Annotated in this window: 39 protein-coding genes and 3 pseudogenes; 25 read left to right on the top strand and 17 right to left on the bottom strand. The window is 71.9% G+C overall.

Features of this window, described 5'->3' with window-relative positions:
• Both ACFWR9_RS16140 and ACFWR9_RS16135 read left to right on the top strand, forming a co-directional pair.
• Positions 1–479: amidohydrolase family protein (locus ACFWR9_RS16140; protein WP_383841727.1), on the top strand; the 479-nt coding region annotated here is incomplete at its 5' end.
• Between the two features lie 82 nt (positions 480–561).
• Complete coding sequence (locus ACFWR9_RS16135; protein ID WP_383841724.1) at positions 562–2868, top strand: glycosyl hydrolase family 28-related protein; 2307 nt, start codon at positions 562–564, stop codon at positions 2866–2868.
• Between the two features lie 211 nt (positions 2869–3079).
• Here the strand turns inward: ACFWR9_RS16135 and ACFWR9_RS16130 are convergent, their stop codons facing one another.
• A complete protein-coding gene (locus ACFWR9_RS16130; RefSeq protein WP_383841721.1) occupies positions 3080–3226 on the bottom strand; it encodes a hypothetical protein in 147 nt (48 codons plus the stop codon).
• A 216-nt stretch (positions 3227–3442) separates the two neighbouring features.
• Here ACFWR9_RS16130 and ACFWR9_RS16125 point away from each other — a divergent pair, with 216 nt between their 5' ends.
• Complete coding sequence (locus tag ACFWR9_RS16125) at positions 3443–6697, top strand: glycoside hydrolase N-terminal domain-containing protein (RefSeq protein WP_383841718.1); 3255 nt, start codon at positions 3443–3445, stop codon at positions 6695–6697.
• Positions 6698–6814: 117 nt separating this feature from the next.
• On the opposite strand, the gene ACFWR9_RS16120 is transcribed toward ACFWR9_RS16125, so the two are convergent.
• A complete protein-coding gene (locus ACFWR9_RS16120) occupies positions 6815–7000 on the bottom strand; it encodes a hypothetical protein (protein WP_383841715.1) in 186 nt (61 codons plus the stop codon).
• Between the two features lie 355 nt (positions 7001–7355).
• Between ACFWR9_RS16120 and ggt the strand changes: the two genes are divergently transcribed.
• Positions 7356–9164 carry a gamma-glutamyltransferase gene (gene ggt, locus ACFWR9_RS16115; RefSeq protein ID WP_383841712.1) on the top strand — a complete coding sequence of 603 codons (1809 nt, stop codon included), beginning with the start codon at positions 7356–7358 and terminating at the stop codon, positions 9162–9164.
• Between the two features lie 24 nt (positions 9165–9188).
• Here the strand turns inward: ggt and ACFWR9_RS16110 are convergent, their stop codons facing one another.
• Both ACFWR9_RS16110 and map read right to left on the bottom strand, forming a co-directional pair.
• Entirely contained in the window at positions 9189–11717 is a 2529-nt protein-coding gene (locus ACFWR9_RS16110; RefSeq protein ID WP_383841709.1) for an ATP-dependent Clp protease ATP-binding subunit, read from the bottom strand.
• A 135-nt stretch (positions 11718–11852) separates the two neighbouring features.
• Complete coding sequence (gene map / locus ACFWR9_RS16105; protein ID WP_383841706.1) at positions 11853–12650, bottom strand: type I methionyl aminopeptidase; 798 nt, start codon at positions 12648–12650, stop codon at positions 11853–11855.
• Between the two features lie 63 nt (positions 12651–12713).
• Between map and ACFWR9_RS16100 the strand changes: the two genes are divergently transcribed.
• The 9 genes from ACFWR9_RS16100 (at position 12714) to ACFWR9_RS16060 (ending at position 23837) form a co-directional block, all read left to right on the top strand.
• A complete protein-coding gene (locus ACFWR9_RS16100) occupies positions 12714–12965 on the top strand; it encodes a helix-turn-helix domain-containing protein (RefSeq protein ID WP_064730573.1) in 252 nt (83 codons plus the stop codon).
• 112 nt (positions 12966–13077) lie between these two features.
• Positions 13078–14793 carry a hypothetical protein gene (locus ACFWR9_RS16095; protein WP_383841703.1) on the top strand — a complete coding sequence of 572 codons (1716 nt, stop codon included), beginning with the start codon at positions 13078–13080 and terminating at the stop codon, positions 14791–14793.
• Between the two features lie 177 nt (positions 14794–14970).
• Entirely contained in the window at positions 14971–15813 is an 843-nt protein-coding gene (locus ACFWR9_RS16090; protein WP_383841700.1) for a nitrilase-related carbon-nitrogen hydrolase, read from the top strand.
• Positions 15810–17093: an aspartate aminotransferase family protein gene (locus tag ACFWR9_RS16085; protein WP_383841697.1), complete on the top strand. Its 1284-nt coding sequence runs from the start codon at positions 15810–15812 to the stop codon at positions 17091–17093. Before ACFWR9_RS16090 ends, ACFWR9_RS16085 begins: the two co-directional genes overlap by 4 nt.
• Positions 17094–17124: 31 nt before the next feature.
• Positions 17125–18777: a PucR family transcriptional regulator gene (locus tag ACFWR9_RS16080; RefSeq protein WP_383841694.1), complete on the top strand. Its 1653-nt coding sequence runs from the start codon at positions 17125–17127 to the stop codon at positions 18775–18777.
• Between the two features lie 139 nt (positions 18778–18916).
• On the top strand, positions 18917–19759 hold the full coding sequence (locus ACFWR9_RS16075) for a nitrilase-related carbon-nitrogen hydrolase (protein WP_383841691.1): 843 nt from the start codon (positions 18917–18919) through the stop codon (positions 19757–19759).
• A gap of 39 nt (positions 19760–19798) precedes the next feature.
• Entirely contained in the window at positions 19799–21241 is a 1443-nt protein-coding gene (gene hydA, locus ACFWR9_RS16070) for a dihydropyrimidinase (RefSeq protein ID WP_383841689.1), read from the top strand.
• Positions 21242–21252: 11 nt separating this feature from the next.
• Positions 21253–22275, top strand: coding sequence for a TIGR03842 family LLM class F420-dependent oxidoreductase (locus ACFWR9_RS16065; RefSeq protein WP_383841686.1), 1023 nt, complete (start codon positions 21253–21255; stop codon positions 22273–22275).
• Positions 22276–22316: 41 nt separating this feature from the next.
• Positions 22317–23837, top strand: coding sequence for an NCS1 family nucleobase:cation symporter-1 (locus tag ACFWR9_RS16060; RefSeq protein WP_383841683.1), 1521 nt, complete (start codon positions 22317–22319; stop codon positions 23835–23837).
• Between the two features lie 34 nt (positions 23838–23871).
• Here the strand turns inward: ACFWR9_RS16060 and ACFWR9_RS16055 are convergent, their stop codons facing one another.
• From ACFWR9_RS16055 to ACFWR9_RS16040, 4 genes are all read right to left on the bottom strand, one after another.
• Complete coding sequence (locus tag ACFWR9_RS16055; protein ID WP_383841681.1) at positions 23872–24765, bottom strand: CAP domain-containing protein; 894 nt, start codon at positions 24763–24765, stop codon at positions 23872–23874.
• 374 nt (positions 24766–25139) lie between these two features.
• Entirely contained in the window at positions 25140–25802 is a 663-nt protein-coding gene (locus ACFWR9_RS16050) for a hypothetical protein (protein ID WP_383841678.1), read from the bottom strand.
• Between the two features lie 422 nt (positions 25803–26224).
• Positions 26225–27046 (bottom strand): class I SAM-dependent methyltransferase, encoded by an 822-nt coding sequence (locus tag ACFWR9_RS16045; protein WP_383841675.1) that lies wholly within the window; start codon positions 27044–27046, stop codon positions 26225–26227.
• Positions 27043–28086, bottom strand: a complete 1044-nt coding sequence (locus tag ACFWR9_RS16040; RefSeq protein ID WP_383841672.1) for a carboxymuconolactone decarboxylase family protein — start codon at positions 28084–28086, stop codon at positions 27043–27045. The genes ACFWR9_RS16045 and ACFWR9_RS16040 overlap by 4 nt, the downstream gene beginning before the upstream one ends.
• Here ACFWR9_RS16040 and ACFWR9_RS16035 point away from each other — a divergent pair.
• From ACFWR9_RS16035 to ACFWR9_RS16025, 3 genes are read left to right on the top strand one after another with little or no spacing between them, the layout of a single operon-like run.
• Positions 28085–28243, top strand: a complete 159-nt coding sequence (locus ACFWR9_RS16035; protein WP_383841669.1) for a hypothetical protein — start codon at positions 28085–28087, stop codon at positions 28241–28243. The genes ACFWR9_RS16040 and ACFWR9_RS16035 overlap by 2 nt on opposite strands.
• 9 nt (positions 28244–28252) lie before the next feature.
• The gene (locus tag ACFWR9_RS16030) at positions 28253–29365 is read left to right on the top strand and encodes a sensor histidine kinase (protein WP_383841666.1); all 1113 of its coding nucleotides are present in this window, start codon (positions 28253–28255) and stop codon (positions 29363–29365) included.
• Complete coding sequence (locus ACFWR9_RS16025; RefSeq protein WP_383841663.1) at positions 29362–30039, top strand: response regulator; 678 nt, start codon at positions 29362–29364, stop codon at positions 30037–30039. Before ACFWR9_RS16030 ends, ACFWR9_RS16025 begins: the two co-directional genes overlap by 4 nt.
• Positions 30040–30050: 11 nt before the next feature.
• Here ACFWR9_RS16025 and ACFWR9_RS16020 read toward each other — a convergent pair whose 3' ends face one another.
• A complete protein-coding gene (locus tag ACFWR9_RS16020; RefSeq protein WP_383841660.1) occupies positions 30051–31115 on the bottom strand; it encodes a biotin/lipoate A/B protein ligase family protein in 1065 nt (354 codons plus the stop codon).
• 123 nt (positions 31116–31238) lie between these two features.
• Between ACFWR9_RS16020 and ACFWR9_RS16015 the strand changes: the two are divergent.
• The 3 genes and pseudogenes from ACFWR9_RS16015 to dacB all read left to right on the top strand — a co-directional run.
• Positions 31239–31751, top strand: a pseudogene (locus ACFWR9_RS16015) (AraC family transcriptional regulator); the annotation flags it as partial.
• Positions 31679–32974: pseudogene (locus ACFWR9_RS16010) on the top strand (MFS transporter). The pseudogenes ACFWR9_RS16015 and ACFWR9_RS16010, both read left to right, overlap by 73 nt.
• 454 nt (positions 32975–33428) lie before the next feature.
• Complete coding sequence (gene dacB, locus ACFWR9_RS16005) at positions 33429–34784, top strand: D-alanyl-D-alanine carboxypeptidase/D-alanyl-D-alanine-endopeptidase (RefSeq protein WP_383841657.1); 1356 nt, start codon at positions 33429–33431, stop codon at positions 34782–34784.
• 207 nt (positions 34785–34991) lie between these two features.
• On the opposite strand, the gene ACFWR9_RS16000 is transcribed toward dacB, so the two are convergent.
• The 5 genes from ACFWR9_RS16000 to ACFWR9_RS15980 all read right to left on the bottom strand — a co-directional run bounded on the left by ACFWR9_RS16000 (position 34992) and on the right by ACFWR9_RS15980 (position 39027).
• The gene (locus ACFWR9_RS16000) at positions 34992–35408 is read right to left on the bottom strand and encodes a cupin domain-containing protein (RefSeq protein ID WP_383841654.1); all 417 of its coding nucleotides are present in this window, start codon (positions 35406–35408) and stop codon (positions 34992–34994) included.
• A complete protein-coding gene (locus ACFWR9_RS15995) occupies positions 35350–36648 on the bottom strand; it encodes an MFS transporter (protein ID WP_383841651.1) in 1299 nt (432 codons plus the stop codon). Before ACFWR9_RS15995 ends, ACFWR9_RS16000 begins: the two co-directional genes overlap by 59 nt.
• A 41-nt stretch (positions 36649–36689) precedes the next feature.
• Positions 36690–37223 carry a cyclophilin-like fold protein gene (locus ACFWR9_RS15990; RefSeq protein WP_383841648.1) on the bottom strand — a complete coding sequence of 178 codons (534 nt, stop codon included), beginning with the start codon at positions 37221–37223 and terminating at the stop codon, positions 36690–36692.
• An 18-nt stretch (positions 37224–37241) separates the two neighbouring features.
• Entirely contained in the window at positions 37242–37907 is a 666-nt protein-coding gene (locus tag ACFWR9_RS15985) for an SDR family NAD(P)-dependent oxidoreductase (protein WP_383841645.1), read from the bottom strand.
• 103 nt (positions 37908–38010) lie between these two features.
• Positions 38011–39027: a zinc-dependent alcohol dehydrogenase family protein gene (locus ACFWR9_RS15980; protein ID WP_383841642.1), complete on the bottom strand. Its 1017-nt coding sequence runs from the start codon at positions 39025–39027 to the stop codon at positions 38011–38013.
• 263 nt (positions 39028–39290) lie between these two features.
• On the opposite strand from ACFWR9_RS15980, the gene ACFWR9_RS15975 reads away from it, so the two are divergent.
• The gene (locus ACFWR9_RS15975; RefSeq protein ID WP_383841888.1) at positions 39291–40124 is read left to right on the top strand and encodes a helix-turn-helix domain-containing protein; all 834 of its coding nucleotides are present in this window, start codon (positions 39291–39293) and stop codon (positions 40122–40124) included.
• Here ACFWR9_RS15975 and ACFWR9_RS15970 read toward each other — a convergent pair.
• The 3 genes from ACFWR9_RS15970 to ACFWR9_RS15960 are packed head-to-tail and all read right to left on the bottom strand — an operon-like array spanning position 40019 to position 42489.
• Entirely contained in the window at positions 40019–40909 is an 891-nt protein-coding gene (locus ACFWR9_RS15970) for a MerR family transcriptional regulator (RefSeq protein ID WP_383841639.1), read from the bottom strand. The genes ACFWR9_RS15975 and ACFWR9_RS15970 overlap by 106 nt on opposite strands.
• 15 nt (positions 40910–40924) lie before the next feature.
• Entirely contained in the window at positions 40925–41686 is a 762-nt protein-coding gene (locus ACFWR9_RS15965; protein ID WP_383841636.1) for an ABC transporter permease, read from the bottom strand.
• Positions 41683–42489, bottom strand: coding sequence for an ABC transporter ATP-binding protein (locus ACFWR9_RS15960; protein ID WP_383841633.1), 807 nt, complete (start codon positions 42487–42489; stop codon positions 41683–41685). The genes ACFWR9_RS15965 and ACFWR9_RS15960 overlap by 4 nt, the downstream gene beginning before the upstream one ends.
• Positions 42490–42641: 152 nt before the next feature.
• Between ACFWR9_RS15960 and ACFWR9_RS15955 the strand changes: the two are divergent.
• The 5 genes and pseudogenes from ACFWR9_RS15955 to ACFWR9_RS15935 all read left to right on the top strand — a co-directional run.
• A pseudogene (locus tag ACFWR9_RS15955) lies at positions 42642–42737 on the top strand (DUF4956 domain-containing protein); the annotation flags it as partial.
• Positions 42738–43089: 352 nt separating this feature from the next.
• Positions 43090–44925, top strand: coding sequence for a gamma-glutamyltransferase family protein (locus ACFWR9_RS15950; RefSeq protein WP_383841630.1), 1836 nt, complete (start codon positions 43090–43092; stop codon positions 44923–44925).
• A gap of 85 nt (positions 44926–45010) precedes the next feature.
• Positions 45011–45856 (top strand): inositol monophosphatase family protein, encoded by an 846-nt coding sequence (locus ACFWR9_RS15945; RefSeq protein ID WP_383841627.1) that lies wholly within the window; start codon positions 45011–45013, stop codon positions 45854–45856.
• Positions 45857–46015: 159 nt separating this feature from the next.
• Positions 46016–47425 (top strand): phytoene desaturase family protein, encoded by a 1410-nt coding sequence (locus ACFWR9_RS15940; RefSeq protein WP_383841624.1) that lies wholly within the window; start codon positions 46016–46018, stop codon positions 47423–47425.
• 75 nt (positions 47426–47500) lie between these two features.
• On the top strand, positions 47501–47745 hold a 245-nt coding region (locus ACFWR9_RS15935; protein WP_383841621.1), incomplete at its 3' end, for a macro domain-containing protein.

Raw genomic sequence — 47745 nt, 5'->3', positions numbered from 1 at the left:
AGTACCCCGGGGGGCTGCCGCCGTCCGCCGGGGGGGGTGTGGTGAACGACCTGTTCGACACCCCGCCCCCGGTGGCCGCGGGGGCCGACGCCGCGGCCCGGCTCACCGCCCTGACCTTCGTCCTCGACCACCTCGGCAAACCCCCCATCGCCACCGGCGCGTTCGAACCCTGGGGCGCGGACCTGCGGCGCCTGGCCGCCCTGCCCAACACCGTCTGCAAGCTCTCCGGCCTGGTCACCGAGGCCGCCCCCGGCAGCCGGCGGACCGAGGATCTCCAGCCCTACGCCGACATCGCCTTGGACGCCTTCGGACCACAGCGGCTGATGTTCGGATCCGACTGGCCGGTCTGCACCCTGCAGGCGGACTACACGTCGGTCGTCGGGGTCGCCGACAGCCTCACCAAGACACTAGGCCCGGGAGAGAAGGACGCGGTGTTCCACCACAATGCCTGCCGTGTCTACGGCCTTGCCGGGCCCTGACGTCCGCCTCCTCGCACGGCTTTCACAGTTCACGCAGAGAACACATCGATGCACGGCAACAGAAGGGCGTGGGTCTCCCAACATGACTGCTACGGACAAGTCGTTCAGACGCTCCGGCCGTCGGCTTGCGCGCGTCACAGCGCCGGCCGCGCTGGCCGTCGTGCTCAGTGCCTCGCTGCTCTCGATACCCGCATCGGCGTACGCGGCGCCGGTGGGCGGGCCGACAGGCGAGGCTGCGGCGCAGCAGGCGGGGGCAGGAGCGAGCGGCGCCGACAAGCCGCATGACCGCCGCACCGTCGTCGATGTGGCCGACTTCGGGGCCGACCCGACGGGAAGACGGGACTCCGCGGCCGGTATCCGCGCGGCCATCGCACACGCGAAGACCCTCGACGGTCCGACCAGGATCTACTTCTCGCCGGGTACTTACCAGATCTGGCCCGAGCAGACCGCCAAGCGGGAGCTCTACGTCAGCAACACCTCCGGCACCAACCAGGCTGTCAAGACCAAGAACATCGGCATCCTCATCGAGGACATGGACGACGTGGTGGTCGACGGTGGCGGATCCAAGCTGGTCTACCACGGGTTCCAGACCATCTTCGCAACGATCCGATCGACCGATGTGCGGTTCACCGACTTCAGTCAGGACTGGGTGGCGCCCAAGACCGTCGACATCACGGTGGCCGAGTCCGGAGTGGCCGACGGTAGGGCCTACCGTACGATCGCGATCCCGGACACCTACCGCTACGCCATCGACGGAACGTCGATCAGGTGGTCGGGAGAGCTGAGCCCCACGACGGGCACGCCGTACTGGACCGGCTCCAACTCGTTCAACTACTCCCAGGTGCACGATCCCGAAGCCAACAAGACCTGGCGGACCAGCAACCCCGTGTTCCGGAACGTCGCGGACATCGTCGACCTCGGCGACCGCCGAGTGCGGATCACGTACAACGACGCGACGCGGCCCACCGACGAGGGCTACGTCTACCAGATGCGTGAGACCACCCGGGACACGCCCGGAGGTCTGTTCTGGGAGTCGAAGGACATCACAGTCGACCATCTCGACCTGGGCTACCTGCACGGGTTCGGACTGGTCGGCCAGTTCAGCGAGAACATCACGATCGACTCGGTGAAGTTCATGGCCGACCGCGACACCGGTCGTGTGACGTCCGCCTTCGCCGATCACATCCAGATGTCGGGCGTGAAGGGAAGGGTGCGGATCTCCCGCAACGTCTTCGACAACCCGCAGGACGACCCCATCAACGTGCACGGCACCTATCTGCAGGTGACATCGGCCGCGGCGAAGACCCTCAAGCTGCGCTACATGCACCATGAGACGGCGGGCTTCCCCCAGTTCCATCCCGGCGACCAGGTGGAGCTCGTCGACAAGCGCACGATGCTCGCCGTGCCGGGCGCCACCGCCACCGTGGTCTCGGCGGACGGCCCGAGTGGAGAGGCCGTGCCGCCGGGGGAGGACCCGCAGACCTACCTCCGCGACATGACCGTGGTCCTGGACGCGCCGTTGCCCGCGTCGGTCGCCGCCAACCCGCAGAACTTCGTCGCCGAGAACATCACGTACACGCCGAGCGTCGAGATCGTCGGAAACACCTTCCAGGCGGTGCCGACCCGCGGCGTGCTCGTCACGACACGCAAGCCGGTGCTGATCGAGGGCAATCGCTTCGACGGAATGAGCATGGCGAGCATCTACATCTCGTCGGATGCCTACCAGTGGTTCGAATCGGGCCCGGTACGTGACGTGGTCATTCGCAACAATGTTTTCGCCCGGCCGTCCGGCCCGGTGATCTGGTTCGATCCGACCAACCGAGAGGTCGTGCCGGGGGAGCCCGTGCACCGTAACGTGCTGATCGAGGACAACACGTTCGACATGGTCGGTGGCACCTTGGTGGCCGGCCGGAGCGTCGGGGACCTGACCTTCCGGAGCAACCACGTCAGGCGGTACGCATGGGTGAAGCTCCAGGGCGGCGATGAACGGATGCGCATCGGTGACACGGCCCGGTTGACCGCCCAGACGCTGCCCGCGCAGTACACGGCGCCGTTGTTCACCTTCGACGGTGCCGACGACATCACGATTGCCCGCAACGACTACGAGGACGGCTTCAACAAGCGGATCAACACCCGGAACATGGATCCGACCGAGGTCACGGTGGTCGGTGAGGACCTCGCCCTCAATGGCGACAACCAGACGTCCGGCCCCGTGAAGATCACCTATTCGAGCAGCAACAGGAAGGTTGCACGGGTCGACGCCGACGGCGTCGTCACGGCCGTAGGCAGCGGCAAGGCGCAGATCCGTGCCCATGTCACCGTCGGCGGGCGGAAGATCGTGTCCGACCCGGTCCCGATCAGGGTGACCGGGAAGGCCATCGGCCACTGACATCCGGCCCCTACGGTGGTCGGACCGGTGCTGAGCGGATTCCTTGGCGATCGGTGCCCGCGGGGGGCCACGGAATCGGCGCTGTTACATCGGATCTATATGCACCGTTGATCCGTTGAACCCCTTGACTCGGGCGAATCCACCGTGGTCTGATCCCTGGTCATCCGATCATTCTGCGCTAGCGGAGGGTCATGCTCCAGTGGCCAGGCAATCAGACGGAAGACTTCGAGTCGCACTCCCGGGGGCCGGCCATGGCCGTCGGCGGGCCGCCCTCCTCGTGGGACGCCTGCACGGCCGCCACCGCGAAGACCATGGACGCAGGGCTGATGGAGGCCGAGTGCACGCCTGCGTCTTCCACGCCTCCGGCGGCGGAGCCGCACTGCACACCTCCGTGGACGGGTTACAGCAACAGGCGTTCCCACACTTCGCCCTGAACACCTTCACCGGCGCGGAATCGGACCGGATCGGCTTGCTCCACCGGGCCTCCTGAGGCCTGCGCCGGGTCGGCGGACCTCGGCCGACCCGCCGCCGTCTGTCAGCGAAAGAACCGATCACTATGTCGAGAGGCCTTGCCGTGATCCATGATCCCCAACCGCACCGACGGAGCGTCCTCAAGTTCGGCGGTGCCCTCGCCCTCGCGCCGCTGATCACTCAGCTGGCCGGCGGAACCCCGGCAGGACAGGCCGTCGCCGCCGACTCGGCCGGGCCCGCCGCGCCGACGGCCGTCCAGTGGCCGACCCTGTCCCGCACAGCCCTGACGTATCCCGTCCCCGCGGTGGACTGGCAGTCGCAGGCACTGCCCATCGGCAACGGCCGGCTCGGCGCCATGCTCTTCGCCGACCCCGACAACGAGCGCATCCAGTTCAACGAGCAGAGTCTGTGGGGTGGAGTCAACAACTATGACAACGCCCTCGCGGGCAAGCCGGACAGCGCCTTCGACACCAGCATGACCGGCTTCGGCTCGTACCGGAACTTCGGCGACCTCGTCGTGACCTTCAATCCCCGCCCGCAGGTCACAGCACCTGGCGGGCCGTACCGCACGTCTGCGTCAGAGGGTGTGGACAAGACGCACGACGGTGATCCGCGTACCAAGTGGTGCATCGAGGAGCCCCCCTCAAAGGTGCAGTGGCAGATCGAGCTCCCCGAGGCCGTCGCTGTCGGGGCCTACAGTCTCACGAGCGCGAACGACGTGCCGCAACGCGACCCGCAGGCGTGGACGCTCTCCGGCTCCAAGGACGGCGTCACCTGGACCACGCTGGACCGCCGCTCCCTCGCAACGCCGTTCGAGAGCCGACTCCAGAAGAAGGAGTTCACCTGCTCCAACACCGCGGCCTACCGCCACTACCGGTTCGACTTCGTCCCCAAGGCGGGGGTGAGCCACTTCCAGGTGAGCGAGATCGGTCTGTCCGGCGTCGACCTCGGCGGGCGTGGTCTGATCTACCTGTCGTCACCGAGCGGCCACTCCGAGGGATCCGGCGGCGGTAGCCGGGCCACGGACATCTCGCGATCGGTGGACGGCGATCCGGCCACCGTCTGGCGGGTCGACGCCGCCGCGTCGCCGGTCGTCTGGCAGGCCGATCTTCCCCGCAAGAACGTCGTGACCTCGTACACGCTGACGGCGGCCCCCGACCGTCCGCAGGACGACCCCGGGCGGTGGGTGCTCGAGGCGTCGCAGGACGAATCCCTCTGGGTGACCCTCGACACGCAGAACTCCGGGGCCCCCTTCGCCGACCGCGGCGAGTCACGGACCTTTCGGCTCACCAACAGCACGGCCTACCGCTCCTACCGGCTCACCCTGACGCCCGGAGCGTCCGCCACCGGCTTCCAGATCGCACAGATCGCTCTGGAGGGGCAGGGGTTCGACACGCGGAAGCAGCGCGCGGTCGTCGACTACCAGCGCGCGCTCGACTTCGTCGACGGTGTCCACGTCACCCGCTTCGGCTCGCCCGGGCGGCGCGTGGTGCGGGAGGCCTTCGCAAGCCGGTCCGCCGACGTCATGATCTTCCGGTACACGTCGGACAGCGCTCAGGGTCTCTCCGGAGCCATCTCCCTGGCGTCCGCACAAGAAGGATCCCCCACGACGGCCAACGCCGACGCCCGACGGCTCGCATTCCGCGGTGTCATGGGCAACGGACTCAAGCATGCGTGCACCGTCGAGGCGGTGCACACCGACGGCGACTTCCGCACCGACGGGCCGGTGCTCCGCTTCAGCGGTTGTACGACCCTCACCCTGCTCCTCGACGCTCGCACCGACTACAAGCTCGATGCGGCCGCCGGGTGGCGCGGAGCCGACCCGGGACCGCTCGTCGCCAAAACGCTCGCCGAGGTGGCCGCCCGTCCCTACGACGACCTCCGCGACGAGCACACCGCCGAGATGCGCGCGGTCATGAACCGGGTCTCCGTGGACTGGGGGACATCGGAAGACGCCGTGGTCGCCCTGCCGAGCGACGCCCGGCTGGCACGATACTCGGCGGGCGGGCAGGACCCGTCCCTCGAGCAGACGATGTTCGGCTTCGGCCGGTACCTGCTCGTCAGTTCGTCTCGTCCGGACGGCCTGCCCGCCAACCTCCAGGGCCTGTGGAACGACAGCAACCAGCCGCCGTGGGCCTCGGACTACCACACCAACATCAACGTCCAGATGAACTACTGGGCAGCGGAGCCGACCAACCTGCCGGAGTGCCACAAGGCACTCATCGGATTCATCAAGCAGGTTGCGGTGCCCAGCCGGGCAGCGACCCGCAACGCCTTCGGCAAGGACACGCGGGGCTGGACCGCTCGCACCAGCCAGAGCATCTTCGGCGGCAACGCGTGGGAATGGAACACCGTCGCGAGCGCCTGGTACGCGCAGCACCTGTACGAGCACTGGGCGTTCACCCAGGACAAGCGCTACCTCCGCACCATCGCCTATCCGATGATCAAGGAGATCTGCGAGTTCTGGGAGGATCAGCTCAAGGAGCGCGAGGACGGGCTCCTCGTCGCGCCCGACGGCTGGTCCCCGGAGCACGGGCCGCGCGAGGACGGCGTCATGTACGACCAGCAGATCATCTGGGACCTGTTCCAGAACTACCTCGACTGCGAGGGTGCTCTCGACGCGGATCCCGTCTACCGGGCCAAGGTCGCCGACATGCAGGCGCGTCTCGCACCGAACAAGATCGGCCGATGGGGACAACTGCAGGAGTGGCAGGAAGACATCGACAGCCCCACCGACATCCATCGCCACACCTCACACCTCTTCGCGGTCTACCCGGGCCGCCAGATCACGCCGAAGACGCCCGAATTCGCGGCCGCCGCCCTCGTTTCCCTCAAGGCAAGGTGCGGCGAGAAGGACGGCGTCCCGTTCACCGCCGCCACAGTGTCGGGCGACAGCCGCCGCTCGTGGACCTGGCCGTGGCGCGCGGCACTCTTCGCCCGCCTCGGTGACGGACATCGCGCTCAGATCATGCTGCGCGGACTGCTGACCTACAACACGCTGCCCAACATGTTCTGTGTCCACCCGCCGTTCCAGATGGACGGCAACTTCGGCATCTCGGGCGCAGTGGCGGAGATGCTCCTGCAGAGCCACGACGGCGTCATCCACCTGCTACCGGCTCTGCCGGACGAATGGAAGGCCAAGGGCTCGTTCACCGGACTCCGCGCCCGTGGCGGCTACGAGGTCAGCTGTGAGTGGCGGGACGGGAAGGTCACGTCCTACAGGATCGTGGCCGACCGGGCGCGGACGCAGCGGAAGGTCGCCGTGCGGGTGAACGGCGTCGACACGAAGGCGAAGCCGGCCAAGCCCCGGCGGCGGCCCACGGCTCCCCGTCGCGTCGGTCCCCGGTATCGGTGGTGAGTTCGTGTCCGCGACGCGTGTGTTGCGGGGGACATTCTCGCAGCCGCGTACGTCCGACGAAGGGGCCGACAGGCCGCAGCTGTCGTCAGTGCGGTCGGCCGGACGCGGCTGTCATCGCTACCGGAAGTCCGGCTCTTCGCCCGACGTGAGCAGCAGCCGTACCGATTGGGGACCGAGCCGGTGGGCGGGCAGAACGCCGGCGCCGGTCGTACCGTTCTCCTCAAGGCGCCACCGCAACGTGAAACCGGTCAGGTCCAGGACCTCGTGCCGATTGACGGCGTCACTCTTCCATTCGACTCGCACCGGCGCGAACACAGCCCGTACGTCGGCCAGTGCGGGCGAGGGCGTTCGTTCGGGCAGCAGCAGCCCGTCGGCGATGAAGTTGCCGTCGTGCAGTTCCTCCCCGAAGTCTCCTCAGTGGCTCTACGGACCGGGGGTACGCCTCGAAGGGCCCGGCTACCACGTCGGCATGCCCGCCGCGACCACGCCCAGGACGATGTCGCGTACGTCGTCAGTCATGGGCGCGCATGCTGGCGGGCGTCGGCGTACCGGTGTTCGACGGGCCGCCGCGCATCCGCCCACGTGGCGGCCCTGATACTCCTGACGCGACCATGACGATCAACTAAGCTGCCCGAACGGCCTTTCCCTGGAGGTGCGGATGCGTCGCCCTGTAGCACGGAATCTGACGGTCCTGGCGGTCTCGGCCGCCGTGGTGTCGGTGGGGGCCGCGGCGCCGCCCACGCCCCACGGCAGCCCCGGCGCCCCGAAGACCCCGGTCGCCGTCGGGTACGGAGGCGCGGTCGCCAGCGTCGACCCGGACGCCTCCGCCGCCGGCATCGAGGTGCTGCGCAAGGGCGGCAACGCCGTCGACGCCGCCGTGGCCACCGCGGCCGCGCTCGGCGTCACCGAGCCCTACTCCGCCGGCGTCGGCGGCGGCGGGTACTTCGTCTACTACGACGCCAAGTCCCGCACGGTGCGGACCATCGACGGCCGCGAGACCGCGCCGCTGACCGCCGACGAGACCCTCTTCACGGAGAACGGCAAGCCGATCGCCTTCGCCGACGCCGTCAGCAGCGGCCTCGCCGTCGGCACCCCCGGCACGCCCGTCACCTGGCAGAGCGCCCTCGACAAGTGGGGCAGCCGGAAGCTCGCCTCCGTGCTCAGGCCCGCCGAGCGCCTGGCCCGGCACGGCTTCACCGTCGACGACACCTTCCGCTCCCAGACCGCCGCCAACGAACAGCGGTTCCGCTACTTCCCGGACACCGCGGAGCTGTTCCTGCCCGGCGGGCAACTCCCCGTCGTAGGCTCCACGTTCAAGAACCCGGACCTGGCCCGCACCTACAAGGAGCTGGGCCGTGAGGGCGTCGACGCGATCTACCACGGCGAGCTGGGCGAGGACATCGTCGACACCGTCAACGAGCCGCCCGTCGACCCGGACTCCGGCTGGAACGCCCGCCCCGGCGACCTGTCCGCCAAGGACCTCGCCGCCTACGAGGCCAAGTTCCAGGCGCCCACCCGAACCTCGTACCGCGGTCTGAACGTGTACTCCATCGCGCCCTCCTCCTCCGGCGGCACCACGGTCGGCGAGGCCCTGAACATCCTGGAGCGCACCGACCTCTCCGAGGCGAGCAAGGCCCGCTACCTGCACCGCTTCATCGAGGCCAGCCGCATCTCCTTCGCCGACCGCGGCCGCTGGGTCGGCGACCCCGCCTTCGAGGACGTACCGACGAAGGAACTGCTCTCGCAGCGGTACGCCGACTCGCGCGCATGCCTGATCAAGGACGACGCGGCGCTCACCAGCCCCCTCGCGCCCGGCGACCCCAGGCACCCGGCCGCCTGCGCGGGCGGCGGCAAGGCCGCACCGACCACGTACGAGGGCGAGAACACCACGCACCTGACCGTGGCCGACAAGTGGGGGAACGTCGTCGCCTACACGCTCACCATCGAGCAGACCGGCGGCAGCGGCATCACCGTGCCCGGCCGCGGCTTCCTGCTCAACAACGAGCTGACGGACTTCTCCTTCGCCCCGGCGAACCCGGCCGTCCACGACCCGAACCTGCCCGGCCCCGGCAAGCGCCCGCGGTCCTCGATCGCCCCGACCATCGTCCTGGACCGGCACCACAAGCCGGTCGTCGCGGTCGGGTCGCCCGGCGGGGCCACCATCATCACCACCGTGCTCCAGACGCTCACCGGCTTCATCGACCGCGGTCTGCCCCTGGTGGACGCGATCGCCGCCCCGCGCGCCAGCCAGCGCAACGCCGCCCGGACCGAACTCGAACCCGGCCTCTACGACAGCGGGTTGCGGGGGCGGCTGGAGGCGCTCGGGCACTCCTTCAAGGAGAACCCGGAGATCGGCGCCGCGACCGGCGTGCAGCGGCTGCCGGGCGGCAAGTGGCTGGCCGCCGCCGAGAAGGAGCGACGCGGCGGCGGCTCGGCGATGGTGGTGTGGCCCACGCGGCAGCGGTAGCGGTAGCGGTAGCGGCAGCGCGGATCACAGTTCGGGGACGGGCCGCTGCGGCGTCCGGAACGCCAGCCGCCCGTCCTCGACGTCGACCGTCACCCGGCCGCCCTCCGCGACCCGGCCGTCGAGCAGCAGCCGGGACAGCTCGTTGTCGACCTCGCGCTGGATGGTGCGGCGCAGCGGACGGGCGCCGTACTCGGGCTGGTAGCCGCGCTCGGCCAGCCAGTCCACCGCCGCGTCGGTGAAGTCGACGGTGATGCCCTGCGCGCGCACCATGCGGCGGGTCTGCTCCAGGAGCAGGCTGGTGATCTGCCGCAGCTGATCCCCGCTGAGCTGCCGGAAGACCACGATCTCGTCGACGCGGTTCAGGAACTCGGGCCGGAAGTGCTCGCGCAGCGGACGCAGCACCTGCTCGCGCCGCGCCTCCTCGTCCGCCTCCGCGCCGCCGGAGCCGAAGCCGATGCCGGCGCCCCGCCGGGTGATCACGTCGGAGCCCAGGTTGCTGGTCATCACGACGACCGCGTTGGTGAAGTCCACGGTCCTGCCCTGCGAGTCGGTCAGCCGGCCGTCGTCCAGGACCTGGAGCAGGATGTTGAAGACGTCGGGGTGCGCCTTCTCCACCTCGTCCAGCAGGAGCAGCGAGTACGGGTGCCGGCGCACCACCTCGGTGAGCTGGCCGGCCTCCTCGTGCCCGACGTAGCCGGGCGGGGCGCCCACCAGGCGGCTGACCGTGTGGCGTTCCTGGTACTCGCTCATGTCGAGGCGGACCATCCGGTCCTCGCTGCCGAACAGCGCCTCGGCCAGCGCCCGGGCCAGCTCCGTCTTGCCGACACCGGTCGGACCGAGGAAGAGGAAGCTGCCGATCGGCCGGTCGGGGCTGGAGAGACCGGCGCGCGAGCGCAGCACGGCGTCGGAGACGACCCGCACCGCCTCCTCCTGGCCGACCACGCGTTCGTGCAGGTGGGACTCCAGACCCAGCAGACGGTCCTTCTCCTCCTGGGTGAGGCTGCTGACCGGGATGCCGGTCTGCCGGGACACCACCTCGGCGATGGACTCGGTGCCGACGACCAGGTTCAGCCCCTCGTCGGCCTCGCCGCCGCCGTCGGCCTCGGTGATCCGCTGCTTCAGCTCGCCGATCCGGTCGCGCAACTGGGTCGCCTGCTCGTACTGCTCGTCCGCGACCGCCTGGTCCTTGTCCCGGATCAGCTGGTCGACCTCGCGCTCCATGGTCCGTACGTCCGTGCCCTTGGTGCGCGACTGGAGCCGGACGCGGGCGCCGGCCTGGTCGATCAGGTCGATGGCCTTGTCCGGCAGCCGGCGGTCGGTGAGGTAGCGGTCGGACATCTGCACGGCCGCCACCAGCGCCTCGTCCGTGTAGCGGACCTGGTGGTGGGCCTCGTAGCGGTCCCGCAGGCCGCGCAGGATCTCGATGGCGTCCGCGGGGGTGGGCTCGGGCACCAGGATCGGCTGGAAGCGGCGGGCCAGGGCCGCGTCCTTCTCGATCCTGCGGTACTCCTCCAGCGTGGTGGCGCCCACGACGTGCAGCTCACCCCGGGCCAGCGCCGGCTTGAGGATGTTCCCGGCGTCCATCGAACCGCCCTCGCCGCCACCGCCGGCGCCGACGACCGTGTGCAGTTCGTCGATGAAGATGATCAGCTGGTCCGAGTGTGCGCGGATCTCGCCCACGATGTTGTTCATCCGCTCCTCGAAGTCGCCCCGGTAGCGGGTGCCGGCGACCACGCCGGTCAGGTCCAGGGCGACCACCCGGCGGCCGAGCAGTACGTCGGGCACGTCGGCGTCGGTGATGCGCTGCGCCAGCCCCTCCACGACGGCGGTCTTGCCGACGCCCGCGTCACCGATCAGCACCGGGTTGTTCTTGCCGCGGCGGGAGAGCACCTCGACGGTCTGCTCGATCTCGTCCTCGCGCCCGATCACCGGGTCGATCCGGCCCTGCTGGGCCAGGTCGGTGAGGTCGCGGCCGTACTTGTCCAGCGTCGGCGTGTTCGTGGCCCGCGCGCTCTCGGGGCGTGCCTTGGCGGCGTCCGGCGCCTCCGTGGGCAGGCCCGAGGGCGCGAACCGGGCCGCGTTCAGGATGTGCCCGGCGGCCGAGTCCGGGTTGGCGGCCAGGGCGCTGAGCACGTGCTCCGGGCCGATGTACCCGGTGCCGGTCGACCGGGCCAGTTCGTGCGCGTCCAGCAGCGCCCGCTTGACGGCCGGGGTCAGCGAGAGCGACGTCGGCGGCGGGGCCTCGCCCGGGGCGTGCTGCGCCGGGCCGGTCCGCTCGTCGATCTGCGAGGCCAGCGAGTCGGGGTCGGCGCCGGCCCGGCTGAGCAGGCCCCGGGTCGGTTCGGTGGCGAGCGCGGCCCGCAGCAGGTGCTCCGTGTCCAGGTCCCGGCTGCCGTGCTCGGCGGCGTACTGGGCGGCGCCGCGCACCAGTTCCCGGGCGGGCTGGCTGAGCAGCCGGCCGATGTCGATCTGCCTGGGCTTCGGCCCGCCGAAGAAGCGTGCCAGGAATTCCGCGAACGGGTCGCCCTCCGGGCCCATGAAGCCGCTGGTCATCGTCTCCGGTCCTCCGCTGCTTCGCTGATCGGCGTACCGGGGCCGGGTGACCCGGTCGGCGTGCGCTCATGCCCAACATGACACGTTCTGTGCCGGTGGGCATGTCCGCGAGGCGGGCGGACCCGGGGGCACGACCTAGCGGGCCCGGGTCTGGACCTGGAGGCCGTCCCGTGAGGTCAGGACGCGCGGGCCGCTGTCCGTGATCGCCACCGTGTGCTCCACGTGCGCCGCGCGCGAGCCGTCGTTGGTGCGCAGGGTCCAGCCGTCGGCGGCCGCGTGGTAGTCGTCCCGGCCGCCGGCGATCAGCATCGGTTCGATGGCGATGACCATGCCGTGGCGCAGCGGGAGCCCGCGTCCCGGCCGGCCCTCGTTGGGCACGCCCGGGTCCTCGTGCATCTGCCGGCCGATGCCGTGGCCGCCGAAGTCGTCCATGATCCCGTAGCCGGCCGCCCGGCACACCGTGCCGATCGCGTGCGAGATGTCGCCGATGTGACTGCCGACGACGGCCGCGTCGATGCCCGCGGCGAGGGCCCGCTCCGCGGTCTCGACCAGGGTGACGTCCGCCGCGCGCGGGGTGCCGACGACGAAGCTGATCGCCGAGTCGCCGGCCCAGCCGCCCAGCGTCGCCCCGCAGTCGAGTGAGACGAGGTCGCCGTCGCGCAGCCGGTAGCCGTCCGGGATGCCGTGCACGATCGCGTCGTTGACCGACGCGCACAGGACGGCCGGGAAAGGGGTCGGCGCGAAGGAGGGCCGGTAGCCGAGGAACGGCGAGCCGGCCCCCGCGTCCTTCAGTACCGCGTGCGCCACCTCGTCCAGCTCCAGCAGGGAGACGCCCACGTCGGCGGTGTTCCGGGCGGCGGTCAGGGCGCGCGCGACGACCCGGCCGGCCGTGTGCATCGCGTCGATCGATGTGTCTGTCTTGAGCTCCACCATGCCAATTACTATACCGGTATTTGAATTGGGTCCGGTACGGGAATCCGGTATTACAATGACGGTATGGTGCGCACCCCACTGACCCCCGAAGAGCACGAGCGCGGCGAGCGGCTCGGCCGGCTGCTGCGTGAGGCCCGCGGCGAGCGGAGCATGACGGAGGTCGCCGCCGAGGCCGGCATCTCCGCCGAGACGCTGCGCAAGATCGAGACCGGCCGCGCGCCGACCCCGGCGTTCTTCACGGTGGCCGCGCTGGCCCGCGCGCTCGGGCTGTCCATGGACGAACTGGCCGGGCTGTGTGTCCTCGCCGGGGTGTGAGGGTGCGGTGACGCCCCTTCCCGAAAACTCCCTGTAGCGGCGCCGTAACACGGCTGGTGTTCCCTACGTGACCGGACGGACCGGAGTCCTCCGGTCGGGCGGGAGTCGAACCATGGCCGTGGAACAACTGCCGGGTCGGGTCGGGGACTTCACCCGGTACCTGACCGGACTGCTGACGCGTCTGGACCAGGGCGCCGGCTGGTGCGGGGTGTTCTGGCAGCGCGATCCCGAGGGCATGCGGGCCTGTCTCGACGGGCGTGAGGTCCCGCCCTGGGACGTGGTGGAGGCGCTGCTCCAGGACCTCGCCGGCCGGTACGGCACCCCGGCCGCCGCGGCCGAGACGGAACCGGCCCGCGCCCTGCACGCCGCCGCGCTCACCGCGTACGACTCCCTGCCGGGAGCGCGCGACGCCCTGGGCGACCGGCTCGACGTCATGCTCCGCGAGCAGCGGTACGCGGCGGAACGCGAGGTCCGGCTGACCCGGACGCTGTCCCGCCCCGACACCACCCCGGAGGCGGCCGGCCCCCTCCGCCTCGACCTAGCCTGGGCCCGCGACGACCACACCCGGGCAACAGCCCGCTGCGCCGAGATCCGCGCCCGCCTGACAGCACTGGATGCCGTCCGGCGGGGGAGCGGGGGTGTCCGGGCGGACGGAGCAGCGACGGCCCCGGCGCCCGAACCCACGCCCGGGACGCCTGGAGACGGTGCTCCCACGCATACCGCGCGGCCCGAGGATCCGGCCTCCGTCTTTGGCGTGTCCGCGCGCGGGGGTGTGTCGGGGAGTCCGGGGGGTGGCGCTCCCGTGTACCGCTCCGCGCGCGCCGAGCCGCGCGAGGATCCCGCCCCCGCCTTCGGCGCGTCCGCGCCCGATCGCGTGTCCCGGACGCCCGGGGGCGTGTCCCGGACGTCGAGGGACGCCGCTCCCGCGTACCGCTCCGCGCGCACCGCGCCGCCGGAGGACCCCGCACCCCCTCCCGCCGCACCCGCGCCCACCGCGCCGCCCGAGAACCCCGCACCCCCTCCCGCCGCACCCGCGCCCACCGCGTCGCCCCAGAACCCCGTCCCCACCCCCGTCGCATCCCCGCCTCCCACCCCCAAACAGCGCAAACGCCGCCGCGGCGGTGCCCGTTTCGCCGGTGTCGTCGAAGCGGACGTGAGCCCGGTCGCCGCCGTGGCCGATCAGGTGCCGGTTCCGCCAGCACCGGGTGGACGTACGCCGCGCGGAGCGCGTTTCGCGGGGGCCGCCGACGACCCCGGGGAGTGGGCGTCCCCGCGGCCGGAGGTGCCGGTGCCGGGGGAGGAGGATCGGGGCGCCGTCGATGCGGTCGTCGAGGGGCTGGCGTGGCTGCGGGCCGAAGGGATGAGCGGGGAGGCGCATGCCCTGTTGGCCGAGGCGGCTCTCGGGCCCGCCACCCGCTTCCCGCTGCTCGCCGCGGGGCTCGAACGGGCCGGGCTCGGCGCCGACTGGACCACCCTGCTGTGGGAGACCGCCTCGCTGCCCGCCGGCCCCCTGGTCGCCGCCGCCGACGCGCTGGCCCTCGCCGGGCGCACGGCCGACGCCGAGCGGGTGCTGCGGCAGGGCGTCGTACGCCCCCCGGACGAGATCGGCGCAGCCGTTCTGGGCCTGGTCGCCGAGGGCCGGCACCGAGAGGCCCGCGCGCTCCTCGACGCCTGCGTCCGCTCCCGCACCCCCGAGGACGCCGCCCGCAGTGCCGGACCGGAACCGGAGACGCTCGTGCCGCTGCTGCTGGAAGCGGCGCACAACGTCTCCCAGCAACGCCACTGGGACCTCGTCCACGCCCTGCGCGTCGCCGGGTTCACCGCGTGAAATCCGCCCCCTGACCCCACCGCCCCCACCACTCACCCACAGGAGTGCGAAAAGCGATCGACACCGCGCCTTGGCGACGATGGTCTTGGCAAGCCCGTCCGGCCAGGCTTACGTTCGTCCCTCTAGCGCCCGCTCTACGGGCGTAGAGGCTCTGACGTCGTGTCGAAGGAGCAGCTCATGGCCAACGTCGTACGTGCCGCTCTCGTCCAGGCCACCTGGACCGGCGACACCGAGTCCATGGTGGCGAAACACGAGGAGCACGCCCGCGAGGCGGCCCGGCAGGGAGCCAAGGTCATCGGCTTCCAGGAAGTCTTCAACGCCCCCTATTTCTGCCAGGTCCAGGACCCCGAGCACTACCGCTGGGCCGAGCCCGTGCCCGACGGCCCGACCACCCGTCGTATGCAGGTGCTCGCCCGCGAGACCGGCATGGTGATCGTCGTCCCCGTCTTCGAGGTCGAACAGTCCGGCTTCTACTACAACACCGCCGCCGTGATCGACGCCGATGGCACCGTCCTCGGAACGTACCGCAAGCATCACATCCCGCAGGTCAAGGGCTTCTGGGAGAAGTTCTACTTCCGGCCCGGCAACCTCGGCTGGCCGGTCTTCGACACCGCTGTCGGCAAGGTCGGGGTCTACATCTGCTACGACCGGCACTTCCCGGAGGGCTGGCGCCAACTCGGCCTCGGCGGCGCCCAGCTCGTCTACAACCCCTCCGCCACCCACCGCGGACTCTCCGCCCACCTGTGGCAGCTCGAACAGCCCGCGGCGGCCGTCGCCAACGAGTACTTCATCGCCGCCATCAACCGGGTCGGACAGGAGGAGTACGGGGACAACGACTTCTACGGGACGTCGTACTTCGTCGACCCGCGCGGGCAGTTCGTCGGCGAGCGCGCCAGCGACACCAAGGAGGAACTCGTCGTCCGCGACCTGGACTTCGACCTCATCGACGAGGTGCGGCAGCAGTGGGCCTTCTACCGCGACCGCCGCCCCGACGCCTACGAAGGGCTGGTGCGGCCGTGACCAAGGACCTGTTCGGCCGCCACCGCGCCGTCCTGCCCGACTGGCTCGCCCTGTACTACGAGGACCCGCTGGAGATCACGCACGGCGAGGGCCGGCACGTCTGGGACGCCGCCGGCAACAAGTACCTCGACTTCTTCGGCGGCATCCTCACCACGATGACCGCGCACGCCCTGCCCGAGGTGACCAAGGCGGTGAGCGAGCAGGCCGGGCGGATCATCCACTCCTCGACCCTCTACCTCAACCGGCCGATGGTCGAACTCGCCGAGCGCGTCGCCCACGTGTCCGGCATCCCGGACGCCCGCGTCTTCTTCACCACCTCCGGCACCGAGGCCAACGACACCGCCCTGCTGCTCGCCACCGCGTACCGGCGCAGCAACACCATCCTGGCGATGCGCAACAGCTACCACGGCCGCTCCTTCAGCGCCGTCGGCATCACCGGCAACCGCGGCTGGTCCCCGACCTCGCTGTCCCCGCTCCAGACGCTCTACGTCCACGGCGGCGTCCGCACCCGCGGCCCCTACGCGCACCTGGACGACCGCGACTTCATCGCGGCCTGCGTCGAAGACCTCACGGACCTTCTCGGCCACACCCGCGCCCCCGCCGCGCTGATCGCCGAGCCGATCCAGGGTGTCGGCGGCTTCACCTCCCCGCCGGACGGCCTGTACGCGGCCTTCCGCGAGGTGCTGCACGAGCGGGACATCCTCTGGATCGCCGACGAGGTGCAGACCGGCTGGGGCCGCACCGGCGACCACTTCTGGGGCTGGCAGGCCCACGCGCAGAGCGGTCCGCCGGACATCGTCACCTTCGCCAAGGGCATCGGCAACGGCATGTCCGTCGGCGGCGTCATCGCCCGCGCCGAGATCATGAACTGCCTGGACGCCAACAGCATCTCCACCTTCGGCGGCACCCAGGTCACCATGGCGGCCGGCCTCGCCAACCTCGCGTACCTGCTGGAGCACGACCTCCAGGGCAACGCCCGGCGCGTCGGCGGACTGCTCCTCGAACGGCTGCGGGCCGTCGCCGCCCAGGTGCCGCACGTACGGGAGGTCCGCGGGCGCGGGCTGATGCTGGGCATCGAGCTGACCCGGCCCGGCACCGACGAGGCGGCGCCCGAGGCGGCGGCCACCGTGCTGGAGGAGGCCCGCGCGGGCGGGCTGCTCATCGGCAAGGGCGGCGGCCACAACACCAGCGCCCTGCGCGTCGCACCGCCGATGACCCTCACCGTCGCGGAGGCCGAGGAGGGCGCGGCGATCCTCGAACGCGCCCTGCGGAGCATCTGACAGCAGCGTCCCGAGCAGAGGAACCGCCGCCATGACCTCCATCCCGGACACCCCGGACACCCCGGACACCCCGGACGCCCCGGACGCCTCGGCCACCCTGGAGCAGCAGCCGTGGGAACCCGCCCTGTCGGTCCGCCAGGTCCTCGGCCTGGAACGGGTGCTGGCCGGACAGCCCGAGGTGGTGGCCGGCGCGCACCGGCTCGACCGGCCGGTGCGCTGGGTGCACGTGGCCGAGGCCGCCGACGTCGGCGTGATGCTCACCGGCGGCGAGATGGTCCTCACCACCGGTGTGCTGCTCGCCGGTGACGAGGACAAGCAGGGCGAGTACATCCGCTCCCTGGACCGCGCGGAGGCGGCGGCCGTCGTGCTCGGCCTCGGCCGCGCCTTCCCCGCCCCGCCGGACGTGATGCGGCGGGCGGCCGAGCGGTGCGGGCTGCCCATGGTCGTCCTGCACCGGCCGTTCCCCTTCGCCGAGCTGACCGAGGAGGTGCAGTCCCGGCTGCTGCGGCGCAAGTTCGCCGCCGTCAGCCTCTCCGAGGCCGTACGCACCGAACTGACCGGCCTGATCACCGCGGGAGCCCCGGTGCAACGCCTGCTCGACGAGGTGGCCCGGCACGGGGGCTGCCCGGTCGTCGTCACCAATCTTGCCCACCGCGTCCTCGCCACGGCGGGGGAGCGGCCGGCGGTCGACGACGTGCTCCGGGACTGGGAGCGCATCGCCCGCCAGGCCGGGGCCGGCACCGCCGACGGCTGGATCCGCGCCGACCTGACCTGCCGGGGGGAGCGGTGGGGCCGGCTGGTGCTGTGCGGCTACCGGGGCGACCGGGCCGCCGGACGGCTGCTGGCCGAGCGCGCCGCCGAGGCTCTCGTCCTGCACCGCATGCTCGGCGGCGACGGGACGCACACCGGCGGCCCCGGCGGCTCCTGGGACTCCTGGGAGGAGCAGTCCGCCCGGAGTCTGCTCACCGACCTGGTCAGCGGCGCCGTACCGGCGCGGCAGCTGCTGCCCCGGGCTCGCGCCGCCGGACTGCCGGTCAACCGCAGGGTCTTCGTCCCGCTCGTCGTCCGCGAGCGGGACACCGCCCGCCTTGACCGGGTGCTGCGGCTGCTGGGCCTGTCCGGGATCGCCGCCGGGCTCGCCGACGACCGGGTCGCCGTCCTGCTCAGCCTCGCCCCCGATCAGGACGCCAAGGCGCTGACGGCCCACTTCGCGGCCCGGCTGCGGTCGGAACCGGACGCCGCGCACACCGTCGTCGCGGCGGCCGACGCCCGCACCGACTGGGCCGACGTCCCCGCCGGCCTGCGCGAGGCCCAGCACGTCGCCGACGCCGTGGCCGACTCCCCGGCCGCCCTCGACCTGCCGCCCGTGGTGCGCCTGCGCGACGTCCACCTGCGCGGACTGGTCCGGCTGCTGCGCGACGACCCGCACGTCCAGTCCTTCGCCGAGCGGGAACTGAACGGACTGCTGCGGAGCCCCGACGAGGACCTGCTGTCCGTGCTGCGCACCTACCTCGCCACCGGCCGCAACAAGTCCCGCACCGCCCAGCTCCACCACGTCTCCCGGCCCGCCCTCTACCGCCGGCTTGAGGCGATACAGGGCCGCCTCGGCGTCGACCTCGACGACTTCGAACAGGCCGCCTCCGTCCACATCGCGCTCCTCGCCCACGACGCACAACAGGGGTGACACCGTGCAATGCCCGTCCCCCGCAGACGTGACACCGTGCCACTCAAAACCGGCCGTCCGCGCTCCCTAGGCTCGCCCCACACCGAGCGTCACACCCAGCGCCACACCCAGCGCCACACCGAGCGAGTGGAGGCCGAAGATGAGCCGAGTGATCCGTGCCGCGCTCTTCCAGACCGCCTGGACGGGCGACAAGGAATCGATGATCCAGGTCCACGAGCAGGCGGTCCGCGACGCCGCCGCGCAAGGGGCCCAAGTCCTCTGCTTCCAGGAGCTGTTCTACGGGCCGTACTTCTGCCAGGTCCAGGACCCCGAGTTCTACGCCTACGCCGAGCGCATCCCCGACGGCCCGATCGTCGAGCGCTTCCAGCGCCTGGCCCGCGAACACGGCATCGTCCTGGTCCTGCCGATGTACGAGGAGGAGCAGCCCGGCGTCCTCTACAACACCGCCGCCGTGCTCGACGCCGACGGCTCCTACCTCGGCAAGTACCGCAAGACCCACATCCCGCAGGTGCGGGGCTTCTGGGAGAAGTTCTACTTCCGCCCCGGCAACTCCGGCTGGCCGGTCTTCGACACCGCCGTCGGCAAGGTCGGCGTGTACATCTGCTACGACCGGCACTTCCCGGAGGGCTGGCGGGCACTGGGCCTTCAGGGCGCCGAGGTCGTCTTCAACCCGTCGGCCACCTCGCGCGGCCTCTCCGGCTACCTGTGGCAGCTGGAGCAGCCGGCGGCGGCCGTCGCCAACGAGTACTTCGTCGGCGCCATCAACCGCGTCGGCGTCGAGGAGTACGGCGACAACGACTTCTACGGCACCTCCTACTTCGTCGACCCCGAGGCCCAGTTCGTCGGCGAGGTCGCGAGCGACAAGGAGACCGAACTCGTCGTCCGCGACCTCGACATGGGCAAGCTGCGCGAGGTCCGCGACCGCTGGCAGTTCTACCGGGACCGGGCTCCGGGCGCGTACTCCCCGCTGACCGCGCCCTGACCGACCGGGCCCTGACCGCCCCTGACAGGAGGGAACAGCATGAGCAGCCGTACCGTCATCCGCGGCGGCCTCGTCATCACCGCGTCCGACGAGATCCACGCCGACGTCCTGATCGAGGACGGCCGGGTCGCCGCCCTCGCCGCGACCGGCACCCCGGCCGCCGAGGCGTTCACGGCCGAGCGAAGCGAGATGGGGGCACCCCCGCCCGAAGGGTGGGGGAGGGTCATCGACGCCACCGGCAAGTACGTCATCCCGGGCGGCGTCGACGGGCACACCCACATGGAGATGCCCTTCGGCGGCACCTACGCGGCCGACACCTTCGAGACCGGCACCAGGGCCGCCGCCTGGGGCGGTACGACCACCATCGTCGACTTCGCCATCCAGAGCGTCGGCCACTCCCTGCGCGAGGGTCTCGACGCCTGGCACGCCAAGGCCGAGGGCAACTGCGCGATCGACTACGGCTTCCACATGATCGTCTCCGACGTGAACCAGGAGACGCTCAAGGAGATGGACCTGCTGGTCGAGGAGGGGGTGACCTCCTTCAAGCAGTTCATGGCCTACCCCGGCGTCTTCTACTCCGACGACGGCCAGATCCTGCGGGCCATGCAGCGCGCCGCCGGGAACGGCGGGCTGATCATGATGCACGCCGAGAACGGCATCGCGATCGACGTCCTGGTCGAACAGGCCCTCGCCCGCGGCGAGACCGACCCGCGCTTCCACGGCGAGGTCCGCAAGGCCCTCCTGGAGGCCGAGGCCACCCACCGCGCCATCAAGCTCGCCCAGGTCGCCGGCGCGCCCCTCTACGTCGTGCACGTCTCCGCCACCGAGGCGGTCGCCGAGCTGACCCGCGCCCGCGACGAGGGCCTGAACGTCTTCGGCGAGACCTGCCCGCAGTACCTGTTCCTGTCCACCGACAACCTCGCCGAACCCGACTTCGAAGGCGCCAAGTACGTGTGCAGCACCCCGCTGCGCCCGCGCGAGCACCAGGCGGCGCTGTGGCGGGGCCTCAGGACCAACGACCTCCAAGTGGTGTCGACCGACCACTGCCCCTTCTGCTTCAGCGGACAGAAGGAGCTGGGCCGCGGCGACTTCTCCAAGATCCCCAACGGGATGCCGGGCGTCGAGAACCGCATGGACCTGCTCCACCAGGCCGTCGTCGACGGGCACATCACCCGCCGCCGCTGGATCGAGATCGCCTGCGCCACCCCGGCCCGCATGTTCGGCCTCTACCCGAAGAAGGGCACCATCGCGCCCGGCGCCGACGCCGACATCGTCATCTACGACCCGCACGCCGAGCAGGTCATCTCCGCCGAGACGCATCACATGAACGTCGACTACTCGGCGTACGAGGGCAGGCGCGTCACCGGCCGCGTGGAGACCGTGCTCTCGCGCGGCGAACCGGTCGTCACCGAGCGGGAGTACACCGGACGCAAGGGCCACGGCGCCTACCTCCCGCGCTCCGCCTGTCAGTACCTCAGCTAGGAGCCCAGCCCATGGACTTCGGACTCGTCCTGCAGACCGACCCGCCGGCCTCCCGCGTCGTCAGCCTGATGCAGCGGGCCGAGCGCAACGGCTTCAGCCACGGCTGGACCTTCGACTCCGCCGTGCTCTGGCAGGAGCCGTTCGTCATCTACAGCCAGATCCTGGCCAACACCACGCGCCTCAAGGTCGGCCCGATGGTCACCAACCCGGGCACCCGCACCTGGGAGGTGACCGCCTCCACCTTCGCCACCCTCAACGACATGTTCGGCAACCGCACCGTCTGCGGCATCGGCCGCGGCGACTCCGCGATGCGCGTGGCCGGCCGCAAGCCCAACACCCTCGCCCGCATCAGCGAGGCCATGAAGGTCATCCGGGCGCTGGGCCGGGGTGAGGAGGCCGACCTCGGCGGCGGTACCGCCGTCCGCTTCCCCTGGATGCAGCCGGGCGCCGAAGTGCCCGTGTGGATGGCGGCGTACGGGCCGAAGGCCCTGAAGATGACAGGGGAGGAGGCCGACGGCTTCATCCTCCAGCTCGCCGACCTCTACCTGACCGAGTACATGGTCAAGGCCGTCAAGGACGCAGCCGCGGCCGCCGGACGGGACCCGTCCGAGGTGACGATCTGCGTCGCCGCCCCGGCCTATGTCACCGCAGACGACTCACCCGAGGCGCTCGCCCACGCGCGCGAGCAGTGCCGCTGGTTCGGCGGCATGGTCGGCAACCACGTGGCCGACCTCGTCAGCAAGTACGGCGAGCACTCCGCCGCCGTCCCCGACGAACTCACCGACTACATCAAGTCCCGCGAGGGCTACGACTACGCCCACCACGGGCGCAGCGGCAACCCGGACACCCAGTTCGTGCCGGACGAGATCGTCGACCGGTTCTGCCTGATCGGACCGCCCGAGAAGCACATCGAGAAGCTCCGGGCCCTGCGCGCGCTCGGCGTAGACCAGTTCGCCGTGTACGACATGCACGACGCACAGGAATCGACGATCGACGCGTACGGCGCGCAGATCATCCCGGCACTCCACCGCTGACCGGAACCCGTTCCGGAACCCGCTGCCGAAGGGTCCCGCCCATGACCGCGACCGTCCCGCCCATGCCGTCCGACGGCCCCATACCCGACCCGGCGGGACGCGTCGAGCTCCCGCCCGGCACCGTCCTCACCGACAACCGCTTCGTCAACGACGACCTGCTGCCCGTGCCGCTGGCCCGCCGCCGCTGGACGACGTACAACTTCACCGCCCTGTGGGTGGGGATGGCGCACAACATCCCCTCCTGGCTCCTCGCCTCCGGTCTCGTCGCGCTCGGCATGGACTGGAAACAGGCCGTGTTCACCATCGCGCTCGCCAACGTCATCGTGCTCGCGCCGATGTTGCTGACCGGGCACGCCGGGCCCAAGTACGGCATTCCGTTCCCGGTGCTGGCCCGTGCCTCGTTCGGGCTGCGCGGCGCCAACCTGCCGGCGCTGATCCGGGCCGGGGTGGCGTGCGCCTGGTTCGGCATCCAGACCTGGATCGGCGGCCAGGGGATCTTCGTACTGCTCGGCAAGCTGTTCGGCGGCTGGGCCGAGGCGTCGGAGATCGGCGGCCAGCCCTGGACGCTGTGGGTGTGCTTCGTCCTGTTCTGGGCCCTCGAACTGGCCATCATCTACCGGGGGATGGAGGCGCTGCGCCGGTTCGAGAACTGGGCCGCGCCGTTCGTCATCGTCGGCGCGCTGGTGCTGCTGGTCTGGATCGCGAACAAGGCCGGGGGCCTCGGGCCGCTGCTGGACCAGCCGTCGCGGCTCGGCTGGGGCGCCGACTTCTGGCCGGTGTTCTTCCCGTCCCTCATGGGCATGATCGCCTTCTGGTCGACCCTGAGTCTGAACATTCCCGACTTCACCCGCTTCGGCGCGGGGCAGCGCGCCCAGGTCTGGGGCCAGACGCTCGGACTGCCCACGACCATGACGCTGTTCGCGCTGCTGTCCGTGTTCGTCACCTCCGGCTCGCAGGCGGTGTACGGGGCCGCGGTGTGGGACCCGGTCGCGCTCGCCGCCCGGACCGACAACGTCTTCGGACTGCTCTTCGCCCTGGTGACGGTGCTCGTCGCCACCATCTCGGTGAACATCGCGGCGAACGTCGTCTCACCGGCGTACGACCTGGCGAACCTGGCGCCACGGCTGATCAACTTCCGCACCGGTGCGATGATCACGGGCGTCGTCGGCGTGCTGATCATGCCGTGGAAGCTCACCGAGACACCCGAGCTGTACATCTTCACCTGGCTCGGTCTGGTCGGCGGGCTGCTCGGCACCGTCGCCGGCATCCTCATCGCCGACTACTGGCTGATCCGCCGCACCGCGCTGGACCTGCCCGCCCTGTACACACCCCAGGGACGCTACTGGTACACCTCCGGCTGGAACCTGCGCGCCGTCGCCGCCTTCGTGGTCGGCGGGGTGCTAGCGGTGGGCGGCTCCCACTCGGCCCCGGGCAAGGGACCCTTCCCCGAGGACGGGCTGATCCCCTTCCTGAAGCCCCTCGCGGACTACGGCTGGGCGGTGGGGCTGGCGGCGTCGCTCGTCGTGTACGTCGGGCTGATGGCGGGCCGCAGGCGTGCGTGAGCGCCTGCGGCCGCGTTCGCCCGTCCCCGCTCGCCTATCGGGCCGTGCCGAAGTCCTGGGTCCAGTAGGAGCCGGGCTGCGCGAGGCCGACGCCGATCTCCTTGAACTCGCAGTTGAGGATGTTCTCCTTGTGGCCGGGGCTGGACATCCAGCCCGCCATCACCTTTTCGGGCGTTTCGTAGCCGTACGCGACGTTCTCGCCGTAGGTGCTCCAGTTGTAGCCGGCGTTCGTGATGCGGTCCTCCGGGGACGATCCGTCCGAGCCGGAGTGCGACATGGTGCCGGTGGCCGCCATGTCCTCGCTGTGTGCCTGCGCGGCCTTGGTCAGGGCGGCGTTCACCGTCACCGGGGAGCAACCGGCCTTGCCGCGCTCGGCGTTGACGAGTTCCACGACCTTGGCGACGTCACCGGAGGCCGGGGTGGTGGCCGCCGGGGTACTCGGTGCGGCGGGGGCCGAGGGGGTGGGCTTCGCGGCGGTGGGCTCGGAGGCACCGGCGGTGGGCTTGGAGGAGCCGGTGGACGGCTTGGGGTCAGCGGCGGACGGCTTGGAGGCGGGGGCCTTGGGGGTGGCCGTCGTCTGCGGCTTGTGCGGCTTGTGCGGCTTGTGCGGCTTGTGCGGCTTGTGCGACGGTCCGTCGCCTCGGTGCTTGGGCGCGTCCGGCTTCGAAGCGCTCTCGGTGGCGGTCGGCGCCGTGGACGGTGCCGCCGAGGGCTCACCGCCCTGCGGGCTGCTCCACCCCCGGTACCGGTCGGCGTCGCCCCACCTGTCCTTGGCCGCGACCGAGGCGGCGGTGGACCGCAGCTCCCGCTCCTCGTTGCCGGGCCAGTCGGAACAGGCCAGGGCGACGGAGGGTATGCCTATGGCCCCCACGACCAGTGCCGCGACGACCGGCCGCCGGTAGTGCTGCTTGTGGCGATGCTTTCCCATGCGTGACCTCACTCGGTGGCGACAACCTGAGGTTGGTCATTCTTGGGACGGGCCGGCACGGAGGGCAAAGGGTCTTTCTACTAGCGCGCTTAGTAGGGTTGCCCGGTACTTGCGGCAGACGGTCGGGCGTGCAGACCCCGCCTCCGGGCGCGGATGGTGGTATCTGCTGTCTCGTCAGAAGGCCGCCGCTCGCGAAGAAATGCAGACTCCCCCGTATGGCCTGGACCACCACCCCCACCGGCCTGTACTCCGCCCATGGCAAGCCGGACATAGTCCTATTTGTCGCGGAGACGGTGTCTACTAAGGTGCCCGCAGAGATCGGTAAGCGACGTGACGGATGTCACGGAACTATGCATTCCGGTTTGGCGTGCGGGTCAGTCCCGTGCGTCGGACAGGGCCGCCACCGCCTCCTTGGCCGCCTTGATGGCGCCCTTGTTGATGGTGTCCGAGGACGGCGCCTTCTTCGACTCGAAGTCACTGCCGTTGTACGTGATCATCACCAGGGCGTTGGACGCGCGGACCAGCACGGTGCCCTCGCGCGTCTGCTGCTTGTCCTCGGTGGTGAGGTTCACGACCGAGTACGCCCCCTCACCGAGCCCCGGGACGTCGCCGCCCCCGCTGCGGTCGGCGACCCGCTCCTTGTACGACTTCTGCGCCGCCTCGTCGGACGCCATCACCTCGAAGGAGACGTCGAGCCAGCGGTAGTCGTATCCCTTGAGCGCGTTCCACGAACAGGTGCGCCGCACGTCGGTGTCCGTCGAGGGGATCTCCTTGCCGGCCGCCTTGGCACCCGGCACCAGTGAGGTGACCGTCTTCTTGGCCAGGCTGCCGCACGGCGCGGGGGCGGCGGCGTACGTCTTCGTCGCGGCCTCCGTGGCCGGCGCGGAGGCGGACCGTTCGGCGGTGTCGGGCGGCGTCTTGTCCTTCGCGGCCGGTGAGGTGTCCGGCCCGGACGACAGCGCCCAGCCCGCCGTGGCGAGCACGGCGACCGGCGCCAGACGCGCGGTCAGGGCGAGCGGCAGGGGAAGAGAACGCACGGCGCACTTCTCGTGGGGGATGGTGCGGAGGGGCCCGCACGGCGGACGGGACGCCAGTCTCACACGACTCCCTGTGGGGCGGGAAGCCCGAACTCGGTGCGTGGCCGGGTGGTGACGCAGACGGACCGGGGGCGGGTCGCACGGGCACCCCGGGCGGCACGGCGCGCGTGCCCACGGCGGGCCCGGGCGCGCGACACCCGCTGGTGCCGCCAGGCCGAAGACGTGGCGATGCGCCGGAGGTTGGTGCGAGTGCCGCCGGGGCGGGCGCGGTGCGGGTCGTGGGTGGGTTGGCGCCGTGCCCCGGTGCCTGGTGCCGTGCCGGTTGCGGTCGTGTGGTCCGGTGCCGGCGGCGTATCCGTGAGGGATCGCTTCGGGGCACGGACGCCCCGGCGGGGGACCGGCCGCCCGGCACGGCACCCGCGTCAGGGGCGGACCGCGGTCACCAACCACACCCCGGCCCGCATGCGTACGCCCGTGGCCGTGGCGTACGGGCCCAGGGCCGCCTCCAGTTCGGCCAGGCGGCCCGCAGGGAGCGCGCCGCCCGGGTAGCGCGACAGCAGGAACTCGACGGCGTCCGGGACGTCACGCCCCCAGACGGCCTCCACGGTGACCGGCTCCACCGTCACCTCCTCGTACCCGGCGAGGACCTCGCGGACGCGGTCCGGGTCGGACAGCGAGGCCATCGCGGTCCGCGCGGCGACCGCGTCGGGGCCGGGCTCCTCGTCGACGAGCCGGGCGAAGAGCGCGAGCGTCCGCGCCTCCGGCGAGTGCGGACCCGGCGGCTGCGGGCAGACGAACACGAGCCGCCCCCCGGGACGCAGCGCCCGCGCGAGATTGCGGAAGGCGGCGGCGTGGTCCTCGAAGAACATCACCCCACCCCTGCTGACGACCAGGTCGTACCCGCCCGCCGGGAAGGGGTGCACCTGCGCGTCGGCGCACTCGTACGCCGCGTTCGCGACCCCCTCGGCGGCCGTGCTCGCACGGGCCCGCTCCAGCAGGGGCGCCGAGATGTCGACGCCGACGGCGTGACCGGGGGCGGCGAGCCGCGCCGCGATCCGGGTCGTCGCGCCCGCCCCGCAGCCGACGTCGAGGACCCGGTCGCCGGGCGCGACGGCCGCCGCGCCGAACAGGGCGTCGTTCACCCCGGCCAGCATCGCGTCGTAGCGGTCCTGGTGGGTGGCCCAGTGGGCGCCCACGGGGCCGTTCCAGGCCTCGGCCTGGCGGGAGTTGGCGACAAGGGTCATGAGGTCTCCTTGGCGGTGGGGCGGCCGGTCGGACGGGCGCTGGTACGGGCGACGGGCGCGGACAGTCCGCGTTCGACGAGGTCCACGGCGGCGAACGCGCCGTACGCGACGAGGTGCACCAGGCAGTGGTCGGTGTGCTCGGGCCGGCGCCACGCCGCCACGTCCGCGTCCGTGATCCGGTACGGCGCGCACGCGGCCAGCAGCGCCAGCCGCGCTCCGGGCCGGGTCCGCCGGTCCGGGAACGGGTCGGGCGCGAGCGGCGGGTGGGACCCGTCCCAGGCGTCCAGGGTGTGGCGTACGAGGGCCTGGTCGTCGGTGTCCAGGAGCCCCGCGCCGGACGTCGCGGCGGTGCGCAGCGCCGCGTACGCCGGGCCGACCGGCGTCCCCGCCGCCCACTCCGGCGCCGACCCCGGCCCGGGATCGTCCAGCAGAGGCAGCGCGGCACCGGGCGCGGCGACCCGGCGCACGGCACGCGACAGCGACCGGCCCGCCAGGCTCCGCACCGGACGCAGCCGTTGCGCGTCGGCCGGGAGCAGGTTCTCGGTCACCAGCGCCGACACCACGCGGTTGATGAAGTGGAAGGCCAGCACGGTGCCCAGATAGCCGGGCACCTCCTCGCGCGGGAACGGGTACGGCTCCCGCGCGGTCCCCGGCTCGCGGGTGCGGCGCGCCCAGTTCAGCACGCGCGCGTGCCGCTCGTCCGCCGGTTCCAGGCCCCGGGCCAGCCGCTCGGCCAGTGCGTGGTCGCCGGTGGCGTGCAGCAGCACGGTGTGCGCGTCCACGCAGAACGGGCACTTGTTGGCCGACGACACCCCGAACGCCGCGACCTCCTTGCCGGTCCGGTCGCCGGGACCGGCGATCAGGGACTCGCGCATCAGCGCCCACGCGGGGGCCAGCAGGGCGGGGGCGGAGGAGAGGACCACGAAGGTGGAGGGTTCGGCGATGCCGAAGTCCCTCGCCATCTGGGCGTAGACCTCGGCGACGCGGCCGGTGGCCGTCTTGGGCGGCGGCGGATCGGTGTGACGGAAGGGTGTGGGCATGGACAGCAGCCTGCGCCGCCGGACCGCCCGCGGTCGTCGTACGGCCGGATACGGTCCGCACTGCGCCGACGGTCGCGCCCGCTCGGCGCACTACTTCGCCGGGAGTAGTCCGCAAGCCGTCCACAGGGCCGACGCGGCTGTCGGCGGGCCGGTCTAGTCTGCGGGCATGAGTGGGCGTCAGATCGACCGCAGAGTGCTCGCCGACGTGGTCCTCGCGGCCGTGGTCGGCGCCCTCGGCATGGGCGTCGCCGCCTTCGACGACGGCACGGACACGCTCGACCTCACGCTCATCGGCCTCGCCTCGGCGTCCCTCGCCCTCCACCGTGCCGCCCCGCGCGCGGTGCTGGCCGCCGCCACCGTCCTCGGCACGGCGTACGTCGTCCACGCGCACCCCGGGCCGCTCTCCGCGCTGCCCGTCCTCGGCGCCGTGCACACCGCCGCCCGGGTCGGCCACCGGGGCCTCGCGGCGGCCGCCAGTACGGTGTTCCTCGCGGGGTACGTGGCGACCGGACCCGGTACGCAGGAGGTGGCCGAGCGGGCCGGGCTGCTCGCCGGCTGGTTCCTGTGCGCGGTGGTGACGGGCCTGGCCGACCGCAACTGGCAGGCGTATCTGCGCCAGACCGAACAGCGCGCCCAGGAGGCCGAGCGCACCCGGGAGGAGGCGGCCCTGCGCCGTGCCGGTGAGGAACGCCTTCGTATCGCGCGGGAGTTGCACGACTCGCTGACCCACAGCATCTCCATCGTGAAGCTCCAGGCCGGGGTCGCCGTCCATCTGGCCCGCAAACGCGGCGAGGAGGTGCCGTCCGCGCTGCTCGCCATCCAGGAGGCCAGCGGCGAGGCGATGCGCGAACTGCGCTCCGCCCTCCAGGTGCTGCGCGCCGACGAGCCGGCCGGTACCCCGGCGCTGCTCGTGGAGCGGGCCCGCGCGGCCGGACTGGCCGTCGACCTGACGGTCACCGGCGACGAGCGCCCGCTGCCGCGGGCGGTGGACCGGGCCGCCTACCGCATCGTCCAGGAGGCCCTCACCAACGCGGCCCGGCACGCGGGCCCGGCGAAGGTCACGGTGCGCATCGACTACGGCGCGGGAGGAGACGGGGAGTTGACGATAGACGTGGACGACGACGGAGCCGCCGACCCGGCCCGCCCGCCGGTCCCGGGCACCGGGCTGACCGGCATGCGCGAGCGGGTCACGGCGCTGGGCGGCACCCTGCTCGCCGCCCCGCGCGCGGAGGGCGGTTTCGCGGTGCGCGCCAGGCTGCCGCTGGGGGAGACGGTATGAGTGACGTCCTGCGCGTGGCGCTCGTCGACGACCAGGCGCTGATGCGGGCCGGGTTCCGCGCGCTCCTCGACGCGGAGGACGGCGTCGAGGTGGTCGGTGAGGCCGCCGACGGCGAGCAGGGTGTGGCGCTGGTGCGCGCCCAGGTCCCCGACGTGGCCCTGGTCGACGTGCAGATGCCGGTGATGACGGGCATCGAGGCGACCCGCCGCATCGCCGCCGACCCGGCCCTCGCCGCCGTCCGCGTGGTCATCCTCACCAACTACGGCCTGGACGAGTACGTCTTCGAGGCCCTGCGGGCGGGCGCGAGCGGCTTCCTCCTGAAGGACACCGAGCCGGCCGACCTGCTCCAGGCCATCCAGGTGGTCGCGCGCGGCGAGGCGCTGCTCTCCCCGTCGGTCACCCGCACCCTCATCGGCGAGTTCGTCGCCCGCCCCCCGGACCGATCCACCGCCCCCGGCCTGGACTGCCTCACCCGCCGCGAACGCGAGGTCACCGCGCTCGCCGCCCGCGGCCTGAGCAATGAGGAGATCGCCGCGCACATGGTGATCAGCCCGCTCACCGCCAAGACCCACATCAGCCGGGCGATGACCAAGCTGGGGGCCCGGGACCGGGCCCAACTCGTGGTGTTCGCCTACGAGTCGGGCATGGTGACGGCCCGGGGCGGTACCCGTTAGCCCCCGGCCCGTCAGGGCACCCGCGCGGTCCACTCCGGGGAGGAGAACTTCGTCTCCGCCAGCTCCCGGGCCCGGGCCAGTTCGTCGTCGGTCACCTTGCCCCGGCTCAGCCCGTACCGGTCGCCGAAGGAGGCGATCATCCGCCCGATCACGTCCTCGCGCGCCAGCCCGGTCTGCCGGCGCAACGGGTCCACCCGCTTCTTCGCGCTCCGGGTGCCCTTGTCGGACATCTTCTCCCGCCCGATGCTCAGCACCTCCAGCATCTTGTCCGCGTCGATGTCGTACGACATGGTCACGTGGTGCAGCACGGCGCCGGGGCCGCCGCCGGGGCCGACGACGCGCTTCTGGGCGGCGCCGGCGATCTTGCCCTGGTCGGTGGCGATGTCGTTCAGCGGCTGGTACCAGGCGCGGATCCCCATCTCGCCGAGCGCCCCCAGCACCCAGTCGTCGAGGTAGGCGTAGCTGTCCTGGAAGGAGAGCCCCTGCACCAGCGCGTCCGGCACGGACAGGGAGTACGTGATGGTGTTGCCGGGCTCGACGAACATGGCGCCGCCGCCGGAGATCCGGCGCACCACCTCGATGCCGTGGCGTGCGGCACCCTCGGCGTCCACCTCGTTGCGCAGCGACTGGAAACTGCCGATGATCACCGCGCGGGCGCCCCACTCCCACACCCGCAGCGTCGGCGGGCGCCGGCCCGCGGCGACCTCGGTGGTCAGCACCTCGTCCAGCGCCATGTGCAGGGCCGGGGGCTCGGGCCCCTCGTGGATCAGCTGCCAGTCGTAGTCCGTCCAGTCCGTGGCCTGCGCGAGCGCCCGGCGCACGGCCACGGCCACGCCCTGCGAGGTCAGCCCGTACATCACGGTGCCCTCGGGCAGCGCCGCGTCGATCCGCGCGGTGAGCCCCGCCGCGTCCGTGTCCACGGGGGCGCCCTCCAGCGCGCGGTTCACGGCCGCCAGGGCCTCGTCCGGTTCGAGGAAGAAGTCACCGGCCACCCGCACGTGCCGCAGCACACCGTCCTCGGCCTCGACGTCCACCACGACCAGCTTGCCGCCGGGGATCTTGTATTCACCGTGCACCGTCGCGCCTCCATTCCGCATCCGGGGCAACAGCCCGTCCGACCGGTGTGTTCCCACCGCGCGCCGGGCCGGTCCGGAGCCCGGTTGGCCTGAGCCGCATGCGTGTCACCAGGGAACTGCGAGCACTCCCACCCGTGGCACGAACTGCTGTGGAACGAGCACGGCGCCTCCACCGCCGTGGTCGGCACCCAGGTGTGGTGCATCACGCCGACACTGGGGCTCTGGATGCCGGCGGGGCAGCCGCACTCCGCCTCCGCGGTCGCGGGCACCTCCTACCGCGCCCACTTCTTCCGGCACGGCACGGAGTCGGCGCTGCCCGACGTGCCGGTGGCCGTGGACATCACCCCGCTGCTCCGGCTCCTCCTGGAGCGGCTGGAGGAGCCCGGCCTGTCCGCGCGCTCCCGGGCCGTGACCGAGGCCATGGTCCTCGACGTCCTGCGGCCGTCACCGCGTGCCCTGCTGGTGCAGCTGCCCACGTCCGAGTTGCTGCGGCCGATCGTGGCCGCGGTCCGCGCGGACCCCGCCAACCAGCGGACGCTCACCGGCTGGGCCACCGCCCTCGGGTGCAGCGCCCGCACCCTGACCCGGGGTTTCCGGACCGAGACCGGCACCAGCTTCGCCCGGTGGGTCGCCTCGGCGGCGTGATGGCCCTGATCGCGCTGCCGCTCCAGATCAAGGACCTGACCGGATCCCCGCTCGCGGTCGGCGTCATGGGCGCCGTCGAACTCGTACCGCTGGTCGTCTTCGGGCTGTACGGCGGCGCACTCGCCGACGCGGTGGCCCGGCGCAAGGTCATCGTGGTGACCGAGGCGGGACTGGGCCTGCTGGCGGTCGTCCTGCTGGTGAACGCGATGCTGCCGCGGCCGATGCTGTGGCCGCTCTACGTGGTGGCGGCCGGGGTGGCCGCCCTGGCCGGACTCCAACGGCCCGCGCTGGACTCGTTGCTGGCCCGGATCGTCCCGCACGGCCAACTGGCCGCGGCGGCCGCGCTGAACGCCCTGCGCTGACAGGCCGGCGCGATCGCCGGATCCGCGCCGGCCGGCCTCGTGGTGGCCTACGCGGGCAACGTCCCGGCGTACGCCACCACCGTGGCCTGCCTTCTCGGGTCGGTCCTGATGTGCCGTCGGCTCTCACCCGTGCCGCCCGCCGAACACGCGGCCAGACCGTCGCTGCGCGGCATCGCGGAAGGCGCGCGGTACGCGTGGTCGCGACCGGTGCTGCTCGGCACGTACGCCATCGACCTGGCGGCGATGTTCTTCGCCTTCCCGAACACCATCTTCCCGTTCCTCGCCGACGACCTCGACGCCGAGTGGGCGCTCGGGCTGATGTACTCGGCCGGAGCCGTCGGGTCGCTGCTGGTCAGCCTGACCAGCGGCTGGGTTTCCCGGACCCGGCGGCACGGGCTGCTGGTGGTGTTCGGCGCCGCCGGGTGGGGCCTGGCCATCGCGGCGGCCGGCTGGACGTCGCAGGTCCGGCTGGTCCTGGTGTGCCTCGGGCTCGCGGGAGCTGGGGACATGCTGAGCGGCCTGGGCCGCTCCACGATCTGGAATCAGACCATCCCCGACCGCCTGCGCGGCCGGCCCGCCGGCATCGAGGTCCTCTCCTACAGCATCGGCCCGCAACTCGGCCAGGTCCGCGCCGGGGTGATGGCCGGCTGGACCGGTGCCCGTCCGGCGATCTGGAGCGGCGGCCTCGCCTGCGTCGCCGCGGTGGGCCTGCTCACGGCCGCCCTGCCCAAGCTGATCAGCTACGACGCCCGAACCGACGAGGACGCCCGCCGCCGGGCCGCCGAGGGTGCCGGCCAACAGCCGGACCCGCTCGCGGACTGTGGGACCGGTGAGGCTGGCGTGAACCACTGACAACAGTGAGTGACCGTTTCGCGTCGCCACCCGTTCCACGGGTTCCGCGAGTTCCCCACACCGGCGTCGCCTGAGTCTGAGGACTTCTTCGAAACGTCGAAACGGGCGGAAAGAAGAAGGCCGCCGGCGTGTTCGTCTCGACCAAGACGTCGAAGGACGCGAACGGCGGGACGCTCGCCCTCTTCCCGACCGCGCACACGCAGGAACTGATGAGGGCAAGCCCCGCGTGACCGCCATCGAGTACCGGATGGTCGACTCCCGCTGACGGACCGGCCCGGCCCGACCGGGAATGGACCGCCTCCATTGCCCGAAAGGGCAGCGGAATTGCCCGTGGAAGTTTTTCAAGACGTTCACAGTCAATGATTTACCGCTCCGGCCGCCCACTTGACGGCTGGTAACGTGCCCGCCGTTCCACCCCCACAGAACGAAGTACCCGATCTTTGGAATTCACTTTATGACTGGTACGCCAGACGAAACCCCCACGAACACTTTCGCCCCGGGCGGACGCCGCCGGCACCGCAGGGCGAGAGTCGGCCGGATCGGCGCGCGACGGGCCCTCGTGCTCGCGATGGCCGTGCCCGTGGCCTCCGCCACGCTGGCCGGAACCTCGGCCTTCGCCGCCGACGACAGCACCGCGACACCGCAGGGCATCTCGGTCGACGACCTCGCCGCCGACGACGCCCAGTTGGTCAAGAACCTCAACGAGCGCGTCGCCGACGAGCGCCTGGGCACGAACGTCAGCGGCGTGGTCCTCGACGCCGACTCGGACACCGCCCTGTGGGACCACAACGGCTCCACCACCCTCATGCCGGCCTCCAACGCCAAGCTCGCCACGGCGACCACCGCACTGACGCTGCTGGGCGCGAACCACGAGTTCACCACGAAGGTCGTGTACGGCGAGGGCACCCTCACCCTCGTCGGCGGCGGTGACCGCACCCTCACCAGCGACGACGTGGCCGAGATGGCCAAGACCGCCGTCGACGGGCTCAAGGCCGCGGGCCTGTCCCACGTCAAGGTCCGGGTGGACGACAGCCTGTTCGCCGAGCCGAGCCTCGCCAAGGGCTGGAACGAGGGCTACTACCCCACCGAGGTCACGCCGGTCCGTTCGCTCGTCGTCGACGGCGCCGCGGTCGACGACACGGCGATCAACGCCGGCAACGTCTTCGCCAAGAAGCTCGCCGCGCTGGGCGTCACCGTCGACGGCGAGGTCAGCCGTGCGACGGCGCAGCAGTCCGACGTACCGGTGGCGCAGCACAAGTCGGCACCGCTGTCGGACATCGTCAAGCAGATGCTCAAGACGAGCGACAACAACATCGCCGAGACCCTGCTGCGGATGTCCGCCGTGGAGCTGGGGAAGCCGGCCACCTTCGAGGGCGGCGTCGCACTCGTCCGCCAGGTGCTCAGCTCGTACGGGGTGTCGCTCGACAACTTCGAGATGTACGACGGCAGCGGCCTCTCCCGCGCCGACCGCATCCCGGCCGCGACCCTCGCACAGCTCCTCGACGCGATCACGGAGTCCCCCGCCCTCAGCTCGATCCTGGACGGTCTGCCGGTCGCCGGCGAGGCCGGTGCCAGCCTCGGCCCGGAGTGGGGACGCTTCGACGACGCCAACTCCAAGTGCGCCGTCGGCAAGGTGCACGCGAAGACCGGCACGCTCACCGGTGCCGTCGCCCTGAGCGGTGTCACGCGGACCGATGACGGCGAGTGGAGGATCTTCTCCTTCATCGAGAACAACTCGTCGGCCGACCCGAGCGACATCAAGGACGCCATGGACGGCCTCGCCGCGACGGTGAACGGCTGCTGGGCCTGACACCCCGCACCTCACGCCCGCCCGCGCGTCGCCCAACGGCGGTGCGCGGGCGGACGTGTGAGGAGCTTCGGTGAAGGATCCCGCGGACGCGGACTCAAGAAACCGATGGGCCACGCCTCTGGACGGTGCCCCGAGTGCAGCCGTACATGACCTTTTGGGCAGGAGTCCCGATTCTCACCACTCGGCTCTCACGGGGGTGGCGTCCGGTCAGCTCCCGTTCGTGCTGTTGAGGGCGTGGGTGTACCGCTCGTCGGTGACCGGTTCGAGCCAGGTGGTGCCGTCGCCGTCGGCGTCGCCGACGACCATGGCGATGTGGGCCATGAGCGTGGTGTCGGTGCCGCCGTGCCAGTGCTCCTCGCCGGCCGGGCACTTGACGATCTGTCCGGCACTCACCCGTACAACGCTGCCGTCGCGGGTCCCGACCAGGCCGACGCCGTCGGTGATGTACAGCGTCTGCCCGTTGGCGTGGCTGTGCCAGTGGGTGCGGGCGCCCGGGGTGAAGCGCACCAGGGCGGCGGCCAGACGGGCGGGTTCGCTCGGGGCCTCGATCATGTTGAGGTAGACGTCACCGGTGAAACGCTCGGCCGGCGCCTTGGCTGTCGGGGTCGAGGTGATGTGCTCCATGGTCTTCGTCCTTGTCAGGTGGGGGCGTTGGGAGCCGGGAAGCGGCTTCAGGACTGCTCGTCCTCCCGCGCCTGGCCGTGACGGCCAGGGCGGTCAGCGGCAGCAGGGTCAGGCCCGCGAAGGCGGCGCCGACCAGGGCCGGTCCGGTCACGCCGAGGGAAGAGGCGAGGGCGTGCCCGGCGAGTGCTGAGCCGGCGGCGATGCCCGTGTTGTACGCGGACGTGGTCAGCGCGGAGGCCAGGGTGGGTGCGTCGCCGGCGAAACGGACGGCGAGCGCGGTGACGACCGGGTTGATGGTGAATCCGGTCAGTGCCATGAGGAAGATCAGGGCGATGGCGGCGACCGGGGTGGTGGACAGCGGGATCAGCGCGAGCAGGAGCAGCGCGGTCGTCGCGACGGCCGGGATCGTGGTGGCCATCGGGCGCAGGTCGCCGAACCGGCCGCCGATTGCGGTGCCGCCCAGTGCGCCGGCGCCGAACGCGATCAGGACCAGAGGTACGGCACCGTCCGGGATGCCGGCCCGGTCGGTCAGCAGCGGGGTGATGTAGGTGTAGACGGCCAGCACGCCGCCCATGATCAGCACGGCTGAGGCCAGGGCCAGCCACAGTCGGCCCTGCCGCAACGCCCGGATCTCGCCGCGTACGGAAATCCGGGCGCGCTGCTCCGTCCGGGGGATGAACCGGCCGATCACGGCGGCGGCGAGGACGGCGAGTGCGGCCAGGGCCCAGAACAGCCCGCGCCAGCCGGTGACGTGCCCGGCCAGTGACCCGGCGGGGACGCCCACGACGTTGGCCAGGGTCAGGCCGCCCATCATCACGCTGACGGCACGGGTGGCGTTGGCGGACCCGGCGGCGGTGGTGGCGATGACGAAGCCGACGGCCCAGAACGCGCCGGTGGCCAGCGCGGTGACGAACCGGGCGGCCAGAACGACGGTGAAGGAACCGGTGAGGGCTGCCACGACGTGCCCGGCGGCGAAGACCGCCAGGGCCAGGACGAGGGTGAGGCGCCGGGGCAGGCGCAGGGTGGCCAGAGCCATGGCCGGACCGCCGACGATCATGCCGACGGCGAAGGCCGTGATCAGCAGGCCGGCGTGGGAGACGCCGACGCCGAGGTCGAGGGCGATGTCCGGGAGGAGGCCGGCGATGACGAACTCGGTGGTGCCCATCAAGAAGGTGCCGGCGGCGAGCACCCACACGACGAAGGGCAGGCTGCCCGGCGCGTCAGCGGCGGGGTGGGACATGGGGAGAGCTTCTCCTTGGGGAAGGGGGAAGGGGGAACGGGTCAGGACGCGGGCTGGATGCGGACCCGGTCGGCGTTGGCCAGGCGTGCGATGTCGTCCCGGTTGGTGAGGTGGCCGAGGATGACCAGGCCCGGTGAGGGGTGGCCGTCGCGGTAGAACAGGGCCAGATTGCCCCACGGCGCGTAGAAGGCCAGGTCACCGGCGTTGGGGTCGGACGATTCGGGGGCGCCGTCGGTGGTCGGCCTGCGCGGCAGGTCGGCGACGCGTTCGATCTCCTGGAAGTCGTCGAGATCGAGAGTGAGCGGCAGCAGCCCGGCGAAGTCCCGCGCGGTGGCGCTGTCGTTCAAGGTGGCGTCCACGCTGTGGCCGTCGATCGTGAGGCGGATGTGCACGGTGCTGTCCTCCTCGGAGGGTTCGGTCGTCGGCCGGCCGGTCGCGGACTGGCGCGGCGCGCTTTGGGGCGGCGACGACGCGGGCTTTGCGTCCGGCGTGCCGGTGCCGCACGCCGTCGTCGCCAGCAGCAGCGCCGCGGCCGGGACCGCATGCGCGACGGTGCGCAGGGTGGGGTGGGGCATGACGGCAGGGCCTTCGGCTCAGTCGGGCATCGGTTCGGCGTAGTGCCGGAAGCCGTCCCGATCGGTGTGCAGGCCGTACAGCCGCTCGGCCAGCACGCTCGGCCTGGAGTGTTCGGAGTCCGGGCTGATGGCTCCGGGGACGATGAGCTGGGCGGCGTGGATGTTCTCGCCCGCGAGCGCGTCGTGCAGCATGGCCGCGTACGCGCTCTCGCCGGCGAACGCGATCGAGGTACCCGCACGGTCGGGGTGCGGGCGGACCGCGCTGCCGCCGTTGACGAACAGCAGCGTGCCGCGCCCCAGCGCCCGCATCCCGGGGAGGACCGCGTTCACGCAGGTCAGCGGGCCCTTGATGGAGAAGGCGAGCGGATCGTCCAGGTCGGCCGGGCCGGTGTCGAGGACCGGCTTCATGAAGTCGGCGCGGGGCACCGGGCTGAACTGGAGGATCTCCACCGGCCCCAGCTCCTCACCGGCCCGTCGCAAGGCGGTGGTGAGGGAGCCGGGGTCCAGGACGTCGGCGGTATAGCCGCGAGCCCGGATTCCGTCCCGGTCCAGTGCGGCGACGAGAGGGGTGAGGTGCTCGGGGTTGCGCGAGAGGAGGGCGACGGTGTGGCCGGCCTCGCCGAAGCGGTGGGCGCAGGCCAGACCGAGGCCGGGACCGGCGCCGACGAGGGCGAAGGTCGTCATGGAAGGGTCCTCCGAGCGATCGGAATGGGGCAGTCGGGCGGGCGGTCGGTCGGGCGGGCGGTCAGCGCTCGGGCACGCCGCTCGGATGGGCTCGTTGCCCTGGTCAGGGCTTCAGGAGCGCCTTGATGGCACGGCGCTCGTCCATCGCCCGGTAACCCTCGGCGACCTCGTCGAGCGGCAGGGTGAGGTCGAAGACCTTGCCCGGGTCGATACGGCCCGACTGGACGAGGCCGATGAGGTCGGGCAGGTAGCGGCGCACGGGGGCGGGCCCGCCGCGCAGCCCGACGTGGGAGAAGAACAGCTCCTGCCCGTCCACGGCGACGTCGTGGGGGACGCCGACGAAACCGACGTTGCCGCCCGGCCGGGTGGAGCGCAGGGCCTGCCGCATGGCCTCACCGGTGCCGACGCACTCCAGCACACTGTCGGCGCCGATCCCGCCGGTCAGCTCCTTGATCCGCTCGACACCCTCCTCGCCGCGCTCGGCGACGATGTCGGTGGCGCCGAACTCGCGGGCCAGCCGCTGCCGGCTCTCGTGGCGGCTCATGGCGATGATCCGCTCCGCGCCCATCTCCCTGGCGGCGATCACCGCGCACAGTCCGACCGCGCCGTCACCGACCACCACGGCGGTCGAGCCGCGCTTCACCTCGGCGGCCTCCGCGGCCCACCAGCCGGTACCCATGACGTCGGAGACCGCCAGCAGGCTCGGCCACAGCTCCTCGCCCGGGATGCCGTCGGTGGCCACCAGAGTGCCCTGGGCGTTGGGGATACGGACGTGGTCGGCCTGGCAGGTGGACATGAACTCGCGGTGCAGGCAGTTGGACTGGAAGCCGTTCCGGCAGTTCGCGCACGTGTTGTCCGAGGTGGCGAACGAGCCGATCACGAACTGGCCCGGCCTGACCGAGGTGACCTCGGAGCCGACCTCCTCGACGAAGCCCACGTACTCGTGGCCCATCGGATGCGGCTCCTCCGTCGGCTCCACGCCGCGGTAGGGCCACAGATCCGAACCGCACACACAGGTCACCGCCGTACGGATGACCGCGTCGGTCGGATTGAGGATCCTGGGATCGTCCAGGGGCTCGAAGCGGATGTCGCCGGGAGCGTAGATCAGTGCGCCGCGCATGAGAGGGGTTCCTTCGCGAGCCGAGGCGCCGTACCGGGGGAGCGGCCGTCGCCGGGTGCAGGGCCGGGTGACTTTCCCCGGTCGACTCACGGCCGGGCGAAAAGCACCACGTCATCCAGGTAACCCGCTCTCGGCGCGCGCAGCGAGGCACGGTCGAAGGGTGTACCGCCAGTACATCCCTTCCGCGGCGGGCCGGACGTACCGTCGAAGGCGTGGACAACCAAGCAGAGGTCCGCGAGTTCCTGACCTCGCGGTGAGCCAAGATCACCCCCGAGCGGGCGGGGCTGCCCGCCGGCAGCCGGCGCCGGGTGCCGGGCCTGCGCCGCAGCGAGGTCGCCGCGCTGGCCGACATGAGCGTGGAGTACTACTCCAAACTGGAACGCGGCCACCTCGCCGGCGCCTCCCCGGCCGTCCTGGAAGCCCTCGCCCGCGCTCTCCACCTCGACGACGCCGAACGCGCCCACCTGCTGAACCTCGCCCACGCGGCGGACGGCTCCGACGCCCTTACCCGCCCCCGGCGCCGTACCCCACAGTGGAAGGCGCACCGCAGCCTGCAGTGGGTCCTGGACGCCGTCACCGCCGGCCCGGCCTTCGTGCGCAACGGCCGCATGGACCTGCTCGCCACGAACCAGCTCGCCCGCGCCTTCTACGCCGACGTCTACGCCACACCCCACAACCAGGCCAACCTGGCCCGCTTCAACTTCCTCGACCCCGTCTCACGGCGCTTCTACCCCGACTGGGACCAGGCCGCCGACGTCGCGGTGTCGATCCTGCGCACCGAAGCCGGCCGCAACCCCCACGACAAGGGCCTGCACGACCTCGTCGGCGAACTCTCCACCCGAAGCGACGACTTCCGTACCCGCTGGGGCGCCCACAACGTCCGCCACCACGGCACCGGCACCAAACGCTTCCACCATCAGGCCGTGGGCGAGCTGACCCTCGCCTACGAGGGCCTGGAGATGGCCGCCGAACCCGGCCTGACCCTCACGATCTACACCGCCGAACCCGGCTCGCCCTCCGAAGAGGGACTGCGCCTCCTGGCGTCCTGGGCCGCCACCCGGGATGCCGACGCCACGGAACCCTCCGCGGCGAGCTGAGCCTCGGGTGCGGTGCTGAGCCGTTCGGCGGGCACTCGCTCGATGCGGGTCCAGCCACTCCAGCCACGCTCCTTCAGGATCGCCAGAACCAGTTGGGCGCCCGGTGCGGACTCCACCATGGCCGAGTCCATCAGGGCGACGAACTGGTCGTCGAAGCCGTCCGCCCCCACCTCGCCGGCCTCCACGGCGCGAATCATCAGGCGCTCCAGGATGTCGGCGATCTCGGTGATCCGTGGATCGCCGGGCAGCCAGTCGGGCTCCCCGGTGAAGAAGGAGTAGAGCCGCACCATGTCGGGGTCGTCCAACTCCTCGTGCTTCTTGGCGATCACGGAGTCGATCAGGTGCGGCACCTGCGCGGCGATCATGATCCAGGCGTCCCGCTCCAGCTCGATGTACCGCTCGCCGACGCCGAGACCGCGCAGCCGGTCGAGGTACCCCACGACGCTCCGCGGGAGCGCCAGATGCTCCCCGGCGGCGAGCCGGGCGAGCCGGCCGCGGGTCCCCTGCAGCCGCCGGATCTCGGCGCGCAGATCCTTGTCGATCTCCTGGACGCCGCCGGCGAACTCCTCCGGCCCGGCGTCGAGGAGTTCCTGCACCCTGGCCAGGGGCACGCCGGCGTCGGCCAGGGTGCGGATCCGGATCAGTCGCACGACCGCGACGGCGTCGTAGGTCCGGTACCCGGACCGGTCACGCTCGGGCTCGGGCAGCAGCCCGATCTTGTGGTAATGGCGTACCGCCCGTACCGTCACCCCGGCGTACGCGGCCAGCTGACTGATGGTGAGCATGGGTCTCAGCCTGCCTCAGGCGATCTTCCGGCGGTAGGCGGTCATCGCGAAGGCGTACGCCACGACGAGGATGCCCACACACCACGCGAGCGTGATCCAGATGTCGTCGCCGACCGGCTCTCCCGCGAACAGGGCACGGATCGTGTCGACGATCGACGTCGCCGGCTGATGCTCGGCGAACCAGCGCACCGGGCCCGGCATCGTGTCGGTGGGCACGAACGCCGAACTGACGAACGGCAGGAAGATCAGCGGGTAGGCGAACGCGCCCGCTCCCTCGACCGACGACGCCGAGAGCCCGGGGATCACGGCCAACCAGGTCAGCGCCAGGGTGAACAGGAGCAGAATGCCGGCGACCGCGAGCCATCCCGCCACTCCGGCCCCCGAGCGGAAGCCCATGAGCAGGGCGACGCCCACGACGAGCACGAGCGCGATCAGGTTGGCGACCAGCGAGGTGACGACGTGGGCCCACAGCACGCCCGACCGCGCGATCGGCATGGACTGGAACCGCTCGAAGATCCCGCTCTTCACATCGGTGAACAACCGGTACGCGGTATAGGAGATGCCCGACGCGATGGTCATGAGCAGGATGCCTGGCAGCATGTAGTTCACGTACGAAACCGACCCGGTCTCAATGGCGCCGCCGAACACGTAGACGAACATCAGCATCATGGCGACCGGCGTGATGGCGGTCGTGATGATGGTGTCCATGCTGCGTGTGACGTGCCGCAGGGTCCGCCCCGTGAGCGCGGCGGTGTCGCTGAGGAAGTGCGCGGTCATCGCTGCTCCTTGGTTGTCGTGCCAGTGGCGCGGCTCGTCTCTCCGCCGACCACCGCGAGGAAGATCTCTTCGAGGGTCGGCTGCTTCTCGACGTACTCGATCTTCGCGGGCGGGAAGAGCTGCTTGAGCTCGGCGAGGGTGCCGTTCACGATGATCCGGCCCTGGCGGAGGATCGCGATCCGGTCGGCCAGCTGTTCGGCCTCCTCCAGGTACTGCGTGGTGAGCAGCACCGTCGTTCCGTTGCGGGCGAGTTCCCTGACCGCGTCCCACACCTCGATGCGTGCCTCGGGGTCCAGCCCGGCCGTCGGCTCGTCCAGGAAGATCACCGGCGAGTCCCCGACGAGACTCATCGCGATGTCCAGTCGGCGGCGCATCCCACCCGAATACGTCGACACCCGCCGCGCCCCCGCCTCGCTCAGCGAGAAGCGCCGCAACAGGTCGTCCGCGACCGCGCCCGGATCCTCGAGGTGGCGCAGCCTGGCGACGAGGACGAGGTTCTCCCGACCGCTGAGGATCTCGTCGACGGCCGCGAACTGACCGGTGAGACTGATGGACTCCCGCGCGTCCGCCGGTTGCGTGGCGACGTCGAACCCGTTGACGCTCGCCGTCCCCGCGTCGGCCTTCAGGAGCGTGGCGAGGATCCGCACGGTCGTGGTCTTGCCCGCTCCGTTGGAGCCGAGCAGGGCGAAGATGCTGCCCCGCGCCACGTCGAAGTCGACGCCGCGCAGCACGTCGAGCTTCCCGTACGACTTCTCCAGCCCCCGCACGCGAATCGCCGGACCGGCCATCGATTGGGCCGTCATGGTCATCTCCCTCCTTCGTCCTTCGTGGAGCCGTTCCAGGCGACCGCGAGGAAGCTCCTGCCGGAAGGGTGGAGGGTTGACCCGGCGTCAAGGTCAACCCTGCTCCGACGCACGCCGGGCGGTCGACCGCGGTTCTGGTTCCTGTCGGTCAAGCGGCCGAGCCGAGTGACCTGGTGGCCGCGCTGCAAGAGCGCGCGTCCGGTCAGCGGGTGACAGTCCTGACCGGTTACGACACCACCGATCTGTGAGGCTCTGGGTGGCCGATACTTCTGTGGGGACGGACGCCCGCGTCTCCCCATACGTGACCTCCGCATCCCGGATGGTCCGAGTACGAGACGTCCTTCCGCCGGCTCAACAAGGTCGGCAGCCTGGAACCGCACACCGGTCCGATGCGTGGATGCACCTTCCGACTGCTCCTGCCCACGCGCTGAAGGAGCTGCTCCTGGCCGGGGAAGAAGGAACGCAAGGCGATCGATAGCCTGTCGGGGGGAGCGGGACGAGGAGAGCGCCTCGGCGTGAACTCCCCGGATTCTCCCCGGCCCCCGCCCCGAGCGCCCGTCGACCGTGCCACGTCACGCAGCCAACGATGTGAGAGGCCCCGTGTTCACCACCCGACCCACCCTCCAGGGCACCTTCGGCATGGTGTCCTCCACCCACTGGCTGGCCTCGCAGGCGGCCATGGCCGTCCTGGAGGACGGGGGCAACGCCTACGACGCCGCCGTGGCCGGTGCCTTCGTCCTGCACGTCGTGGAGCCGCACCTCAACGGGCCCGCCGGGGAGGTGCCGATCCTGCTCGCGCCCGCGGACGGCGAGGTGCGGGTGCTGTGCGGGCAGGGCGTCGCGCCGGCCGGGGCGACGGTCGCGCACTACAAGGGGCTCGGTCTGGACCTCGTACCCGGCACCGGCCCCCTGGCCGCCGCCGTGCCCGGAGCCTTCGACGCCTGGCTGCTCCTGCTGCGCGACCACGGCACCAAACCGCTGGCCGACGTGCTGAAGTACGCCATCGGCTACGCCGAGCACGGGCACGCGCCCGTGGAGCGCGTCGCGGAGACCGTCGAGACCGTCCGGAACCTGTTCGAGACGGAGTGGACGACCTCGGCCGAGATCTACCTGCCGGACGGCCGCCCGCCCCGCCCCGGCGAGCTGTTCCGCAACCCCGCCCTCGCCGCCACCTGGAAGCGGCTGCTCGCCGAGGCGGCCGGCGCGGGGGACCGGGAGGCGGAGATCGACGCCGCGCGGGAGGTCTGGCGCTCCGGGTTCGTCGCCGAGGCCCTCGTACGACAGGCCGGCCGGCCCACCACGGACACCAGCGGCGAACGCCACACCGGCACCCTGACGGCCGCCGACCTCGCCGGCTGGTCCGCACACTACGAGGCTCCCGCCACCTACGACTGGAACGGCTGGACCCTGTGCAAGGCCGGCCCGTGGAGCCAGGGGCCCGTCCTCCTCCAGCAGCTGGCGCTGCTCCCGCCCGAACTGCCCGCGTACGGCTCCGCCGACTACGTCCACCTGCTGGTCGAGGGCTGCAAGCTGGCCATGGCGGACCGGGAGGCCTGGTACGGCGACGCGGACGGCGCGGAGCGGGTGCCGCTCGGCGACCTGCTCTCGGCCGGGTACAACGCGGCGCGGCGCGACCTCGTCGGCGACAAGGCGTCCTTCGAACTGCGGCCCGGCGGCCCGGGCGGGCGCACCCCACGGCTCAGCGCCCACGCGCTGCTGGCGGCCGACGAGGCTGAGGGCTTCGACGCCCTGGGGGTCGGCGAGCCCACGGTCGCCAAGAGCCCGGCCTCCCCGGTGCCGGGCGAACCGGACGTCGCCGCCGACGGAGGCACCCGCGGCGACACCTGCCACCTCGACATCGTGGACCGCTGGGGCAACATGATCTCGGCCACGCCCAGCGGCGGCTGGCTCCAGTCCAACCCCGTCGTGCCCGAACTGGGCTTCCCGCTCGGCACCCGGCTGCAGATGACCTGGCTGGAGGAGGGCCTGCCCAACTCGCTCACCCCCGGCCGCCGCCCCCGCACCACGCTCACGCCCTCCATCGCCCTGCGTGACGGCATCCCCGTCATGGCCTTCGGCACCCCCGGCGGCGACCAGCAGGACCAGTGGCAGCTGCACTTCTTCCTGGCGGTCGCGCTGCGCGCGCGGATACGCGGCGGCCTCGACCTCCAGGGCGCCATCGACGCCCCGAACTGGCACAACGACGGCTTCCCCGGTTCCTTCTTCCCGCGCGGCATGCGGGCCGGCAGCGTCACCGTCGAGTCGCGGATGCCGGCGGACGTGGTGGAGGAGCTGCGGCGCCGCGGGCACGACGTGACGGTGGGCGACGCCTGGTCGGAGGGCCGGCTGTGCGCCGTCGCACGGGACCCGGAGACGGGCGTGCTGTCGGCGGCGGCGAACCCGCGGGGCATGCAGGGGTACGCGGTCGGCCGGTGACCCCCGCACCTCATGTTCGTGTCGATTCCACCCGGAGTACACCACCCGGGCGGGGATTGTCAGTGGGACGTGCTCTCATGGAGTCATGATCGAGAACAACGAAACCATCGACGAGTTTCTCGCCCGGCACGCCGACGACGTGGAGGAGGCCGTCCGCAAGGCGGCCGCCCAGGAGATCATGCCGCGCTGGCGGCGGCTCGCGGCGGACGAGGTCGACCAGAAGGCCGGCCCGCACGACCTGGTGACGGACGCCGACCGCAAGGCCGAGCTGTACCTCACCGACGCCCTCGCCGACCTGCTGCCCGGCTCGGTCGTCGTCGGCGAGGAGGCGGTGCACGCCAACCCCGCCTCCTACGAGGCGATACGGGGTGACGCACCGGTGTGGATCGTCGACCCGGTCGACGGAACCCGGCAGTTCGTGCGCGGCGAGCGGGGCTTCTGCACCCTGGTCGCGCTCGCCCGGCACGGAGTCGTGCACGCCTCCTGGACCTACGCCGCCGCCGACGACCGGCTCGCCACGGCCGTGCGGGGCCGGGGCGCGTACCTGGACGGTGAGCGGCTGTACGCGGGCGTGCCCGAGCCCGGCCGTGACCTGCGCGTCGCCACCTCCCACCCGGACTACACGACGGACGAGCAGAAGCACGACCTGCTCGGCCTGCGCACCCCGGGCGTGGCCCCGCGGGACTGCGGCTCGGCCGGCCTGGAGTACCTCGCCGTCGCCCGCGGCGAGTCCGACGCCACCGCCTTCTCGTGGGAGGCGGCCTGGGACCACGCGGCCGGACTGCTCCTGGTCGAGGAGGCGGGCGGTGTCCACCTGACCCGTACGGGCGTACCCTTCCGCATCACCGGTGGCAATGACCTGCCCTTCACCGCGGCCCGTGACGCGGCCACGGCCCGCCGGGTGGTGGGGCTGCTGTCCGGCGGAGCCTGATCCCGGGGCCGGGAGGCCACCCGCCCCGGCCCCACCCGCGACCAGGGGGCCCCGCCCCCGGCCCCCCCGGCCCCACCCGCGACCGCCGACTGTCGGACCCCGGGCATATCCTGATACGGAGTTGCCATCGGCTGACGAAGGGGTCCGAAGGTGCCGTCGATGCTCGATGCGGTCGTAGTGGGTGCGGGGCCGAACGGGCTGACCGCTGCCGTGGAGCTGGCCCGCCGGGGTTTCTCGGTCGCCGTCTTCGAAGCCCAGGGCACGGTGGGCGGCGGGGCGCGTACCGAGGAGCTGACGCTGCCGGGCTTCCGGCACGACCCCTGCTCCGCCGCGCACCCGCTCGGTATCAACTCACCGGCCTTCCGCGACCTCCCCCTGGAGCGGTACGGACTGGAGTGGCTGCACCCCGCGCTGCCGATGGCGCACCCCTTCCCGGACGGCTCCGCCGCCGTGCTCTCCCGGTCGGTCGGCGAGACCGCCGCCTCCTTCGGGGCGCGCGACGCGGGCACGTACCGCAGGCTGGTCGAGCGCTTCCTGCCCCGGTGGGACACTCTGGCCCGGGACTTCATGTCCCTGCCGCTGACCGCGCTGCCCCGCGACCCGGTCACCCTGGCCCGGTTCGGCCTGGTCGGGCTGCCCCCGTCGACGTGGCTGATGCGCCGCTTCCGCGACGAGAAGGCCAAGACCCTCTTCGCGGGCCTCGTCGCGCACGTCATGGCCCCGCTCGGCGGCTTCGCCACCGGCGCCATCGGCCTGGTCTTCGCCCTCGCAGCGCACGCCCGCGGCTGGCCCGTGGCCCGCGGCGGCTCCCAGGCCATCTCCGACGCCCTCGCCGGCCACCTCAATGACCTCGGCGGCACCGTCCACACCGACTACGAGGTCAAGCGCCTCGACGACCTGCCGCCCGCCCGCGCCTACGTCTTCGACACCTCGCCCACCGCCCTCGCCCGCATCGCCGGCCTCGGCAACCACTACGCCGGCTACCGGTACGGCCCCGGCGTCTTCAAGATCGACTACGCGCTGGACGGCCCCGTACCGTGGACCGCCGAGGAACCCCGCCGCGCGGGCACCGTGCAGATCGGCGCCGACAGCGCGGAGATCGGCGCCGCGCTGAACGCGGCCTCCCGCGCGGGCCGCGCGCCCGACGCGCCGTTCCTCATCACCGTGCAGCCCAGCGTCGCCGACCCCACCCGCGCCCCGGCCGGCCAGCACGTCTTCTGGGCGTACGGCCACGTCCCCAACGGCTGGACCGGCGACCTCACCGACGCCATAGAACGCCAACTGGAGCGCTTCGCCCCCGGCTTCCGTGACCGCGTCCTCGCCCGGGCCACCGCCGGCCCACCCGAACTGGCCGCCCGCAACGCCAACTACGTCGGCGGCGACATCGCCTCCGGCGCGGTCTCCGGCCTCCAGCTCCTGCTCCGCCCCAAGCTGTCCCTGTTCCCGTACGCCACCCCGCACCCGGCCGTCTTCATCTGCTCGTCGGCCACCCCGCCCGGCCCGGGTGTGCACGGCATGTCGGGGCACAACGCGGCCAAGGCCGTCTGGCGCAGGCTGCGCCAGACCTGACCACGAAGGAAGCGGTGTGGCGCGGGCTGCGCCAGACCTGACCACGAAAGAAACGGCGATGACCGGGAAGGGCCCATGACCACCATCACGCTCGTCCAGGGCGACATCACCCGCGAGAGCGCCGACGCCATCGTCAACGCCGCCAACTCCTCCCTGCTCGGCGGAGGCGGCGTCGACGGCGCCATCCACCGGCGCGGCGGCCCCGCGATCCTCGCGGAGTGCCGAAGCGTCTCTAGAATTCTGTGGTTGCCCGGGTGTTTCGGGCTTTTCGGGCGCGGCGTGGCCGTGTGCGGTCGCCTTGCCCTGGTCCGATCCTCGGG

This window comes from Streptomyces sp. NPDC058534 (assembly GCF_042717365.1).
GTDB lineage: Bacteria > Actinomycetota > Actinomycetes > Streptomycetales > Streptomycetaceae > Streptomyces.
The sequence above is the reverse complement of the archived record's forward strand: the minus strand, read 5'-3'. Positions and strand labels throughout refer to the sequence as shown.

Bases quoted from the DNA above. Each gene is read 5' to 3' on its own strand.
- ACFWR9_RS15980 (WP_383841642.1), bottom strand. From the start codon at position 39,027: ATGCGCGGCGCACTGATCTACGCTCCCGGCGACATCCGCTTCGAGCCC.
- hydA (WP_383841689.1), top strand. From the start codon at position 19,799: ATGAGCAGCCGTACCGTCATCCGCGGCGGCCTCGTCATCACCGCGTCC.
- ACFWR9_RS16100 (WP_064730573.1), top strand. From the start codon at position 12,714: ATGGTGCGCACCCCACTGACCCCCGAAGAGCACGAGCGCGGCGAGCGG.
- ACFWR9_RS16075 (WP_383841691.1), top strand. From the start codon at position 18,917: ATGAGCCGAGTGATCCGTGCCGCGCTCTTCCAGACCGCCTGGACGGGC.
- ACFWR9_RS15945 (WP_383841627.1), top strand. From the start codon at position 45,011: ATGATCGAGAACAACGAAACCATCGACGAGTTTCTCGCCCGGCACGCC.
- ACFWR9_RS16025 (WP_383841663.1), top strand. From the start codon at position 29,362: ATGAGTGACGTCCTGCGCGTGGCGCTCGTCGACGACCAGGCGCTGATG.
- ACFWR9_RS16060 (WP_383841683.1), top strand. From the start codon at position 22,317: ATGACCGCGACCGTCCCGCCCATGCCGTCCGACGGCCCCATACCCGAC.
- ACFWR9_RS15960 (WP_383841633.1), bottom strand. From the start codon at position 42,489: ATGACGGCCCAATCGATGGCCGGTCCGGCGATTCGCGTGCGGGGGCTG.
- ACFWR9_RS16030 (WP_383841666.1), top strand. From the start codon at position 28,253: ATGAGTGGGCGTCAGATCGACCGCAGAGTGCTCGCCGACGTGGTCCTC.
- ACFWR9_RS15970 (WP_383841639.1), bottom strand. From the start codon at position 40,909: ATGCTCACCATCAGTCAGCTGGCCGCGTACGCCGGGGTGACGGTACGG.
- ACFWR9_RS16065 (WP_383841686.1), top strand. From the start codon at position 21,253: ATGGACTTCGGACTCGTCCTGCAGACCGACCCGCCGGCCTCCCGCGTC.
- ACFWR9_RS16040 (WP_383841672.1), bottom strand. From the start codon at position 28,086: ATGCCCACACCCTTCCGTCACACCGATCCGCCGCCGCCCAAGACGGCC.
- ACFWR9_RS15985 (WP_383841645.1), bottom strand. From the start codon at position 37,907: ATGACGACCTTCGCCCTCGTCGGCGCCGGTCCCGGCCTCGGTCTGGCC.
- ACFWR9_RS16110 (WP_383841709.1), bottom strand. From the start codon at position 11,717: ATGACCAGCGGCTTCATGGGCCCGGAGGGCGACCCGTTCGCGGAATTC.
- ACFWR9_RS15990 (WP_383841648.1), bottom strand. From the start codon at position 37,223: ATGCCCCACCCCACCCTGCGCACCGTCGCGCATGCGGTCCCGGCCGCG.
- ACFWR9_RS16090 (WP_383841700.1), top strand. From the start codon at position 14,971: ATGGCCAACGTCGTACGTGCCGCTCTCGTCCAGGCCACCTGGACCGGC.
- ACFWR9_RS16095 (WP_383841703.1), top strand. From the start codon at position 13,078: ATGGCCGTGGAACAACTGCCGGGTCGGGTCGGGGACTTCACCCGGTAC.
- ACFWR9_RS16035 (WP_383841669.1), top strand. From the start codon at position 28,085: ATGGACAGCAGCCTGCGCCGCCGGACCGCCCGCGGTCGTCGTACGGCC.
- ACFWR9_RS16045 (WP_383841675.1), bottom strand. From the start codon at position 27,046: ATGACCCTTGTCGCCAACTCCCGCCAGGCCGAGGCCTGGAACGGCCCC.
- ACFWR9_RS15940 (WP_383841624.1), top strand. From the start codon at position 46,016: ATGCTCGATGCGGTCGTAGTGGGTGCGGGGCCGAACGGGCTGACCGCT.
- ACFWR9_RS15965 (WP_383841636.1), bottom strand. From the start codon at position 41,686: ATGACCGCGCACTTCCTCAGCGACACCGCCGCGCTCACGGGGCGGACC.
- ACFWR9_RS15995 (WP_383841651.1), bottom strand. From the start codon at position 36,648: ATGTCCCACCCCGCCGCTGACGCGCCGGGCAGCCTGCCCTTCGTCGTG.
- ACFWR9_RS16135 (WP_383841724.1), top strand. From the start codon at position 562: ATGACTGCTACGGACAAGTCGTTCAGACGCTCCGGCCGTCGGCTTGCG.
- ACFWR9_RS16080 (WP_383841694.1), top strand. From the start codon at position 17,125: ATGACCTCCATCCCGGACACCCCGGACACCCCGGACACCCCGGACGCC.
- ggt (WP_383841712.1), top strand. From the start codon at position 7,356: ATGCGTCGCCCTGTAGCACGGAATCTGACGGTCCTGGCGGTCTCGGCC.
- map (WP_383841706.1), bottom strand. From the start codon at position 12,650: ATGGTGGAGCTCAAGACAGACACATCGATCGACGCGATGCACACGGCC.
- dacB (WP_383841657.1), top strand. From the start codon at position 33,429: ATGACTGGTACGCCAGACGAAACCCCCACGAACACTTTCGCCCCGGGC.
- ACFWR9_RS16000 (WP_383841654.1), bottom strand. From the start codon at position 35,408: ATGGAGCACATCACCTCGACCCCGACAGCCAAGGCGCCGGCCGAGCGT.
- ACFWR9_RS16055 (WP_383841681.1), bottom strand. From the start codon at position 24,765: ATGGGAAAGCATCGCCACAAGCAGCACTACCGGCGGCCGGTCGTCGCG.